Raw genomic sequence first — 56301 nt, forward strand, 5'->3', positions numbered from 1 at the left:
CCGTTCGAGGTGATCGTCGTGGACGACGCGTCGGTGGACGACTCGGCGGACCGCGTCGCGGCGTGCCCCGGCGTACGCCTCGTCCGGGCACCGCGGAACCTCGGCTTCATCGGCGCGTGCAACCTCGGTGCCGAGCACGCCCGCGGTGAACTGGTCATGTTCCTCAACAACGACACCGAAGTCCGGCCGGGCTGGCTCGACGAGCTGGTGTCCGTGCTGGAGGACCGCGAGGACGTCGGGCTGGTGGGCAGCAAGCTCGTCTACCCGGACGGCCGCGTCCAGGAGAGCGGCGGCATCATCTGGGCGGACGGGACGGGCTGGAACTACGGCCGCAACGAGCCGGAGCGCCCGTGGTTCGACACCGTGCGCGACGTCGACTACTGCTCCGGCGCCGCGCTGCTGATCCGGCGCGAGCTCTTCGACCGCCTCGGGGGTTTCGACCAGCGGTACGCGCCCGCCTACTACGAGGACACCGACCTCGCCTTCGCCGTCCGGGCGGCGGGGTACCGCACGGTGGTGCAGCCCGCTTCTGTGGTCGTGCACCACGAAGGCGTCTCCAACGGCACGGACCTGAGCTCCGGTGTCAAGCGGCACCAGGAGCTCAACCGCCAGGTGTTCGTCGACAAGTGGTCCGGACAACTGGCGAAACACCTGCCGGAAGCCAGTCCGCGCAACGTGTGGCTGGCCCGCCAGCGCACCGCGGCCGGGCACGGCGGTGGGTTCGTGCTCGTCGCCGACCACCAGGTGCCGCGGCCGGACGAGGACTCCGGTTCGGTGCGGATGAGCAGGCTGCTGCGCCAGCTCACCGAATTGGGCGAGCGCGTGGTGTTCTTCCCGATGAACCACGCCCTGCCCGAGCGCTACACCAAGCCGCTGCACCTGGGGGGTGTCACCGTCATCGCCGGGGAGGAGCACCAGCAGGCCTTCCTGCGTGAAGCGGGTGGGGCGCTCAGCCTGGCCCTGCTGTCCCGGCCGCAGGTGGCGTGGCAGCTGCTGGAGCAGATCCGCGGGGTCGCTCCGCACTGCCGGATCGCCTACGACACGGTCGACCTGCACTTCCTGCGCCTGGAGCGGCAGGCGGAGCTCGCGGCGGAGGAAGGCCGGGACGACGAGGCGAAGTCGCTGCGGCAGCGTTCCCGTGCACTGCGTGAGATGGAGCTGGGTTTGGTCCGCAGCACCGACATCACGCTCACGGTGTCCGAAGTGGAGCGTGATCTGCTCCGCGAGCTGGAGCCGGAGGCGGACGTCGCGGTGCTGTCCAACGTGCACGCGGTGGACGAGACCGAAGCCGTGCCGGACGGCCGTTCGGGGATCCTCTTCGTCGGCAGCTTCGACCACACCCCGAACCGTGACGCGGCGACGTGGCTCGCCCGCGAGGTCGTGCCCCTCGTCCGCGAGGTCCGCCCGGACGCGGTGGCCCACATCGTCGGCAGCAACCCGCCGCCCGAGATCCTGGCGCTCGCCGGGGACGGCGTGCTCGTGCACGGCTGGGTTCCCGAGCTGGAGCCCCACTACCGCGAGGCGCGGGTCGTGGTCGCACCGCTGCGCTACGGCGCCGGGGTGAAGGGCAAGGTCGGCGAGGCGCTGGCGTGCGGGGTTCCGGTGGTCGCGACCGCGATCGCCGCCGAGGGGATGCACCTCGAACACGGGGAGAGCGTGCTCGTCGGCGCGACGGCGCGGGAGCTGGCGGACCACGTGCTGACCCTGCTCGGGGACGACAAGACCTGGCTGCAGCTGTCCGAGCGCGGGAAGGCCGCGATCCAGAGCCAGTTCGGCCCCGAGGTCGCGCGGCGGACCCTGGAGGGTCTTCTCGGGTAATTTCCCACCATTCCTCCCCCGAAAAGGTGAACGGATCCGCTAGCATCTGGCGGCATGCCAGCAGCCGTCCGGAGCAAGAGCTATGCCGATCCCAACACCGGGTTCGCGTGGCTGAGAACTCTGGGCGCGCTCACGGTCGTCGTCGACCACTCGGCCCCGCTGATCCACCCCGAGCGGCTGACGATCTTCCCGGCGTCGTGGCACATGTCGCCGGGCTACGTGGCGTTGATGGGTTTCTTCGCCATGAGCGGGTTCCAGATCCAGGACAGCTGGTCGCGCGACCCTTCGTGGTGGCGGTTCTCGGCACGACGGCTGCTGCGGATCCTGCCGCCGCTGGTCGTGGTGGTCGCGTGCACCGTGTTCGTCATCGGGCCGCTGGTGACCAGCTGGTCGCAGCACGACTACTGGTCCAGCCTGCAGACCTGGCGCTACCTCGTCGGCACCACGCTGCTGTTCCTGCTTCAGCACCAGCTGCCGGGCGTCTTCGACGCGAACCCGTACCCGTGGTCGGCCAACGGCGCGCTGTGGACCCTGCCGATGGAGATGCTCGGTTACGCGATCGTCCTCGTCGTCGGGCTCCTCGTCGCGCTCGGTGTCACGCGGCTCTTCCTGTTCGTGGTGCTGGCGGTGATGGTCTTCGCCGACAGCCAGTGCCTCGCGACGTTCGGCTACCACGGCGGCGGCGGTTCACTGCTGGAGCTGCCGCTCGGTTCGACGGTGGCGTTCCTCGTGCCGTTCGTCGTCGGGATGGTCCTGCACACCTACCGGGACCGCGTGCCGTTCCGGCCGTCCGTCGCGTTCGTCCTGCTCGCGCTGTGGGTGGTGCTGAACCAGACGCCGGTCGGCCGGTACGCGCTCGTCGTGGCGGCCTCCTACGGGGCGATCACGTGGGCGCTGCACTGGCCTCGGCGGCTGGAGCGGACGGGTGCATGGGTCTACGGCAGCTACGGGACCTACATCTGGGCGTTCCCGATCCAGCAGCTGCTGGTCATGGCCGGGGTGCGGAACGTCGCGCTGCTGGTGCTGCTCGCGGTGCCCGCTTCCTACCTCGTGGGGCAGCTGTCCTGGCGGCTGGTCGAGGAGCCGACGATGCGGTTGCGGCGGCACCTGCGGGCGCCCGCCCCGAACCCCGTGCCGGTGCGGCAACCCGTGCCGAGGGCGGACCGGGTGGGTACCGCGGTGCGGTGAGGCACCGCCGGTTGTGATGATCCTGATGCCCAAACGGGCACAGCGAGGGAGATCATTCGGTTAGCATCGGCAAGCTATGCCGAGATCCTGCGCAAAGGTCCATGCCAATCCCCACGTGGGGTTCGCGTGGCTGCGCACCATGGGCGCGCTGCTGATCGTCCTGGACCACTGCTGGGCGCTGCTCGTCTCGCACCGGTCGACGATCCTGCCGCCGTCCTGGCACGTCGCACCCGGGTACGTCGGGCTGATGGCGCTGTTCGCCATGAGCGGCTACCAGATCCAGCACAGCTGGTCGCGCGACCCGTCGTGGTGGCGGTTCACCGCGCGCCGCCTGCTGCGGATCCTGCCCCCGCTGGTGCTGGTCGTGTCGGTGACGGTGTTCGTCGTGGGACCGCTGGTCACGACGTGGCCCCAGGCGGACTACTGGACCCACGTGCAGACGTGGCGCTACCTCGTCGGCACCAGCCTGGTCATGCTGCTGCAGCACCGGCTGCCGGGCGTCTTCGACGGCAACCCCTACCCGTACTCGGCGAACGGTTCCCTGTGGACGCTGCCGATGGAGCTGCTGGGTTACGGGCTGGTGCTGTTGTTCGGCGTGCTCATCGCCCGCGGCGCTTCGCGGCTGGTGCTGTTCCTGCTGCTGGGCGCGCTGGTCTACGCCGACACCGCGCTGGGCGCGACCTTCGAGTCCCAGGGCAACGTCTCCGTGCTGAGTCTGCCGCTGGGCTCGACGGTGTCCTTCCTGGTCCCGTTCGTGCTCGGCATGGTGCTGCACGCCCACCGGGACCGGATCCCCTTCCTGCCGTCGGTCGCGCTGGGGTTGTTCGTGGTGTGGCTCCCGCTGTCCCAGACCCCGTGGAACCGGTACCTGCTGCCGGTGGTGGCGGCCTACGGTGCGATCACGATGGCGCGGCACTGGCCGCGGCGGCTGGGTGACGCGGGCGCCTTCGTCCTGGGCAGCTACGGCATCTCGATCTGGGGTTTCCTGGTCCAGCAGCTGATCATCATGGCGGGGGTGCGCGATCCGTGGGTGCTCGCGGCGCTGTCGCTGCCCGCCGCGTACCTGGCGGGCCAGCTTTCGTGGCGCTTCGTGGAGGAGCCCACGCTCCGGCTGCGCCGGCACCTCAAGCCGGCCAGGGCGGTGCGGGCACAGCCGGTGCTCAGCTCGGTGGCAGAGCCACTCGCAGTGCCGATCGCACCTGGTCGAGATGCTGCCTGAGCTGGCTCTGCTGCCCGCCGGAGGGCTGGGAGACCCACAGCACCACTGACTCCGAACCCGAGGAGTAGAAGGCGCCGTTCATCCGCCGCCCCGACCTCGTCCCCGTCGTGATGGTCGGGTCCGCGGGCAGCGGCGTGAACCCGCCGGAGAGCGCCCCGGTCTGCATGTACGAGGTGACGATCTTCGCCTTTGCCGGGTCGGCGGCGTGGATGACCAGCAGGAAGTACAGCTCGTCGCCCTGCGAGGAGCCGCGGTAGACCACCTCGGTCACCCCGTTGTCGGCGAACACCCCGGCCGCCTCGGTCGGGTAGAGACCGAGCTGGACGCCCTTTTCGACCGACACCGTGGCGTTGTTCGCGTCCGGAGTGCCGGGTAGTGCGGGCACCCGCTGGTCGACCGGCACCTCGGGGGTGGTGGACGGCGCGCTGGTGACCGGCGGGGGCGGGGCCTGCCCGGCCGTCGTGCTGGTGTTCCGTTCGCCGAGGAACCAGGTCGCGCCTGCGATCATCGCCGCTACCAGTAGGACTCCCAGCGCCAGGAACAGCCACGTCGGCTTGCGGCCGGTCGTGCGTTCCGGGCGGGTGGGCAGCGGCGGGACCTGCCTGCCCGGCTGGTGCGGCGGCACGAGGCCGGGCAGCGTGCCGTGCGGGATCGCGGGCGTGACGACCGTCGGGGCCTCGTGGATCCTCGGGTACGGCATGGAGTCCGTCGGCCTGGAGTCGGCCGGGCTGGGGGCGCTCGTGGGCACCGTGGAGGCGAGCAGTGCGGCCGAGCGGCCCGGCTGCGGCGGCGCGGCGGGAGCGGGCGGTTCGGGCTGCGGTTCGGCGGTCGGCCACGCCGGGGGCGGCTCCTGCGCGCGCGGCGACGCGACGGGCGACGGCGCGAACCCGCCGGACGCGGCCGCGAGCAGCTCCTCGCGCTGCTTGCGGTGCTCCCGCAGGCTGATCTTGCCCGCGGCCAGGTCCGCGTCCAGACGGCGCAGCTCGTCCTGCCAACTCATCCGGGCTCCTAGGTTCAGTCTTTGGCCTAACGTTAGCGCCACCGGGTGAATCTTGGCCCTCACCGGTCAAAACAGCGTCGGCGGTTCCGTGGGCTGCGGCTCCGGCAGTGGTTCGACCTCCGGGACGCGGGCCCGCACCTCTTCGTGGAAGCGGCGGGCCAGCGTCAGCGCGTGCGCGTTGTCGGGCGTGTGCACGAAAACCGTCGGGGAGCGGCCCTCCCGCAACCAGCCGACGACCGTGTCCACCCAGTACCCCCAGCCCGCCACGGTCTCCGCGTCGTCGTCGCGGCCGATGTAGCGCACGACCGGGTTCGCGGTGAGCGCGTGCGACCGGCGCGGCAGCCGTGGTTTCCGCTGCCACGCCTCCTCTTCCATCGCGCTGGTCGGCGGCGCGGCGAACAACACGCTGGTGTCGAACAGCACCTGCTCGGCGCCGACCGAACCGAGCACCTCCGCCAGCCGCGCCGCCCAACGCGGGTCCTCGAAGAACGCGGGGTGGCGGACCTCGACGGCCGTCCCCGGGCTGCGCGGCATCCGCCGCAGGAACGCGCCCAGCGCGTCGAGTTCCGTCGGGCCGAACGACGCCGGCAGCTGCACCCACAGCGCGTGCACCCGCTCCCCGAGCGGCTCGACCGCGTCCAGGAACGTCCGGACCGGCACCGCGACGTCGTGCAGCCGCCGCTCGTGCGTGACCTGCTTCGGCAGTTTCAACAGAAAACGGAAGTCCGGCGGCGTCTGCTCGGCCCAGGACGCCACGGTGCTCGCGGACGGCGTCGCGTAGAACGTCGTGTTGCCCTCCACCGCGTTGCAGTGGTTCGCGTACGCGCGGAGCCCTCGCCCGGGCCACGCCGGATGTGTCCACATCGCGCAGCCGACGCGCACCTCCATGGCCGCGAGGCTACTCGACCGCGTCCGCCAGATACGCCGCCGCCTGCAGCGTGAACAGGTCCGCGTAGTCCCCGCCGAGGCGCATCAGTTCCTCGTGCGTGCCCTGTTCCGCGAGCTTCCCGTGGTCGAGCAGGACGATCTTCTCCGCCTGCCGGACCGTCGAGAACCGGTGCGAGATGTACAGCGTCGTGCGTCCCGCGGCGAGCGCCCGCAGGCGCGCGAACAGGTCGTGCTCGGCCTGGGCGTCCAGCGCCGACGTCGGCTCGTCGAGGATCAGGATCGGGGCGTCCCGCAGGAACGCCCGCGCCAGCGCCACCTTCTGCCACTCGCCGCCGGACAGGCTCACGCCCTGGTCGAACCACCGGCCCAGCGGGCTGTCGTACCCCTTCGGCAGGCGTTCGATCCGCTCCGCCACCCCGGCGCGGTCCGCGGCGACGGCCACGCGCGTCCGATCGTCCAAAGCGGACAGTTCGCCCAGTCCGATGTTCTCCGCCGCCGTGCCCTGGTAGGTCACGTAGTCCTGGAACATCGCGCTGATCCGCGTCCGCAGCTCGTCGGGGTCGAACTCCCGGATGTCCACGCCGTCGAGCAGGATCCGCCCGCCCGTCGGGTCGTACAGCCGGCACAGCAGCTTGATCAGCGTCGACTTCCCGGCCCCGTTGCGCCCCACCACCGCGACGGTCTCACCCGGCCGGATCTCGAAGGTCACGCCGTCCAGCGCCGGTTCCTCTGCACCGGGGTAGGTGAACGAGACGTCCTGGAACTCGACGTGCCCACGCACGGTTTCCGGCAGCGGCCGCGGTTTCGGGGGTGCGGTGATCCTCGGCGTCGTGCCGAGGATCTGGTAGAGCGTGTCGAGGTACAGGTTGTTCTCGTACATCCCGGCGAACCCGGTGAACAGCCCCGACACCGCGGTCTGGACCGCCGTCGCCGCGCTCGTGTACAGCGCCAGGTCGCCGATCGTGAGCCGCCCGTGCACCGCCTCCAGCGCGATGTACAACGCGATGCCCGAACCCGCCGCCGTCGACAGCAGGCTCCACGCGGTCCCGACGAGGTTCCGCTTCGTCGTCAGCTTCCGCTCGCGGGCGTAGTACGCCTGCCCGAGCCGCCGGAAGCGGTCGACCAGGTACGGCCCGAGCCCGAAGAGCTTCGTCTCCTTGGCGTAGGTGTCCGTGGTGACCAGCGAGTTCAGGTAGTCCATCCGCCGCCGGATCGGGGACACGTACAGCGCCAGCAGGAACGCCCGCGAGCCGTACTTCGACTGCGAGATGAACGCCGGGATCGGTGCCAGCAGCGCGACGAGCGCCAGCAGCGGGCTCACCGACACCAGCAACGCGATCATGCTGGCGAACGTGATCGCCGTGCGGACCAGGCCCAGTGCGGAGGTCAGCATCGACAGCGGCCGCGACGGAGCCTCCTGCGAGGCCTGGCGCAGCAGGTCGTAGGACTCCGAGCCCTCGAAGAACGCCAGGTCCAGCTTCGCCGCGTGCGACATCACCTGGTGCCGGATCGTCAGCGTCATGCGTTCCTGCAGCAGTTGCTGCGCGACGTTCGTCAGCGCCGTGCTGACCGCCGTGAACGTGAAGATGCCCAGCTCGAACACCGCGATTTCGACGATGCGGGCGGTCGAGCCGTGGCCCTGCACCGCGGCGACCACTGCGTCCAACAACAGCTTCGCCACGTACGCGGTCAGCGTCGGCAGCACGCCGCTGACCACTGTGGACAGTGCGATGAGCACCGTCAGCACCGGGCTGGCCTGCCACGTCAGCCGGAGCACCTTCGGCAGCCCGCGCACGGTGCCCGACGCGGAGGTCCGCAGGCGGTGCAGCCGCGCGCGGAGGTCCTTCGGCTCGTCGCTCGGTTCGGGGTCGGGGATCTCGATCGGGCCGGTCAGCCCGCTGTCCGGCACCATGCTGGCGGCCCGCCGCAGCCGCCGTCTCAGCCCGATCGGCGGCCCGCCACCGTGCATCACTTGGCGGTCACCGCCCCGTGCAGGAACACGTCGACCAGTTCGTCGACACCCACGGCGTGCTGCTCGTCGCGAGCGCGGATGAACAGCAGCGACAGGAAGAGGCGGCCGAGCTGCTCCGGTGGCAGCCGCAGCTGCCCGCGCTCGGGTTCGAACAGCTCCGCGATCGCCTCGCGCATCCTGGCGAACGACTCCTGCCGGTCGCCCCGGCGCCCCCGGTGGTGCCTGCCGGATCCGTGCAGTGCCCCCGAGATCGCCCCCATCCGCTCGAGGTGCGCGGAGAGCACGTCGGCGGCTTCGGCGAGCCGTTGCGCCAGCGGCTGGTCGAGCGGGATCTCCGCGATCAGCTCCAGCATCCCGTCCGGCCGGAGCGCCTCCTGCAGGCACGCGTCGACCAGTTCGTCCTTGTCCTTGAACGCGCGGAAGATGGTGCCCTCGCCGATCCCGGCCGCACGCGCGATCTGCGCCGTGGTGACGGCGGCGCCGTGTTCCGCGATCAACGGGAGCACGGCCTGCACGATCATCTTCCGGCGCTCTTCGGGGCGCATCCCCGGCGCCCGTCGTTTGGCCTCGGTCATGCGACCCAGTGTGCGGAGTGAGTGCTCACTCCGTCAACTGGACAAACGGAAACCGGCCCAGGGCAGGGCCGGTTTCCGCGTCAGTACGTGATGGCCATCGCCGGGTCGGCCAGTATCGCGCCGACGTCGGCGAGGAACTGCGAACCCTGCTGCCCGTCGACCAGCCGGTGGTCGAAGCTCAGCGCGAGCTGCAGCACCTTCCGGACGGCGAGCTGCCCGTCCACGACCCACGGCATGTCCTTGATCGCGCCGAAGGCCAGGATCGCGGACTCGCCGGGGTTGATGATCGGCGTCCCGGTGTCCACGCCGAACACGCCCACGTTGGTGATCGTGATGGTGCCGCCGAGCATGTCCGCCGGCGGCGTCTTGCCCTCACGGGCGGTCGTGGTCAGCTGTTCGAGCGCGGCCGCCAGCTCCGCCAGCGACATCGCGTCGGCGTCGCGGATCTTCGGGACCACGAGCCCGCGCGGAGTCGCCGCGGCGATCCCGAGGTGCACGTAGTCCTTGTAGACGATCTCGCCGGCCGCCTCGTCCCACGACGCGTTGACGTCCGGCGTCCGCTTCACCGCGAGGCAGACCGCCTTCGCCGCGAACGCCAGCGGGGTCAGCTTCACGCCCGCGAACGACGGGTGCTTCTTCAGCTTCTCCCGCAGCTCCATCATCGGCGTGACGTCGACGGTCAGGAACTCCGTGACGTGCGGCGCGGTGAACGCGCTGCTGACCATCGCCTGCGCGGTGGCCTTGCGGACGCCCTTGATCGGCACTCGCCGTTCACGGGCACCGGAGGACACCGGAGCCGCGGCGGGCGCCGTGGGCGCAGCGGGTGCGGCCGCTCGCTGGACGTCCTCCCGCGTGATCACGCCGTCCACCGAGGTGGCCAGTGCCCTCAGGTCGACACCCAGCTCCTTGGCGAGCTTGCGCACCGGCGGTTTCGCCAGTGGCACATAGCCCCCCTTGGTCACAGGGGCCTCCGGGGTGACTTCACGACGAGCGCGCCGTTTGGTCGTGACCGTCTTCGAGCCGTACCCGACGAGGGGCTTCATCTCCTCCTCGGCCGCGGGCGCGGAGCCGTTGACGGACGCACCCCCCGCGGGATCGACGTCCACGGTGAGGATCGGCGCGCCGACCTCCACGGTCTGCCCGGGTTCGACCAGGATCTCGGTGACCTTGCCCGCCCACGGGATCGGCAGCTCGACGGCGGCCTTCGCGGTCTCCACCTCGCACACGACCTGGTTCACCGTCACCTCGTCGCCCGGCTGGACGCGGACGCTGAGGATCTCGGCTTCGGTGAGGCCTTCGGCGGTGTCGGCGAGCAGGAACTGCTTGAACTCCGGCACCCCTCACCACCCCATCGCGCGGTCGACGGTGTGCAGCACCCTGTCCAGGTCCGGGAGGTAGTGTTCCTCCAGTTTGGACGGTGGGTACGGGGTGTCGAACCCGGTCGCCCGCAGCACCGGCGACTCCAGCGAGTAGAAGCACTCCTGCTGCACGCGCGCGGCGATCTCCGAGGCGATCGAGGACTCCGACGGCGCCTCGCTGACGACGACGAGCCGCCCCGTCCGCCGCACGGACTCGAACACCGGACCGAGGTCCAGCGGCGAGAGCGTGCGCAGGTCGATGACCTCCAGGGAACGGCCCTCGTCCTCGGCGGCGGCCGCCGCGTCCAGACACACCTTCACCGACGGGCCGTACGAGACGAGCGTCGCGTCGGTGCCCTGCCGCAGCACGCGCGAGGCGAACAGCGGCCCCGGCGGCGTGGCAGTGTCCACTTCGGACTTCACCTGGCCGTTGTGGTACAGCCGCTTCGGCTCGAAGAACAGCACCGGGTCGTCACACGCGATCGCCTGCTGGATCATCCAGTACGCGTCGGCCGGGTTCGAGCACGAGACCACCTTGAGCCCCGCGATGTGCGCGAACAGCGACTCCGGCGACTCCGAGTGGTGCTCGACGGCACCGATCCCGCCGCCGAACGGCACGCGCACGACCACCGGCACCTTGATCCGGCCCTGCGAGCGGTAGTGCAGTTTGGCGAGCTGGCTGGAGATCTGGTCGAACCCGGGGAAGATGAACCCCTCGAACTGGATCTCGCACACTGGCCGGAACCCGCGCACGGCGAGCCCGACCGCGGTGCCGATGATGCCGGACTCCGCGAGCGGCGTGTCGAGCACGCGCTGCTCCCCGAAGTCCTTCTGCAGCCCGTCGGTGATCCGGAAGACGCCGCCGAGCTTGCCGACGTCCTCCCCGAGGATGATGACCTTGTCGTCTTTCTCCATCGCGGCGCGGAGACCGAGGTTCAGCGCCTTCCCGATCGTCAGCTTCTGCATGGCGTCGGGCGTACCGTCCACTGTGGACTTCGCTGGGGCGGTCATCAGCGCTCACCCGCCGTCGCGAAACCGTCGAGGTAGGACAGGTACTCCTCGCGCTGGGCGTCCAGCACGGGGGAGGGTTCGGCGTAGACGTTCGCGAACACCCGCTCCGGCGGCGGTTCCGGCATGTTGAACGTGAACTCGCGCAGGTCCGCGGCGAACGCGTCGGCCTCGGCCTGGATCGAGTCGAAGAACGACTGGTCGGCGTGCCCGTTGCGGGCGAGGTGCGCGCGCACGCGCTCGATCGGGTCCTTGAGCTTCCACGCCTCCAGCTCGTCGGAGAGCCGGTAGCGCGTCGGGTCGTCGGTCGTGGTGTGCGCGTCCATGCGGTAGGTGAAGGCCTCGATCAGCACCGGGCCGTTGCCGTGGCGGCACTCGTCGAGCGCCCAGCGCGTGACCGCGAGGCAGGCCAGCACGTCGTTGCCGTCGACGCGGATGCCGGGGAAACCGTAGCCGCGGGCGCGCTGGTACAGCGGCAGGCGCGACTGGCGTTCCGTCGGCTCGGAGATGGCCCACTGGTTGTTCTGGCAGAAGAACACCAGCGGCGCGTCGTACACCGCGGACCACACGAAGCCCTCGTGCACATCTCCCTGCGACGTGGCTCCGTCACCGAAGTAGACGATGGTGGCCTCACCGTCGTCATCTCCTACTTTGCCCTCGAACTTCTGGCCCATCGCGTACCCGGTCGCGTTCAGCACCTGGTTGCCGATGACGATCGTGTACGGGTGGAAGCGCTTGGCCTGGAAGTCCCAGCCGCCGTGGTCGGTGCAGCGGAAGATGCCCATCAGCTCGCGGAAGTCGACCCCGCGCGCGTACGCGACCCCGTGCTCGCGGTAGCTGGGGAACGCCATGTCCTGCGGCTTCAGCGCTCTGCCGGAGCCGACCTGCGCCGCCTCCTGGCCCAGCAGCGGGACCCAGATGCCCAGCTGGCCCTGGCGCTGCATCGCGTTGGCCTCGCGGTCGGCGCGGCGCACCAGCACCATGTCGCGGTAGAGCCCGCGCAGTGCTTCGCCGTCGACGTCCTCGACATAGCGGTCGAACTGGGGCGAGGCGACCCGTTCACCTTCGGGCGTGAGCAGCTGCGTCAGCTCAGCGCCACCTTCACTCGTTGCTCGCAAACCCGCGATCACCTGCTCCGGGGACGGTTGAGCGGCCTGTGCGGCCGGTCCTTCGCCGGGCTCCGGGTGCGTCCACTGCTCAGGGGACGGCATGCGCGTTCTCCTCCGTGTCGTGCCGGGAAGCCACTTTTGGCGGCCTCGTCGGCGGCGCCGGCGACCACCTGCGCATTCGGGTCCGAAGCGCTCGGGCAGCCGTCGGCCGTGACGGCTTACGCGGTCATCCTGACACGAACGTGGGGTGAAAGTTCAGTCCCGGCGACTGATTCGTTGCCGGAAAACCGGGAGTGAGCTGGGGAAACGCTAGGACTACCGACGATGGGGGCGCCGAAAGTCGGTCTTGCGGACCGGCTGTGAGCAGCTTGTTGACCACGGGTGCCCGCCGCGGCCGGCGCGGGGTGCTGCGGTACCGGAAGCGGTTGTGAGCTGCGCCACAAGCGATCTCCGCTGGCAGAATGGCCGCGTGGAGCAGACAACCGTGCGTGAGACCGTGTCCCGGCTGTGGGAGAGCGAGGTCGTGCCGAGCCTGTCCGGGCTGGTGCGGATCCCGGCGCTGTCCCAGGCGTTCGATGCCGACTGGGCGGCCAACGGCCACCTCCAGGCGGCCGTCGAGCACGTGCGCGGCTGGATCGCGGGGCGCGGGCTGCCCGGTGCCACGCTGGACGTCGTGCGGCTGGAGGGACGCAGCCCGCTCCTGTTCGTCGACGTGCCCGCGACGCCGGGAGCGGAGGACCGCGGCACGGTGCTGCTGTACGGCCACCTCGACAAGCAGCCCCCAGTCGGCGGCTGGTCGGAGGGGCTGGGCCCGTGGCAGCCGGTCGTGCGGGGCGAGAAGCTGTTCGGCCGCGGTTCGGCGGACGACGGGTACGCGGCGTACGCGGCCACGACGGCGCTCGAAGCCGTGCACGCGGCAGGCGGGCAGCACGCCAGGTCGGTGATCCTGCTGGAGACCGGTGAGGAGTCCGGCAGCCCGGACCTGCCGGCGTACCTGGACCACCTGTCGGCGCGGCTCGGCGCGGTTTCGCTGGTCGTCTGCCTCGACTCGGGCGGCAACGACTACGAGCGCCTGTGGCTGACGACGAGCCTGCGCGGGCTCGCGCAGGTGCACGTGACGGTGCGGGTGCTCAAGTCCGCGCAGCACTCCGGGCTCGCGAGCGGGATCGTGCCCAGCTCGTTCCGCATCCTGCGGCAGCTGCTGGACCGCATCGAGGACGCCGGGACCGGCGAGATCAAGCTGCCCGAGCTGAACGTGCGCATCCCCGCGAACCGCCTTGAGGAGACGCGGGCGACGGCGTCGGTGGCGCCCGACGCGATGAGCAAGGCGTTCCCCCTGGTCGAGGGCATGCGCCCGGTCTCGGACGACGAGGCCGAGCTGCTGCTGAACAACAGCTGGCGCCCCACGCTGTCCGTCATCGGCGCCTCCGGCTTCCCGGAGCCGGCGAACGCGGGCAACGTCCTGCGTGACGCGACGACCCTCGCGCTGAGCTTCCGCCTGCCACCGACGGCCGACTCGGCGGCCGCGCTGAACGCGATCGAGAAGGCGCTGACGACGGACGTGCCCTACGGCGCACAGGTCGAGCTCGCGGGCGTGGAGCACGCGGACGGCTGGAACGCGCCCGACCCGGCGCCGTGGCTGGCGGAGACGCTGGAGAAGGTGAGCACGGAGGTCTTCGGCGCCCCGTGGCGCGCGGTCGGCCTCGGCGGGTCGATCCCGTTCATGGGCCTGCTCGCGGAGAAGTACCCGGAGGCGCAGTTCCTCGTCACGGGCGCGCTCGGCCCCGACTCCAACGCCCACGTCCCGGACGAGTGGCTGCACCTCGGCCAGGCCCGCCGGATCACGGAGACGGTCGCGCACACCCTGGCCGCCCACGCCCGGGGCTGACCGGCACGCGTTAAGCGCGTGTTACCACCCGATTGCCCAGGTCGCCGACATCACGCCGTGACCTCCCTGGTGCTGCGGAGGGGACCATTCGGATGGCAGGATGCGTGGACTCGCACGGTATGACCTACTAGGAGTGACGAACGTGGCGCGTGCAACATCCTTCAAGGCACTTGCCCTGCTGCCGGCCTTCGCGCTGGCGGGACTGACGTTGGCGTGCGGCGCGGGTGGCAACGGGTCCGGCGGCACCGCCCCCAGCGCCGGCGCGCCGGCCCCGCAGGAGATCCCAGCGGAGACCAAGGACGCCGCCCTCGCCGCGATGGTGCCCGCCGCGATCGCCGCGGACGGCAAGATCGTCGTCGGCCAGGACCAGAGCTACGCGCCCAACGAGTTCGTCGACAACGGCAAGGTCGTCGGTTTCGACGTCGACCTCGGCAACGCGATCGCCCAGAAGCTGGGCCTGACCGCCGAGTTCCAGAACGCCGCGTTCTCCGGCATCATCGCCGGCGTCGGCTCGGGGCAGTACGAGATGGCGATGTCGTCGTTCACCATCAACGCCGAGCGCCTGCAGACCGTCGACATGGTGTCCTACTACAGCGCGGGCACCTCGCTGGCGGTGCCGAAGGGCAACCCGGACAAGATCAGCCTCGACGACCTGTGCGGCAAGAACATCGCCGTCCAGCAGGGCACCGTGCAGGTGGACGACCTGACCAAGCGCTCCGAGGACTGCACGAAGGCGGGCAAGCCCGCCATCAACATGCAGCAGTTCCAGGCGCAGACCGACGTGAACCTGCAGGTCCAGACCAAGCGCAGCCAGGGCATGCTCGCCGACTCGCCGGTGGTCGACTACGCGATCAAGCAGACCGACGGCAACGTCGAGGTCGTCGGCCAGCCCTACGACAGCGCGCCCTACGGCATCGCGCTGAAGAAGGACCAGGGCGACTACGCGAAGGCCGTCCAGAGCGCCGTGCAGGCCATCATCGACGACGGCACCTACGCCAAGATCCTCGCCAAGTGGGGCCTCAACACCGCCGGTGCGGTCCAGAAGGCGGAACTGAACCCGGCCGTCAGCTGATCCCATGAGCTCAACCGAAGAGACGACCCGCCCGGAGGAGATCCGGGCGGTCCCGGTGCGCCACTACGGGCGCTGGATCGCCGGGGTGATCATCGCCTTCCTGGCGTTCATCGTCATCCGCAGCGTCGTCACCAACGCGCACATGCAGTGGGACGTCGTCGGGGACTACCTGTTCAACGACCGGGTGCTCCGGGGCCTGCAGAACACCCTGATCCTGACGGTGATCTCGATGCTCATCGGCGTGGTCGGCGGCATCCTGCTCGCGGTGATGCGGATGTCACCGAACCCGCTGTCGGCAGGGGCTGCGGGCACCTTCATCTGGCTGTTCCGCGGCACTCCGCTGATCACCCAGCTGATCATCTGGAACTACCTCGCGTTGTTCTACCCGCGGCTGGGGATCGGCATCCCGTTCGGGCCCGAGTTCGTCAGCGCCGACACGAACTCGCTCATCTCGCAGTTCTCCGCCTCACTGCTCGGGCTCGGCCTGAACGAAGCGGCGTACATGGCGGAGATCGTGCGTGGCGGCATCCTGTCCGTGGACGCGGGGCAGCTCGAAGCCGCGGCCGCGCTCGGCCTGTCGCGCGTGAAGACCCTGCGGCGGATCATCCTGCCGCAGGCGATGCGCGTGATCATCCCGCCGACCGGCAACGAGACCATCGCGATGCTCAAGACGACGTCGCTGGTGGTGACCATCGGCTACTTCGAGCTGATGGTGGCGACGCAGCAGATCTACTCGCAGAACTTCAAGATTCCGCCGCTGCTCATCGTGGCCGCGTTGTGGTACCTGTTCATGACCTCGGTGCTGACGTTGATCCAGATGCAGATCGAGAAGTACTTCGCGCGCGGCACGACCCGGGCGAACGCCCAGCGCCAGACGTGGACGAACCGCATGCTCGGCTTCAGGTTCGGCAACCGGGACCAGGGAGGGCAGCGGTGACGCCCGTCGTGCAGGCGCAGGGCATCCACAAGCGGTTCGGCCGCCTGGAGGTGCTCAAGGGCATCGACTTCGAGGTCGGCCAGGGCGAGGTGGCCTGCCTGATCGGCCCGTCCGGCTCGGGCAAGTCGACGCTGCTGCGGTGCATCAACCACCTGGAGAAGATCAACGCCGGGCGGCTGTACGTGAACGGGCAGCTCGTCGGCTACCGCGAGCGCGGCGGGAAGCTGTACGAGCTGCGCGACAAGGAGGTCGCCGAGCAGCGCAGGGACATCGGCATGGTGTTCCAGCGGTTCAACCTGTTCCCGCACATGACGGCGCTGGAGAACATCATCGAGGCGCCCGTGCAGGTCCGGGGCGAGAGCAAGGCGCAGGCCCGCGAGCGCGGCCGCGAACTGCTGGACCGGGTGGGCCTGGGAGACAAGGAAAGCGCCTACCCGGCTCAGTTGTCCGGTGGGCAGCAGCAGCGCGTAGCGATCGCCCGTGCGCTGGCGATGCGGCCGAAGCTGATGCTGTTCGACGAGCCGACCTCGGCGCTGGACCCGGAACTCGTCGGCGACGTGCTCGGCGTGATGCGCCAGCTCGCGGCGGACGGCATGACGATGATCGTGGTGACGCACGAGATGCAGTTCGCCCGCGAGGTCGCGGACAAGGTCGTGTTCATGGACGACGGCGTGGTCGTCGAGCAGGGCGTGCCGGAGCAGGTCATCGCGAACCCGCAGCACGAGCGGACGCGTGGCTTCCTGTCGCGGGTGCTCAGCCCGAACGCCTGACGTCGTAGGTGGACGGCGCCACGCGGACCAGCCGGTCGGTGGCGTTGAGGGCGTTGCGCAGACCTTCGCGCGTGATGGGGCGGGTCAGCCTGGCGCGGATTTCGTCGAGGTGCAGCGGCCTGCCCTCGGTCTCGATGAGCCGGACCGCGTTCTCGGTGCTCGACCCGCCCCGCTCGGCGTAGGGCTCGATGTGCCAGGACTCCAGTGCGAACGTGCTCGGTGCGACGCGGACGAAGCGGCTGTCGGCGTTCAGGCGGTTGTACAGCGGGCCCCGGCTGTACGACCGGTCCATGCGCCGCAGCAGCTCGTCGAGGTGCAGCGGCTTGCCCGCCTGGGCCAGCAGCTCGGCCACGAGGTCGGTGGCGGTGGGACCGCGCGTCGTGCGCCTGCCGGGGGAGATCCGTTCGACCGCCCTGTGCAGCGTCCGCCGCGGTTGGTGCAGCTCGTGCTCGGTCACGCGGTAGCCGCAGTGCGCGAGCCAGCCCACCAGCTCCTCGTCGGTCAGCGAGAACCCGCGCCGGGCGAACACCTCGGCCGGGGCCTCGGCCCGCAGCGCCTCGCCCAGCGCGGCGATCGCGTCCCTGGTGGTGGCCACGGCGGTGGGGAGGTCGGGTACCGCGGCCCAGCCGTGGTCGACCTGGAAGACGCCGCCGAACCGGGCCAGCACGCGCCAGGCCGAGACGTTCGGCGCGATGACCGGGTAGTCCAGCGCCGGCTGCCGGTCGAGCAGCCTGGCCAGCGGCAGCACGGGCGCGATCTCGGCCCGCAGCTCCTGCGCCCAGCGCCGCAGCGCTCCCTGGCGTGCGAGGGCGGCGCGGATGCGTTCCTCGAACCCGGCTTCGATCGCGTTGCGCCGTTCCGGCGCGGGCAGGTACTGGCCGAACCAGCGGTACGCGTCGTCCTCGTCGGCCCACAGGCGACGTCGCAGGGCGGCCAGCTCGCCGTAGGTCACCCCGTCGGTGACCGCTCTGAGCTCCGCGAGGGCCTCCATCCCTCGACGATAGCCGCGTCACGCTGCTACCTCAGCGAAACTGCCCTACCGGAGTAACGGGGCGGCTAAGGTTTCGGTGCGCCGAGCGAAGTGGGAGGGCGGATGGCGAACGGGCAGCCGGGACCGGTGGACCGCGAGCTACCCCCGCTCGACCCGTTCGCGGGCGTCCCCGACACCCGCTACCACGTGGCCGCGGCGGACCTGCTGCGGCCGCTCGTCGAGCCGGGCAGCGGCAGCCTGCTGCGGTGGCGCAAGCAGACCAGCAACGCGCCGATCGTGCCCGTGGAAAACGCTTACATCACCGGCAGGCTGGACCTGCGGGGTGCCGACCTCGACTGCCTGTTCCGCTTCGAGAACTGCCGGTTCGAGCACGCGCCGGACGTGCGTGAGGCGAAGCTGCTGGGCCTGGTGTTCCGCCGCTGCTGGCTGCCGGGGCTGAAGGCGCGGAACCTGCGCAGCCGCAACGACGTCCGGCTCATCCGCAGTGTGGTGCAACCATTTCCCGGCGGTACCGAGGACGGCGAGACGGCCGTGCAGCGCGGGGACACGAGGGAACGCGGCGTGCCGGACGCGGCGATCAACCTGACCGACGCGGTGATCGAGGGCTCGCTGGTGCTGACGCGCACGCGCATCGCCTCGCACGGCCGCGCGCTGCAGGCCGACCGGCTGCAGATCAGCGGCGCGCTGCTGGCGTACCGGCTCCGCGCCGACGGCGAAGTGCGGGTACCGGGGATGCGCACCGGCGGTAACGTCAACTTCTCCGGCGCCACGCTCCGGAACCCCGGTGGTTTCGCGCTCGACGCGAACGGCGTGCACATCGGCGGCAGCCTGCTGTGCGAGGTGGACAACTTCGGCGCGGCCGACAAGCGCCAGCCGTTCACCGCGCGCGGGGTGCTGCAGCTGCCCGGTGCCCGCGTGGACGGGGACATCGTGTTCCGCTCGGCGGACCTCGCGAGCCCGCAGCGCGGGGCGATCGCCGTGGAGGCGTGGGACTCCAGCGATCCGTACGTGGACCCGTGGCCGGCGCTCGTCGCCGACCGGATGCGCGTCGAGGGCAACGTCGAGCTGTCCGACGGGTTGTCGGCGACGGGCACCGTGCGCATGATCAACACCCGGATCGGCGGCACGTTGCGGCTCGCCCGCGCCCGGCTGAAGGTGCCGCGTGGCGCCGTCGAACCGTTCTACGACCGGGCGTTGCACCTCGACGGCAGCGAAATCGAAGGTGACCTGGAGGCGACGGCGCTGCGCGTGCCGTCTGGGCAGCTGCGGATGGCGGACGTGCGGGTCGGCGGGAACGTGCTGGCCTCGAACGTGCACCTGGAGCACGCGGACCGCGACGTGTTCTCCGCGCGGCGCATGAAGGTGGCGGGGAACCTGCTCCTGACGGACGCGACGGTCGAGGGCACGGTGCGGCTGCAGGGCACGGAGGTCGGCGGCAGCATCGAGCTGTACGGCACGCACGTCACCGCCCCGACGGTGCGCCCGCAGACCAGTTACTCGGTGGACCTGCGCACGGTCCGCGTCGGCCGCAACATCAGCCTCACCCGCTCCCGCGACCGGCACTTCCGCGCGACGGGCGGGGTGAACATGGACGGCGCGAGCGCCGCCCGCCGCATCGACCTGACCGGCGCGGAGCTGGAGTCGCTGCCGGGGCACGACATCGCGCTCGACGCGAGCGACCTGACGTCGGACGAGCTGTTGCTCAGCCCCGGCACGCGTCCCCGTGGCAGGTTGCTGCTGCGGCACGCGCACTGCCGCACGCTCGACGACAACGACCTGTTCTGGGCGGCCGAGGGCGGGATCGAGCTGGAGGACTTCCGGTACGACGTGCTCCGCCGCCCGATCGGGATGAAGAACGACCGTGCCGTCGCGAAGCGCATCAACCAGCTGCGCACGGCGATGAACGGCTACCGCCCCGGCCCGTACGACCAGCTCGCCGCCATGCTGCGCAGCAGCGGCAACGAGGAGCACGCGGACACGGTGTTGTTCCGCAAGCAGCAGTACCGGTACGAGGCGCTCGCGCAGGGCTACCGCGTGTTCGGGCCCGGGGTGCGGCTGTGGAGCTGGCTGCAGCGGTGGATGGTGGGCTACGGCTACCGGCCCGTGCGGGCGCTGGGGTGGCTCGTGGGGCTGCTCGTGGCGGGCAGCCTGTACTTCTGGCTGGGCGACGACCCGTGCGTGGCGGACCCGGGGCGCTACATGGTGGCGGGGCCGAGGTGCGCGATCGACCAGCAGGAGACGGGGCTCCAGTGGAACCCGGTGCTGTACACGGCGGACCTGCTGGTGCCGATCGTGGACTTCGGCAACAAGGGCCGCTGGTACATGCACGGCATGGACAAGTGGGTGAGCAGCGGTTTCGTCGCGGCGGGCTGGGTCCTCGCGACGACCGTCGCGGCAGGCGCCGGCCGCATGATCCGCCGCGACACCCCCAGCAAATGAGCCCCCCACACCCAGCCCCCCACAAACGGCCACAACCCCACTCAACGCAACCACAGCAAAACGCAAATCGCCACAACCCACTCAACGCAACCACAGCCCGGGGGGTCCAGGGGGGCGAAGCCCTCCCTGGCGGGGGTTCGGGGGTTCGACCCCCGATGAAATGGCGAAGGGGCCCCGGCTCACGCTTTCCGTGAGCACAAGGACCCCATCCACTGAGCGGACGACGGGATTCGAACCCGCGACCCTCACCTTGGCAAGGTGATGCGCTACCAGCTGCGCTACGTCCGCACGCCCCGTTAACCGGTGCGGTGCACACTCTATACCCTGCCGTCGGAGGGCGTTACAGGCACCCGGTCGGAGGTAACTCTGTCACTCCCGGAGTACAAGGGGTGACGCCAAGCGTTTCGCTCCGTATGGTGTCTCCATTCAACCGAACGGGTTAGTCCCGCCCGGGGAGGAGGTGCCTGGCCGGATGACGGAGGAAGCGACGGTACCGGAGCAACGCACGGTATCGGCCGATGAGCAGGCTCTTCTGCGTCGGCTCCGGGCAGGCGAGGACCGCGCCTTCAGCGAGTTGTTCGAGCTGCACTCGCCGGCGGTCAGGAGGCTGGCGAGGGGTATCGCCAGCGACGCCTCGGAGGCGGAGGACATCACCGCCGAAACGTTCTTCCGGGTGCTGCAGGCGCTGCGCCGCGGGGCGGGGCCGCGGGACCACATCCGCGCCTACCTGCTGACGGTGGCGCGCCGGGTGTCGTGGGAGTGGCACGGTGCCCGCCGGGACGTCCCGGTCACGGACGACGAGCTGACGGTCCGCGCGGGGGCGGGTGCGGACGCGCACGCCCGCACGGCGGAGCACAGCCTCATCGCGACGGCGTTCACGAGCCTGCCGGAGCGCTGGCGCACGGTGCTGTGGCAGACGGAGGTCGAGGGTGAGCAGCCCGCGGTCGTCGCCCCGCACTTCGGGTTGAGCGCGAACGCGACGGCCGCGCTGGCCCGCCGCGCCCGCCAGGGGCTGCGTGCGGCGTACCTGCAGGCGCACCTGGCGATGAACCGCACGTCCGACGTGGGCTGCCGCGGCGTCATCGAGAAGCTGGGCGGGTACACGGCGGGCAGCGTCACCGGGTCCGAGGCGGCCAAGATCCGCACCCACCTGCTGGGCTGCGCCTCGTGCCGCTCGATGCACGCCGAACTGCGGGACGTGTGCTCTTCGCTGCGGGCGCACGCCGGGGTCATCGCGCTGCTGGTGCCGTCCGTGGCCGCGGTGGCCGCGTCGGGGGCGGGCAGCGGTGCGCTGGCGACCCTCAAGGGCCTGGTGCTGTCGAAGCTGAAGATCACGGTGGCGCTGGCTTCCACGGCCGCCGCCGGAGTGGTCGGCGTCGCGGTCGGTCCAGCGATCCTCGACCCCGACCACTCGCAGACGATCAGCCTGCCGGCGAGCGGCGTCGAGCTGAAGATCGCGGCGCCGGAGCCCTCGCTCCTCAGCTCGCCGCCGCAGGAGCCGGTGCCCCCTGGCGAGGCGACCCTGCGGCTGCCCGGGGCGGCGACGCCGCCCGTGGTGGGCGCCGGCCGGTCGGTGCTCGGCACCTCCGGTGGCGGCCAGGCCACGCAGCCGCCCGTGCAGGAGGCGCAGCCCCCTGCCGAGACCGGCACGTCGTCCTCGCCGGACCAGGTGAACGCGCGTGACGACCTCCCGTCCTCGGACCCGGACAAGGGCAAGGGCAACGGCAAGGACAAGGACAAGCCGGGCAAGGGCAACCACGGCTCGAACAACCCGAACAAGAACCAGACCTACAACTCCCGGGCGGACACCGCCCCGGACAACGAAGTGAAGTCCACCGAGTCGAACGGCAAGCCCGCGCCGCACGGCCGGTCGCGGGGGTTGTTCTTCTGGTGGCTGCACGGCCCGTCCACGTCGGACACGTCGGACACCGCGGGCACGCCGGAAAGCACCGGGTCGGGTACCACCACTGGATCTTGAGTCGCGTCCCTCGCGCACCGGGGCCGCCGCACGCTACCGTTGATCCGCTCAGGAACGACGGAGCGTGCCGGGAGGCCACACACATGAACCGGCGGGTGCAGGGCGCGGACGGCCGGGAGTGGATCGTCCGGGCGCAGATGGAGTGGCGCCGCCCCGTGACCGTGGAGGACTTCGAGCACGACGTCGCTGGCAGCCCCGCCTCCGGCGTCGCGATGTTGTCCGTCACCCTCCTGCTCGCGGTTATCCTGGTGGCCTGGCTACCCGACGGGGTCGTGGTTCCGGCTTGGGTGGTCTGGGGCCTGTTGCTGATCGCGTTGTTCTTCCCGCTGCGGTGGGTGCTGAACCGGCCGTGGGGCCTGGTCGCCGAGACCGACGGGGACCCGCTGGGCGAGCACCCGCCGGAGCGGTGGGTCGGCGTGGTGACCGGGATGTTCCGCGTGCGGGGCGAGGTCGCGAAGGTCGCCAAGACCATCCAGCGCGAAGGCCTGCCGGACTTCGACGGCCCCCTGCATCCGATGGAGTGAGCGATGCCCGAGTTACCCGAGGTCGAGGCGCTCGCGTACCACCTGCGTGAGCACGCGGTCGGCCGCACGGTGACCCGGGTCGACGTGGCGTCCTTCGGCGTCCTCAAGACCGTGACCCCGCCGTGGACGGACCTGCACGGCCGCACGGTGACCGGCGCGGGCAGGCACGGCAAGCACCTCGATCTCGACTGCGACGGCCTGCACCTGATCGTCCACCTGGCCCGCGCGGGCTGGCTGCGCTGGTCGGACTCGCTGTCCCCGGCCCCGCCGAAGCCCGGGCGCGGGCCGCTGGCGCTGAGGGTCCACCTGGGAGGCCCGGGGTTCGACCTGACCGAGGCGGGCACGAAGAAGGGCCTCGCCGTGTGGGTCGTGCAGGACCCGCAGGACGTGCCGAGCATCGCGAAGCTCGGGCCCGACGCGCTGGAGCTGACCCGGGAGAAGCTGGGTGAGCTGCTCGCCGGGCGCACGGAACGGCTCAAGAACGCGCTGACCGACCAGTCGCTGATCGCCGGGATCGGCAACGCGTACTCCGACGAGATCCTGCACGCGGCGAAGCTGTCCCCGTACGCGACGCCGGGCAAGCTGTCCGAGGAATCGCTCGACAGGCTTTACGACGCGATGCAGGAGGTCCTGACGGACGCCGTGCGGCGTTCGGTCGGGCAGGATGCCGCGCGGCTGAAGGGCGAGAAGCGTTCTGGGCTGCGGGTGCACGCGAGGGCCGGACTGCCGTGCCCGGTGTGCGGGGACACCGTGCGGGAGATCTCGTTCGCGGACAAGGCTTTCCAGTACTGCCCCACGTGCCAGACCGGCGGCAAGCCGCTCGCGGACCGGCGGATGTCGCGGCTGCTGAAGTAGCGCACAGTAAGTGAGCTTTTCACCCTTTCAACGTCTAATTGCGACACTCGGTCGGCCGATACGCCGTCGTTCTCGCTGGCGGTAAGGTCGCCGTTACCCCAGGGTGTTGGTATCTACACAGAAAGTGGGCTGGAAGCCTTGCACCCGGTCGAGCGAGCGCAGAGCATGGACGCCGTGTCCGACTTGCCGATCACGCAGATCATCCCGTGGACCGTCGCGGGCCTGTTGCTGATCGTCGTCATCGTCCTCGCGGTCCGCTCCCGCAAGCCGGGCAGTTTCGTCGACGACGCGGTGCTCGAGGCCGTGTACCACATGTCGAAGGCCACGCCCGACCTGCGCGAGGGCTTCGACCAGGCGGCCGCCGACCGGATCACCTCCCAGCTGCTCGAGCTGCTCAAGTGCGTCGCCGTCGGCATCACGGACCCGGAGGGCACGCTGGCGTCGTGGGACGGCGAGGCCAACGACCACTACGTCGACCTCACCGGCGCGATCAGCATGGCGATCCGCAAGCACCGGCGCGAGGTCGTGTCCCACGACGACGTGCCGTGCGACCACCGCGGCACGTGCAAGATGAAGACCGCCGTGATCGTCCCGCTGATCGTCGACGGCGAGATCGAGGCGGTGCTGATCGTCGTCGGGCGCACCAAGGGCAAGAAGCTCGTGCAGATGGCCGACGCGGTCGCGCAGTTCGTGTGCACGCAGTTCGAGCTGGCGCGGCTCGACGAGTCGAAGATCCAGCTCCAGCAGGCCGAGATCAAGGCGCTGCGCGCGCAGATCTCGCCGCACTTCATCTACAACGCGCTCAACACGATCTCCTCGCTGATCCGCACCGATCCCGAGGAGGCGCGGGAGCTGCTGCAGGAGTTCGCGGACTTCACGCGGTACTCGTTCCGCACGTCCGGCATGTTCACCTCGCTGGCCGACGAGCTGCGCAACATCGACCGCTACCTCACGATCGAGCGCGCGCGGTTCGGCGGCAGGCTGGAGGTGCGGCTCAAGATCGCGCCCGAGGTGCTGTCGGTCGTCGTGCCGTTCCTGATCATCCAGCCGCTCGTGGAGAACGCGGTGCAGCACGGGCTCGCGAACAAGCCCAGCGGCGGCATGGTCACGGTGACCGCGCAGGACTACGGCACCGAGGCGCTGATCAGCGTCGAGGACGACGGCATCGGCATGGACCCGGCGCGGCTGGCGGACCTGCGCAACTCGCACCGCACGGGGGCGCACGTGGGGCTGGGCAACATCAACGCCCGCATGCGGCAGCTGTTCGGCGACGAGTACGCGCTGATGGTCGAGACGGCGCCGGGCGCGGGCATGAAGGTGACGCTGCGCGTGCCGAAGTTCGCCCCCGGTGTCCGCACGGAACTGCCTGACTACACGGCGAACGTGCCCCCGCAGACCACCCGCAACGGGTCACCTGCACACGCGAGAAAAGGCACGTAACGTGGCGTCATGGTGAGTGTGACCGAGAAACTGACCAGCAGGATCCCCGGCATCGACCGGGGCGACCGCACCGACGTGGTCGCGGTCGTCAAGCTGCACGGCGTCATCACGCCGACCCCGTCGCCGCTGGCGCGGGGCAGCATCAACCTCGCCGCGGTGGAGTCCGCGCTCACCAGGGCGTTCGACCACGACCGGCTCAAGGCCGTCGCGCTGCTGATCAACTCGCCCGGCGGTGCGCCGACGCAGTCCGGCCTCGTTGCCGAGCGCATCCGGCAGCTCGCCGCGAAGAAGCCGGACGTCCCGGTGCTGGCGTTCTGCGAGGACGTGGCCGCGTCGGGCGGGTACTGGCTGGCGTGCGCGGCCGACGAGATCTACGCGCACCGCACCTCGCTGGTCGGCTCGATCGGCGTGATCAGCGGCGGGTTCGGTTTCACGGGACTGCTGGAGCGGTTCGGGATCGAGCGGCGGCTGCACACGGCGGGGGAGAACAAGTCGAGGCTCGACCCGTTCAGCCCCGAGAAGCCCGAGGACGTCGAGTGGCTGAAGAAGATGCACTCCCAGCTGCACGAGCTGTTCGTCGGCTGGGTGAAGGAGCGCCGCGGCAAGCGGTTGTCGGACGACGAGGACCTGTTCACGGGCGACGTCTGGCTCGGCGAGAAGGCGAAGGAACTGGGCCTGGTCGACGGCGTGGGCAACCTGCGTGAGGTCGTCGAGGAACGCTTCCCCGGCGCGGAGATCCGGGTCGCGGAGCCGAAGAAGCCGTTGCTCGCGCGGCTCGGCGTCGGCGCCCCGGCGGCCGCGCTGCTGGAAGCGGTTACACAGAAAGTGCTGTGGAGCCGCTACGGGTTGTAATGCGTTCGCCCGTGCGCGGTATGGACAGCGGCGCTCGCACTGGGCAGGATGCGAACCACTGTGAGTGCGCATAACGAAACCCGGCGATTGGTCGTGCTCGCCGTGGACGACGAACCCCACGGGCTGAGCCTCCTCGTCGAGAGCCTGCAGGCGAATCCGCACATCGGGCGCGTGTTCGCAGCCGTCGACGCGGCGGAGGCGCTGCGGTTGCTGGCTTCCGACGACGAGGAGCTGCGGCAGCGCAAGGAGCGCGGCCTGCCCCCGATCGACGCGGTGTTCGCCGACCTGCAGATGCCCGGCCTGTCCGGGATGGAGATGGCACGCGTGTTCTCGGCGCTGAACCCCGCGCCCGTGCTGGTCTTCGTCACCGGGCACGCCTCGGAGGCCGTCAACGCGTTCGACCTCGGTGCGGTGGACTACCTGCTCAAGCCGTGCAACCAGAACCGGCTCGACCGGGCGGTGGAGCGGGTGCTGGAGAAGCTCCGCGCGGTGCCGGCCCCCGGCGGGCACCCGGCCGCGGCGGCGCCCGCGAAACCGGACGACGACGAGGTGATCCCGGTCGAGCTGGCCGGCACCACGAAGCTGGTGCCGCGCTCGACGGTGCGGTGGGTCGAGGCGCAGGGCGACTACGCGCGCCTGTTCACCACAGACGGCAACAGCCACCTCGTGCGCATCCCACTCACGCAGCTGGAGGAACGCTGGGAGAAGGCGGGGTTCGTCCGCATCCACCGGTCGTTCCTGGTCGCGCTGAACCTGATCACCGAGCTGCGCATGGGGCAGGGCGGGTACCAGGTCGTGATCGGCAACGAGGAGAAGCTCCTGCCCGTGTCCCGGCGGCACACGCGTGAGCTCAAGGACCGTCTGACCGGGCGATGAGCGGCGACGACTTCTACCGGCGGGTGGACGGGGTGCGCGAACCGGATCCCACCCTCGGCAAGAACTACGTCCACCACGAACCCGCCAGGGTGGAACGCGTCCCGCCCGCGCCGGTCGAGCCGAAGCCCGAGCCCCCGGCGAAACCGCCCAAGCGCCAACGGGTCGTGCTCGCCGACCCCCGTTCGCGCTCGACGCCGACCCTGCGCGCCAGGGTCGAGCTGGAGGAGCAGACCAGCTGGGGCACGCTCCTGGTGGACGACCTGGTGAAGCGCCAGCTGCGCGCCGGGCTCGTGCTGACCGCGCTCGTGGTGCTGGTCCTCGGCGGGTTGCCGCTGGCGTTCTACCTGTCGCCGGCTTTCGCGGGCCTGCGCGTGATCGGCGTTCCCCTGGCGTGGCTGCTGCTGGCGATCCTGCCGTTTCCCCTGCTCCTGCTGGCCGGGTTGACGTACAACAGGCTCGCCGAACGCCACGAACGCGACTTCGTCGACATGATCGAAAACTGACAGTGCCAAACTGTTCGCCGTGGAGCTGAACCTCTGGGCGATCGCCGGCATCGTGCTGGTCGCCGCGATGACCTTCTACCTCGGTCATCGCTCGTCGCGGTTCGCCAGTTCCACCCACGACTTCCTCGTCGCCCGGCGGACCGTGCGCTCGCGCCGCAACGCCGCCGCGATCTCCGGCGAGTACCTGTCCGCCGCGTCCTTCCTCGGCGTCGCGGGGATCGTGCTCAAGGACGGCGCCGACGGGCTGTGGTACCCCATCGGTTTCACCGCCGGGTACCTCGCCCTGATGCTGTTCGTCGCCGCGCCGCTGCGCCGGTCCGGTGCGTACACGCTGCCGGACTTCCTCGAAGCGCGGCTCGGTTCGGTCGTGCTTCGCCGCTGTGCCACGGTTTTCGTGGTCGTGATCGGCATCCTGTACCTCGTGCCGCAGCTGCAGGGCGCCGGCCTCGCCCTGGGCACCGTGCTGCCGGTGCCGTGGTGGGTCGGCGCGCTGACGGTGATGGTGCTGGTGCTGGTCAACGTGCTCGCCGGCGGCATGCGCGCCGTCACGGTGGTCCAGGCCTTCCAGTACTGGCTCAAACTCTTCGCGCTCGCCGTGCCCGCGTTCGTGCTGTGCGCGGTGTTCGTCGCCGGCGGGCACAGCGGTCCCGCCGGTTCGCTCGGCTCGCCCGCGCCGCCGACGTTCGCCGCCGACACCACGGTCAAGATCGAGACCGACGTCCGGCTCCGCGTGAACACGGTGACCCCGGTGCAGGTGCGCCTGCCCGGCCAGACCGACGAACGCATGGTGGTGTGGGCCAAGGGCGCGACCGAGCAGGTCGCGAAGGGCAGCCAGCTGCGGTTCGCCGCCGGAACCCCCGTGCCGACGGTTTCCGACGCCGTCGCGAGCAACGCCGACTGGCTGCGGCCCGGCGGCGACGGGGTGTCGGACCTGCTGCAGACGTACTCGCTGCTGCTCGCGACGTTCCTCGGCACGATGGGCCTGCCACACGTGCTGGTCCGCTTCTACACCAACCCCGACGGCAAGGCGGCCCGCCGCACGGCGGTGCACGTGCTGCTGCTGCTCGGGCTGTTCTACCTGTTCCCGACGCTGCTCGGCGCGATGTCGCGGATGTACGTGCCGCAGCTGCTGGTGACGGGGCAGACCGACGCGGCGGTGCTGCGCCTGCCGAACGCCGTCGTGCCCGGGTTCACCGGCGACCTCCTCACCGGCGTGGTGATGGCCGGGGCGTTCGCGGCCTTCATCTCGACCTCGTCGGGGCTGCTGGTGAGCATCGCCGGGGTCGTCTCGACCGACCTGTTCAAAGGCCGCGTGCGCGACTTCCGCTGGGCCGCCGCGCTCGTCAGCGTCGCGCCCGCCGGGCTCGCGCTGATGATGCGCTCCACCGACCTGTCGCTCAGCGTCGGCATGTCCTTCGCGCTCGCCGCGTCGACGTTCTCGCCGCTGCTGGTGCTCGGCATCTGGTGGCGCAAGCTGACCTGGCCCGGCGCGATGGCGGGGATGATCGTCGGCGGCGGGCTCGTGCTCGGTCTGCTGGTGGTCAACACCGTGAGCCGCTACACCGGCGGCTGGGCGCCGTGGCTGGCGAACCAGCCCGCGCTCGTCACCGTGCCGCTCGCGTTCGCGGTGACGATCATCGTCAGCCTGGCGACCCGATCGGGCAGACCCGCCGACGTCAACGCCGTGATGCTGCGGCTGCACGCGCCCGATCCGCTGGGCTTCATGCGGGACCGCGCGGTGGCCCGGTTCGGCCAGGTCGAAAGCCGCCACCGGGCCGGCCGGGGCCGACACCGCAAGTAGGCGTAATTCCACTGCGCGTACGTTCACCCTTTTGGCGGTTCCTTTGCTCTCCGTAAGGGAGACCTTGGAACGAGGTACTCCTGACCAGGTTTCGAATCGGACATCTTTGCCAGAAGTAGGCCAAAGATTGCTCTACTGTTAGTAATCTCATTCACTCGAAAGGATTAACAACTTATCTGGCCATTAAGGGCAAGATCTACCGCAGCCATCGACCGGAAGAGGTAGAGATCATGGAGAGTGAGGTTGTCCCGTGAGCACCACCGACCAGGGCCTGGACGAAGGGACGGGCCCGGGCAGCGACTGGAAGCAGGTGCAGGAGAGCCCGGACTTCGCGCAGCTGCGACGCCGGCTCCGCACCTTCGTCTTCCCGATGACGGTCCTCTTTCTGGCGTGGTACCTGCTTTACGTCCTGCTCGCTGACTACGCACCGAAGTTCATGGCGACCAAGATCGCCGGGAACTTCAACGTCGGCCTGCTGATCGGCCTGCTGCAGTTCGTGTCCACGTTCGTCATCACCGCCCTTTACGTCCGGTACGCCAACCGGAAGCTCGACCCGGTCGCCGACAGGATCCGCGGCGAGGTCGAGGGCGAGAAGATCGAGACGGTCGAAGGAGACGCCGAGTGAAGACCCTGGCGGCGGGCGTCGAGGGCAGCAACCCGACGCTCAACATCATCATTTTCGCGATCTTCGTCGCGATCACGCTGGTCATCGTGTTCTGGGCCAGCCGCAACACGAAGACGGCGTCCGACTACTACGCGGCGGGCCGCGCCTTCACCGGCCCGCAGAACGGCATCGCGATCTCCGGCGACTACCTGTCGGCGGCGTCCTTCCTCGGCATCGCCGGCGCGATCGCGGTCAACGGGTACGACGGGTTCCTCTACTCGATCGGCTTCCTCGTCGCGTGGCTGGTCGCCCTGCTGCTGGTCGCGGAGCTGCTCCGCAACACCGGCAAGTTCACGATGGGCGACGTGCTCGCGTTCCGGATGAAGCAGCGCCCGGTGCGCGCGGCGGCCGCGGTGTCGACGCTGATCGTGTCGTTCTTCTACCTGCTGGCGCAGATGACGGGTGCCGGTGGCCTGGTGAACCTGCTGCTGGGTGTGTCCGGCGACGTGGGGCAGGACATCGTCATCGCCGTCGTCGGCGTGATCATGGTGCTGTACGTGCTGATCGGCGGTATGAAGGGCACCACGTGGGTGCAGATCATCAAGGCCGCGCTGCTGATCGTCGGCGCGCTCGCGATGACGCTGTGGGTGCTCGGCAAGTACGGCTTCAACTTCTCCAGCCTGCTGCAGCACGCGGTCGACCGCGCGGGCGGCGGCGCGAAGGGTGAGGCGCTGCTCGGGCCGGGCAAGCAGTACGGCAAGACCGGCACGACCAAGCTGGACTTCCTGTCACTGGGCATCGCGCTCGTGCTCGGCACCGCGGGTCTGCCGCACGTGCTGATGCGCTTCTACACGGTGCCCACCGCGAGGGACGCCCGCAAGTCCGTGGTGTGGGCGATCGTGCTGATCGGCGTGTTCTACCTGTTCACCCTGGTGCTGGGCTACGGCGCCGGTGCGCTGGTGGGCGCGGACAAGATCAGCAAGGCGCCCGGCACGACGAACTCCGCCGCCCCGCTGCTCGCGCTCGAACTGGGCGGGCCGGTGCTGCTCGGGTTCATCGCCGCGGTGGCGTTCGCGACGATCCTCGCCGTGGTCGCCGGCCTCACGATCACCGCGTCGGCGTCGTTCGCCCACGACGTGTACGCCAACGTGATCAAGAAGGGCAAGGTGGACAGCAAGAACGCGGAGGTGCGCGTCGCGAGGATCACCGCGCTGGTGATCGGCGCGGTCGCGATCGTCGGCGGCATCCTCGCGAAGAGCCAGAACGTGGCGTTCCTCGTCGCGCTGGCCTTCGCGGTGGCGGCCTCGGCGAACCTGCCGACGCTGCTCTACTCGCTGTTCTGGAAGCGGTTCAACACGCGCGGCGCGTTGTTCAGCATGTACGGCGGCCTGGTCGTCACCATCGTGCTGATCGTCTTCTCGCCCGCGGTGTCCGGCACGTCCACGTCCATGATCAAGGGCGCGGACTTCGACTGGTTCCCGCTGTCCAACCCGGGCCTGGTGTCCATCCCGGTGTCGTTCTTCCTCGGCTGGCTCGGCACGGTCCTGTCGAAGGAGACGAACGACGACAAGTACGCCGAGATGGAGGTGCGGTCGCTCACCGGCGCCCACGCCGAAAAGGCGTCCGCCCACTGAGCCTGTCCTGAGGGGACAGCTCACGTGCACCTGATGGAGGCGCGTGGGAAACTGGCCTGGTGAATCCGGCTGAGCTTCCCACCGCCTCCGTCTCCGAACTCCCCGCCGAGGGCATCACCCTGATCGACGTGCGGGAGGACGACGAGTGGCGCGCCGGGCACGCGCCCGGCGCGATCCACATCCCGCTGGGCGAGCTGCCCGCCCGCGTCGAGGAGCTGTCGAAGCTGCCCGACGACCAGCCGCTCTACGTCGTCTGCCGCTCCGGTGGCCGCTCCGCCCGCGCGACCGCGTGGCTCAACGCCAGCGGCTGGGACGCGGTGAACGTCGCCGGCGGCATGAAGTCCTGGCACGCCGAGGGCAGGCCCGTCGTCGGTGAGCACGGCGACGTGCCGCCGGAGATCCTCTGAAACCCCTATGCAGCCCGGTCGCTACCACTTCCGGCCGCGCGTGCGGTGGGTCGCCTCACCGCCGCCCGGTGCGCTGCCGCCGCGGCCCGTCCGCCCGGTCGAGCGCTACACCGGGCCGCCCCGGTACCCGGTACCGCCGCGCTGGGGTTTCCCGAACCTGACGTGGCGTGAGCCGACGGCCGTGCCCGGCACGCCGTCCGGCTACCCGCGTCCCGTGGAGCGCGTGCGGGTGCTGTCCCGCAACGCGATCACCGTCCTGTGGTTCCTCGCGGGCCTGACCCTGCTCGGGGCGATCGCGGAGTTCTGGCGGTACGCGCTGCTGGTGATCAGCCGCGACTCCGCGCTGCACAGCGACGTGGTGGCGATGTCGGACGCGCTGGAGATCATCTCCTCGCTGCTGTCCGTCGTGTTCGGACTGCTGGCGATCGCGTCGGTGGTGTGGTGGCTGCTCGTCGCCCGGCAGGCGGCGGCCGACGAGAACGGCCACGAGCCGCCCCGCCCGGCGCGTCAGGTGCTGCTCGGCACGCTCGTGCCGGGGCTCAACCTCGTGCTCGCCGGCTCGGTGCTCGCCGAGCTGGAGCACGCCGTGCTGCGCCGCCCTGTCGGCGAACGGCCCCGTCCGTCCCGGCTCGTGCTGGCGTGGTGGGCGGCCTGGCTGCTCGACGCCGTGCTGATGGTGCTGGTGATCGTCTGGCGGTTCCGCGACGGCGTGCAGGCGCAGGCCGACGGGGTGTTCCTCAGCGGGCTGCTCGACCTGTCGGCGGCGTTGCTGGCGGTGCTGACGGCGCTCGTCGTGCACCGGGTGACGAGCCTGCTCGCACCCATCTCCGTCGACAAGCTGCGGCTGCGGCGCGTCGTGGAGGTCAAGGGCGCACCGGCGCCCGCACTGCGGCCGGTGCGCCCGACGACGTCACGCTGAGACCGGCAGCGTCCGCAGGCCGCGGATGACGAACTCCGGCCGCCGCTCCGGTTCGGCCGTCAGGTGGAGTTCCGGCGTCAGTTCGGTGAGCGCGGCGAGTGCGGCCCCGATTTCGATGCGGGCGAGCGGCGCGCCGATGCAGTAGTGGATGCCCGCGCCGAAGCCGAGGTGCTGGTTCGGGGTGCGGCCGAGGTCGAGCCGGTCGGGTTCGGCGAACACCTCCGGGTCACGCGCGGCGGCGCCCAGCAACGCGGCGATCTTCTCGCCCTTCGCGACGCGGAACCCGGCGATCTCGACGTCCTCGGTGGCGGTGCGTTCGAACAGCTGCAGCGGCGAGTCGTAGCGGATGAGCTCCTCGACCGCGGTGTCCAGCAGCGACGGGTCCTCACGCAGGCGACGCCACTGGTCGGGGTTCCGCAGCAGGGCCCACACGCCGTTGCCGATGACGTTCACCGTCGCCTCGTGCCCGGCCATCAGCAGCAGCACCGCGGTGGCGACGACCTCGTCCTCACTGAGTTCGCTCTGCAGGAGGTCGCTGACCAGGTCGTTCCCCGGCTCGCGGCGGCGCTCCTCGGCGAGCGCCCGCAGGTAGGCCACGAACTCACCCGCGGCCTGCTCCGCGGCGCGCTGGCCCTCCGGCGGCAGCCCGTACTCGTACATCTTCACGATCGCGTTCGACCACGGCACGAGCTTCGGGCGGTCCGCCTCGGGCACCGCGAGCAGCTCCGCGATCACCGCGACCGGCAGCGGCTGCGCGAGGTGTTCGAGCAGGTCACCCTCGCCTCGTTCGGCCAGCTCCCCGACCAGCTGCCGGGCGAGCTTGCCCACGGTGGGCCGCAGGCGTTCGACGTGCCCGCGGCCGAACGCCGAGGAGATCGAGCGGCGCAGTCGCGTGTGGACGGGCGGTTCGTTCTCCAGCAGGGAGTTGCGGTGCAGCAGGTTGAACGACACGAACTGCTCGGCGGGCTGCGCGTCGGTCCAGATCCGGCCGAGCGAGCGGTGCCGCAGCACGGCCGACGCGGCGGCGTGCGACACGGCGATGGCCAGCCCCAGCCCTTCGTGCCGGTGCACCTCGCCGTCGGCCCGCAGCCGGGCGAACTCGGGGTACGGATCTGCGAGGAAGTCGGGGTCCTTGGGATCGAACACCCACCGACAGTAACTCGATAGTGGCTTCGGTAGCGTCTGCGGCCGAGCTGTCTGAGGAGGCACCGATGGGCAAGGCCGCGCGGAAGAAGAACAAGGCGCCGAAGGTGCGCGACGTGTTCGTCGCGCAGCCGTTCGAGGGGCTGGCCTTCGAACCGGAACTGATCGCGCTGCGGGAGTTCGTCCCGTCGGCCACCGCGAAGCTGCCCCTCAAGGACGGGGACCGCGAGGTCACCCTCGCCACCGTGCTGCCCGGTGCCGCGGCCGCGTTCGTCCGCACCGACGAGCGCGTGTTCGTCGGGCTGCAGGTGCAGACCCGCTCCTCCGACATCAGCCGCGACCTCGGCCGCTCGCTGAAGTGGGCCCTGGACGCCAAGCCCGGCGACGTGCTGAGCGTGCCGGACACCACCTCCGCCCCCGCCGAGGGGGAGCGGCTGCAGGACCTCCTCGTGACCGACGCCGAGCTGGACGTCACCCTCCACGACAACTTCGACTGGTGGCTGCCCGAGGACACCGAGGCCGAGGGCGACGTGAAGCTCTCGCTGGACCGCGCGAACGAGGCGATCATGCCCACCGAACGCCTCGGCGCCGGCTCGTACTGGGTGCTCGCCGGTGAGAAGGCGCACCTGCGCTGGGTCCGCCCCGAGCCGGAGAACGCCCTGCTGCAAGCGCTTGCGCGGCTGTCGGCGGCCGGTGAGCTGAACCTCGGCGACGGCTCCCGCTACGCCGGTTCCTTCCGCGCCCACGGCCTGCTGGTCCCGGTGTGGGACCTCGACCCCGAGGCGCACGCCCGCGAGTGGGCCGAGCCGGCGAAGCAGCTCGGCGTCCGGCTGGAGGAGGCGCTCGCCTCGCTCGACTCCGAGCCGCTCAACGCCGCCGAGCGCCGTGCGCGCGACGGGCTGATCGGCCGCCAGCTCACCATCCGGTGATCCTGCACATCTGCCCGCGAGCGGACTGGACGGGCGAGGAGTACCGCCCGTCCTCCCTCGACGAAGTGGGCTTCGTGCACTGCTCCGACCCCGGCACCGCGCACCTGCCCGCGAACGCCCTCTACGCCGGGCGCACGGACCTGGTGCTGCTGGAGATCGACCCGGCCCGGCTCGGCGTGCCACTGCGCTGGGAGGAAGGCCTCCCTCGGCACCCGGCGGGCATCTGGTTCCCGCACGTCTACGGGCCGATCCGGCCCGAGGCCGTCGTCGCCGTCCACCCCTTCCCGCCCGGACCCGACGGCACGTTCCGGCTGCCCGACGCGATCGCCCGGCGGTAGCGTTACGGTGACTGTCCCGGGTCGCCAGCGCCGGTGGGGAGGAAGCCGCCGATGACGGGTCAGCTCACGGACTTCGAGGAGTTCGTGCGCACCCACCTGTCCGGGCTCCTGCGGTACGGGCACGCCCTCACCGGCAACCCCCACGACGCGGCCGACCTCGTGCAGACCGTGCTGGAGAAGATCGGCTCGCGGTGGACCCACGTCCAGCGCAAGACCGGCGACCCGCTCGCCTACGTCCGCCGTTCGATGGCGAACGCGCACGTCAGCCGCTGGCGGCGGACCAGGAAGGAGAACCTGGTCGCGGACGTCCCCGACGGGCGCGTGGAGCCCCCGGCCGACCCGTTCGAGCACGAACCGCTGTGGCAGGCGCTGCGCGAGTTGCCGCCGAGGCAACGTGCCGTCATCGTGCTGCGTTACTACGAAGGACTGTCCGAGGTGGAGATCGCGCAGACGCTCGGGATCAGCCAGGGCACGGTGAAGAGCCAGGCCAGCAAGGCGATCGCGAACCTGCGCGGCCGGATCGCAGGCGGGAGGGAAGTGCGTTGACCGACGAGGACGAGCTGGACGCCGAGCTGCGCCGCCTGTTCGCCGACGAGCGGCTCGACGTGCGCCCGCGGGACGACGCGCCGGCCACGATCCTCGCCGGCGCCCGCCGCGTCCGGGCCCGGCGCCGGGCGCTGACCGCGACCGGCGGGGCGCTCACGGCCGTGGTGCTGGTCGCACTCGGCCTGGTGCTGGGCCAGGTGCGCGCACCCCACACCGACACCGCGGCCCCGGTGCGGCAGCCGACGTCGAGCGGTTCGGCGTTCCCGTCCGCGGACTCGCCGTCGCCCAGCGTCGTGGAGCCCGGCAGCTCCGTCGCGGGGCGGGAGCCGGGCACGGCGTCCGGCTCGACGGCGCTCGAGTCGCCCGGCCGGACCTCGTCGGTGTCCTCGCCCGCGAGCACGTCCGTCCCGCGCAGCCAGTCCGTGCAGACGCTCACCGCGCCCGTCCTGGGCCCCGAGGGCTACGGCAAGCTCGCGCTCGGCATGCCGTTCGACGTGGCCGTCCGGACGGGGATGCTGGAGAGGACGGCCGCTCCGCCGGAGCCGTGCGGCACGTACGCGCTCGCCGAGGGCGCCGCGGGCATCCGCACGGTGACCATCTCCGACACCCGCGGCATCGTGGGCTTCGAGGCGAGCGGCGCGCGCACCCCCGAGAGGATCGGGCTCGGCTCGGACAAGGACGACCTGGAGGCCGCCTACCCGAAGCTGGTCGAGACGGCGAACGGGTACACGGTCCCGGCCGGCCCGTCGAGCAACTACGTGTTCCTCCTGGACGACCGGGACCGCGTGGCGGCTCTGCTCCTCGTGGGTCCCGCGACCTGCTGATACGGGCTACAGCGCCCCGCCGGCCACCGGGGGCAGATCGGCGGAGCCGCCGTCGCCCAGACCTTCGCGGGCGAGGTAGGTCTCGACCTCGAACAGGTTGCCGTTCGCGCGGCGCACGACGTTGAGCAGCGTGCTCATCGTCGCCTCCTCCTCGACCTGCTCCTTGAGGAACCACTGCAGGAACTGCTCGCCCTGGTAGTCGTCCTCGTCGCGGGCCGCCTTCATCAGCGCGCGGAAATCGGCGGTGACGCTCTTCTCCTGCTCGAGTGCGAGTTCCACCAGCTCCACCGCTTCGGTGAAGTCGTTGCGGATCTCGCCGGTGCCCGGAATTCCGGCGTAGGAATCGGTGTCCATCAGGTACTGCGTGATGGCGAGCGCGTGGTTGCGCTCCTCGAGCGACTGGCGGTAGAAGAACTTCGCCAGCTGGGGCAGGTCGGCGTTGTCGAACCACACCGCGAGCGCGACGTACTGCTGCGACGCGGTGAACTCGTGCCGCACCTGCTGCTGGAGCAGTTCGTAGAACTTCGAACGCGGTTCTTTCCTGAGGATGGCCATGCACCCATAATAAGGGCCGGAAAAACACTTCTCCGATAAAGGCAAACCTATTTTGGTTAGCCTTTCCTCAATTGTTTCAGGTGAGGCTTTCCTTATCCCAGGGGCTCGCGCACCACCGGGCAGGACATGCAGCGCGGGCCGCCCCGGCCGGAACCCAGCTCCGAGCCGGCGATCGCCAGCACCTCGATCCCGGCCTCTTCCAGGCGGGCGTTGGTCTCGACGTTGCGCTCGTAGCCGACCACGACGCCGGGCGCGAGAGCCAGCGTGTTGTTCCCGTCGTCCCACTGCTCGCGCTCCGCCGTCACGGGGTCGAGGCCGGTGTCGATCACCCGCAGCTTCTCGATGCCCATGGCCTCGGCGGCGGCGTGCAGGAACGGTTCCGGGCCGCTGACCGACAGGGAGCCGTCGTCGCCGGGCCGCATCGTGAACGCGACGAGGGAGTCACGGGCCAGCGGGTACATCACCACCGCGTCCCGGTCGACCATCGTGCACACGGTGTCCAGGTGCATGGTCGCGCGTTCCTGCTGGATGGGCACCGCGAGCACGGTGTGCGCGAGGTCGTCGGCGAACACCGACCGCGCCAGCGACTCGGCACCGGCCGCGGTGGTGCGCTCGCCGACGCCGACGGCCAGCACGCCGGGAGCGAGCAGCATGACGTCACCGCCCTCGACGGGGGCGGAGTGGGCGCCGTACGCGCGGGCGGCGTGCCGGAACCGCGGGTGGTAGGCGTAGACGAGGTCCAGCAGCATCGTCTCGCGGCGCCGGGCAGGCATGGCCAGCGACGAGATCGCGACGCGGTCGGCGATCCACACCGACGAGTCCCGCGTGAACAGCAGGTTCGGCAGCGGGTCGACCGCGAAGTCGTGTGGGTGGTGCATCTTCCGCACCAGCGACGCGCCCTCGGCGGCGGGCAGCTCCTCGAACGTCAGCCCGCCCGTGAGCACCTCGGCGAGCGTGGTGGCGTCCACACCGGACAGGTACGAGCGCAGGGAGTCGGCCAGGGTGCGGCCCAGGCGCAGCTCGTCGACGGCGGCGCCGACCCCGGCCGCGTGGGCGCGGTCGTCCTCCAGCGCCTCCTTCAGCACCTCCACCAGCAGCAGCACCTCGACCCCGCGGCCGCGCAGGACCTCGGCGAAGGCGTCGTGCTCCTGCTGCGCGCGGTCCACCCACGGGATCGAGTCGAACAGCAGCTGGTCGTTGTTGCGCGGGGTGAGCCTTTTGAGCTCGTTGCCCGGCCGGTGCAGGAGAACGGTGCGGAGTGGCCCGACCTCGCTGTCCACCCTGGGTTCAGTCATGCTCCGCACCCTACGGCAGGAAGGACACGTGCCCCTTCAGCAACGAGTAACCCACGAACGACACCACGTCGAGCAGCGTGTGCGCGACGATCAACGGCCACAGCCGGTTCGTCCGCTGCCACACCCGGCCGAACACCAGCCCCATCACGAGGTTGCCGACGAACCCGCCGAAGCCCTGGTAGAGGTGGTAGGAACCGCGCAGCACGGCGGCCGCCAGCACCGCGCTGTTCTCCCGGAACCCCAGCTGCCGCAGCCGGGTCAGCAGGTAGCCGATCACCAGCATCTCCTCGGCGAAGGCGTTGCCGAACGCCGAGAGCGCGAGCACGACCGGCCGCCACCACGTGTCGCCGAGCGTGGACGGGGCGACGGCGAGGTTGAAGCCGAGCTTCCAGCCGACGAAGTACAGCACCAGGCCGGGGATGCCGATCAGCGCGGCGAGCCCGGCGCCCCACAGCGCGTCCCGCCCGCGCCAGCCGAGGCCCACCGACGTGAGCCGGAGCCCCGCGCGCACGAGGAGGTAGCCGCCCAGCGCCCCCCAGCCGACGAGCTGCACGACGCCCAGCAGCTGCGCCAGCAGGTCGATGAGGTTGAGCGCGGCCTGGGGTGCGTTGAGCGCGACGTGCTGTTCGTTCAGCGGGGTCGGCTGCAGCAGCGAGTCCAGCAGCGACAACAGGCTGCGGGCGCCGGACAGACCGAGCGTGATGCCGAAGACGATCAGCAGTTCGGCCTTGATGCGGCGGCGCTCGGCCGCGTCGTCCACGATCGCGGGCCGGTCCGGGCGCTCCGGGCGCAGCCAGTCGCGGGCGACGCTACCTTCGGTGCTCATGGCACCGAAAATAGCGACGGCGGACCGCGTGGGGCGTGAAGAACTCCTGGAGTTCCTGCGCCCGCGGCACCGCGCGATCCTCATGACCACCCGGGCGGACGGCACGCCCCAGCTCTCGCCCGTCACCGCGGGCATCGACACGGACGGCCGTTTTGTCGTCTCGACCTACCCGAAGCGCGCGAAGACCGTGAACATCCGGCGCAACCCGGCCGTCTCGGCGTGCGTGCTCTCCGACGACTGGAACGGCGCGTGGGTGCAGTTCGACGGCACCGCCGAGGTGATCGACATGCCGGACGCGGTGGAACCGCTCGTCGAGTACTTCCGTTGCATCTCCGGGGAGCACCCGGACTGGGACGAGTACCGCGAGGCCATGCGGAAGCAGGGCAAGAGCCTGATCCGCGTGACGATCGAGCGTTGGGGTCCCATCGCCACTGGAGGGTTTCCCGCCGAGGTCGCTCAGTCGCTCTGACGCTGCCCCGCGAGGAAGGGACAGCCGAGCAGGCGGCGGATCTCACCGGAGAGCTGGGCCGGGTCGGTGACGGGGCGCGAGAACGCGAGGCGGACGTCGTGGTCGCCGGAGTCCGCCTCGACGCGCAACCGCAGGCCGAACCGGTCCAGCCCCAGCGGCCGGATGCGGCCGCCCCGCAGCTCCTCCGGCACGTGCCGGGCGAGCTGCTCGACCACGTCCGCGTGCTCGGTCTCCAGGTGCCGCAGCCACTGGGTCTCGTAGTGCGCGAACGGGTCCGGCGAGGCCGCGCTGAACATGTGCGGCCGCAGCGAGTGGGTGCCCTCGGCGTCGGCGAGCACGATCGACGCCGGGGTCAGCCGCAGGAGGCTCGCGCCGTGCCCGACGTCCAGCAGCCGCGGGTCCGGGCGCGTCTCGGCGATGGCCACCACCCGGGCACGGGCCGCGGCGTCCCCGAGCGGCCGCAGCCAGCCGGTGATCCACACCAGGCCGCGGACCGGTTCCCGCAGGTCGACGGGGGCGTGGTCGGCCAGCTCGAACATCACCGCGACCTCGGCGTCGGCGGCGCGGGCGAGCAGCGGGTGCTCGTCGGGCAGCACGATGCTGACGCTGCCGCCTGCGTGCACGTGGTGCAGCACGGGCACGACCCGCTCGCCGCTCTGCGCGGTCGGCACCAGGGTGCCGGGGCAGTCGCGGGTCGCGATCGTCTTGGCCCGCTCGGCGGGCGCCGGTGCGGGCGGACGGCGAAGGGAAGTCTGGGTCACGAGGCCACCTCCTAGTTAGGTGAGCCTAACCTGCCTTGGGGAAAAGGGGAAGTGATCTCGTTGGCCCATCCGGGGTAACGGGGATGTCGCGCGCGGAGCACGGCGCGGTCAGGGCGATGTCCGCCCTGCGGACCCGTTTGTCCGGCTGTCGTACGCTACTAGCGTGTCCCTTGTGTCAAGCGCTGTGGAACTCACGCCCCCCGGCCCTCGCGGAATCCCTCCCCTGTTCGCGCGGCTCGTCGACGACTCGGCGCTGTTCCCCCCGGGGACCGCGACCATGCCGGAAGCGCTGCGGGCGCACTTCGACGCGAGGGCGGGTGAGCGCGCGGGCATGCTCGGCGTGTTCCTGTGCCAGGCCTCGCGCCTGCCGGAGCTGATCACCGAGCTGATCAAGGTGAAGCCGAAGGAGCCGCTGCCGCTGTCGCTGATCATCGACACCGGGCTCGGCGGCGTGCCGAAGGCGATCTCCATCGTCGAGTCCCGCAGCGAGCTGCTGTCCCTGCGCATGGTCGAGATGCCCGCACCGTCCGATGTGGACGAGGTGTGGCTGGAGCGGGTGTCGGAGTTCGTGCCGGAGGACGTGATCCGCGTGGTCGAGCCGCGCCGGGGCGTGGGCTGGCTCGACGGCGTGCGCAAGGTGATCGAGCACGGCAGCTGGCCGAAGATCCGCTGCGGTGGCGTGTCGAGCGAGAACTTCCCCAGCGTGGACGAGGTGGCCGACTTCCTGGCCGTGCTGAGCGGCGCGCCCGGCGCGTCGTTCAAGGCCACCAACAGCCTGCACCGCGCGGTGCGGCACGAGGACCCGGAGACGGGCATCGCGCACCACGGCTTCCTCAACCTGCTGGTGGCGGTCGCGCGCAGCCTGTCCGGCGGGGACGTCCGGGGCGCGCTGTCCTCGACCGACGGGCAGCAGCTGGCCGACGAGGCCCGCGGGTTGTCCGAACCGGCAGCGAAGGCGGTGCGGGCGCTGTTCGCGTCGTACGCCTCCGCGACGTTCGTCGAGCCGATCGCCGACCTCGAGGCGCTCGGGCTGCTGTGACGGCCGAAGGGTCGCTGACCCTGGAGCGCGGCCTCGCCCTGCTGCAGGCGGTCGCCGACGCCGGCGACGAGGCGGCGACCATCTCCGAGCTGGCGGACACCATCGGCGCGAGCCGGGCGGCCGTGTACCGGCTGCTGGTGCCGCTCGGTGACCGCGGCCTCGTGCGGCGGGACGGCAACAAGGTGCGGTTGGGGGTCGCCGTGCTGCGGCTGGCCGAGCAGGTGGTGCCGCAGCTGCGCGAGGTGGCGCGGCCGGTGCTGCGGGCGCTGGCCGAACGGACCGGCGCGACGGCGCACGTGTCGCTCGCGGAGGGCGACCAGATGGAGGTGGTCGCCGTCGCGGAGCCGTCCTCGACCACCGTGCACGTCGCCTACCGGGTGGGCACCCGCCACCCCGTCGGCGCGGGCGCGGCCGGCAAGGCGCTGGGGTTGCGGCAGGGCGGCCGTGGCTGGGCCGTGTCCAGCGGCGACGTCCAGCGCGGGGTGACCGGGCTGGCGGCCCCTGTGCGCGGGGTGCCGGGGCTGCGGGCGAGCGTGGGGGTGCTGGCACTGGGGCCGGTGAAGGCGGACACCGTCGGGCCGCAGGTGGTGGAGGCGGCCGCCGGACTGGCCGCCGCGTTGCGTTAGGCCACCGCCTGCCAGAGCGCGACGAGCGCGAGGGCGGCGAACACGAACCCGGCGCCCCGCTGCAGCAGGTGCGGGCGGATGCGGCTGCGGATCTTGCTGCCGAGGAGCACGGCGAGCCCGGCCACCGCGACCAGTGCGGCGAAGGCACCGATGGCGACCGCGACGGGCTGCCCGTAGCGGGCGGTCAGGCCGGCGGTGGCGAGCTGGGAGGCGTCGCCCCACTCGGCCGCGAACAGCACGCCGAACGAGGTCATGGCCGACCGGAGGAACGTCGCGGGGGCGGGGCCCGAGCGGACGGCGTCCTCGTCGCCTTCCCCACGCCGTGAGAACCCTTCGCGCAGCAACATGAACGCGCCGAGGCCGAACAACGCGGCCACCACCCCCGCCACCGCGTTTTCCGGCAGCAGGGTCAGCACGTGCCCGAACAACACGGCGATGACGCACTGCACCGCGAATGCGACGGAAACCCCGGCGAACACGGGCCACGCCCGGAACCGGGTGGTCAGCACGAGGGTCGCCACCAGCGTTTTGTCGGGTAGCTCCACGGCCAGGACCAGTGCGAACGTGCTGACGAGCGCCAGCAGCGCGGTACTCATGTCGGTTACTGCACCCCTTTCACTGCAACGATAAAGGGGAAAGCGGGGAAAAGGCCAGCAGATCGGAATCGCGAATTGCCCCGGAAGTGCTCGCCAAACTTTTTCTTCGGTACGCCGAAAATAATTTTGTCGCGTGCCGCGCCGCCCGACCGGGACCTAGGTCCCGCCAAGATCAGGACCCCGGGACCTGATGGCGGCCCCCGCGCGCGGGCAGGCTGGACAGCGTGGATGTGCTCCAGCTGGCGAGGTGGCAGTTCGGGATCACGACCGTCTACCACTTCCTCATGGTTCCGCTGACGATCGGGCTCTCGGTGCTCGTCGCAGGCATGCAGACGGCCTGGGTCAGGACCGGGCACGAGCGGTACTACAAGATGACCAAGTTCTGGGGGAAGCTCCTGCTGGTCAACTTCGCGATGGGCGTCGTGACCGGCATCGTGCAGGAGTTCCAGTTCGGGATGAACTGGAACGCGTACTCGCGCTTCGTCGGGGACGTGTTCGGCGCGCCGCTGGCGATGGAGGGCCTGGTCGCGTTCTTCGTCGAGTCGACGTTCCTCGGGTTGTGGATCTTCGGCTGGGACCGGCTGTCGAAGCGGGTCCACCTGGCCTGCGCGTGGGCGTTCTCGCTGGCCACCATCGCGTCGGCGTACTTCATCCTCGCCGCGAACTCCTGGATGCAGCACCCGGTCGGCGTGGACTTCGTCGACGGCAGGCCGAGGATGAACTCGATCTGGGCGGTGCTGACGAACAACACGGCGCTCGCCGCGATCCCGCACACGATCGCCGGGGCGTTCTCGGTGGCCGCCGCGTTCATCGTGGGCGTCGCGGCCTGGCACCTGTGGCGCAAGCGGAACGGCGACGACGAGCACCGCTCGGTGTGGCGGACGTCGTTGCGGCTCGGCGGGTGGGTCGGCGTGGTGGCCTTCGCCGCGCTGGCGATCACCGGCGACACGCAGGGCAAGCTCATGTTCGAGCAGCAGCCGATGAAGATGGCCTCGGCCGAGGCGCTGTGCCACACCGAGCAGCCGGCGAGCTTCTCGATCATCGCGATCGGCGACGTGTCGAAGCAGAACTGCGAGGACGTCAAGACGTTCAACGTGCCCGCGCTGCTGTCGTTCCTCGCGCACAGCGACTTCAAGACCGAGGTCAAGGGCGTGGAGGACCTGGTCGGGCAGTACCAGGCGAAGTACGGGACGAACTACCCCGACGACCCGGCGCTGGGCGAGCTGGCGGGCAAGCCGATCGACTACACGCCGAGCCTGCCGGTCACGTACTGGGGCTTCCGGATCATGATCGGCTTCGGGGCGATCTCGGCGGGGATCGGCGTGCTGGCCCTGTGGGCCAGCCCCTCGCCCGACCGCCACCCCCGACGGAGGCGCTTCGCGCCGCTGGCACACCGCAAGGGCCGCATCCCCGACTCGAAGTGGTTCCCACGGCTCGCGCTGCTGGGCATCGCGACCCCGTTCATCGGCAACAGCGCCGGCTGGATCTTCACCGAGATGGGCCGCCAGCCGTTCGTCGTGGTGCCGAACCCGTCGGGGGTGGACGGGGTGTGGATGTTCACCGCGCAGGCCGTGTCGAACCTGTCCACCGGCGAGGTGTGGACGTCGCTCCTCGCGCTGACCTCGTTGTACGCCGTGCTCGGGGTGGTCGAGGTGTTCCTGATGCGCAAGTACGTGCGGGGCGGGGTCGAGGGCGTGCTGCCGCCGAAGGACGGCCAACCGAAGACCGAGTCGCTGTCCTTCGCCTACTGAACCTGTGGACAACTAGGGATATCTGTGCACAAGCCTGTGGACAACTGTGAGGAGGAGACGCGATGAGCCTGGAAACCCTGTGGTTCTGCGTCATCGTGCTCTTCTGGCTGGGCTACCTGTTCCTTGAAGGGTTCGACTTCGGCGTGGGGATGCTCCTGCCGGTTCTCGGCCGCGACAACACCGAGCGGCGCGTGCTGATCAACACGATCGGCCCGGTGTGGGACGGCAACGAGGTGTGGCTGATCGTCGCCGCCGGTGCGACGTTCGCCGCCTTCCCCGGCTGGTACGCGTCGCTGTTCTCCGGCGCCTACCTGCCGCTGCTGCTCGTGCTGCTCGCGCTCATCGGGCGCGGGGTGGCGTTCGAGTACCGGGGCAAGGTCGACTCGGAGCGCTGGCGGCGCAACTGGGACCGCGTGATCGTGCTCGGCTCGTGGATCCCGCCGCTCGGCGTGGGCCTGCTGCTCACCACGACGGTGCTCGGGCTGCCGCTCGACCCGCACGGCAACCGCGTGGGCTCGGCGTTCGAGGCGGTCCGGTGGGACACGCTGCTCGGCGCGCTGGCCGTGGTCGGGTTCTCGCTCGTGCACGGGGCCGCGTTCCTGGCCCTCAAGACGAGCGGTGAGCTGCGGGAACGCGCGCGGCTGCTGGCCGTGCGGATGCTGCCGGTCGCGCTCGCGCCGCTGGTGCTGCTGCTGGTGGTCGTGCAACTGCGCGAGGGCGCGCTGTGGACGCTGGTGCCGTTGGTGATCGCCGTGGCCGGCGCGGTGACGGCGTGGCGGAGGCTGGTCGTCGACCGTGACGGGCAGGCGTTCGCGGCGCTCGGGGTCACGATCGCGGCCGCCGTGGTGACGTTGTTCGGGGCGCTGTACCCGGACGTCCTTCCGTCCACAGTGGACGCGGCGAACTCGCTCACCATCCACAACGCCTCGTCGAGCCCGTACACACTGGAGGTGATGACGTGGATCGGGGCGTTCGGCGCGCCCGCGGTGCTCGTCTACCAGGGCTGGACGTACTGGGTGTTCCGCAAGCGGATCAGCACAGCGCACATCCCGCCGGTGCACACCCCATGAGCTTTCCCGGTCGCACCACCCTTCCCGCCAAAGCGTCCACAATGGACGCAGTGCGACGGGGAAAGGGACCGCTCGGCGCGCTGCCGGCCTTGTCCGCGGCCGCGCGCCGGGCGCTCGCCCTTGCCGCCGTGCTCTCCCTGCTCAACGCCGCCGCACTGGTGGCGCAGGCGTTCCTGCTCGCGTCGGTCGTCGCCGGGCGGCACGTCGGCCTGCTGTTCGTGTTGTTGGGTGTGGTCGCCGCGCGTGCGCTGGTCGCGTGGGGGCTGCGTATGGTCGCGGCGCGGGCGGCCGCCGGAGCGAAGGAGGAACTGCGTGCGAAGGTCGTCGACCACGCGATGCGCCTCGGCCCGGAGGAGATCGCGGGCCGCGGCCCCGCCGAGCTGACCGCACTGGCGACGCGTGGCCTGGACGCGCTCGACGCGTACTTCACCGAATACCTGCCCGCGCTCGTGACGGCGGCGGTGGTCCCGCTGGGCGCGGGCGCGGCGATCCTGTTCGCCGACTGGCCCTCCGCCGTGATCATCGCGCTGACCGTGCCGCTGCTGCCGGCGTTCGCGATCCTCGTCGGCAAGTACACCGCCGAGCGCTCGGCCGCCGCGACCGACGCCCTGCACCGTCTTTCGGGGCAGCTGCTGGAACTCGTGCGTGCGTTGCCGGTGCTGGCGGCCTTCCGCCGTGCGGAGGCGCAGGCGGAGACGGTCCGCCTGGTCTCCGACCGGCACCGCCGCGCCACGGTGGGCACGCTGCGGGTCGCGTTCTCGTCGGCCTTCGTGCTGGAACTCGCGGCGACGCTGTCGGTCGCGCTCGTCGCGGTGCTCATCGGGGTCCGGCTCGTGGGCGGCGACCTCTCGCTCACGATCGGGCTGGGCGTGCTGATCCTCGCGCCCGAGTGCTACCAGCCGCTGCGCACGGTCGGTGCCGCGTTCCACGCCAGCGAGGACGGCGTCGAGGCGGTGCGCCGGGTGGCGGACGTGCTCGCGCAGCCGGTGCTCCCCGAAGGCACCGTCGTGCCGGAGCCCGGGGAGATCCGCGTCGAAGGGCTGAAGGTTCTGCGGCGCAACGGCTTCGCGCCGGACGGCGAGTCGTTCACCGTCCGCCCCGGCGAGATCACGTGGCTGCGCTCGCCAAGCGGTGCCGGGAAGTCGACGACGCTGGCCGCACTCCTCGGCTTCGTCCGGCCCGCGGCGGGTCATGTCACCATCTCGGATGTCGACCTCCCGAACATCCAGATGTCAACATTCAGACAACGGGTGGCGTGGGTGCCCCAGAACCCGGTGTTCACGAGCGAGACGGTGGGCGAGGAGCTGGCCGGAGCGCTCGGGAAGTGGGCCGGAGCACCCGAGCGGCTTCCCGGGTTGCCGGAGGAGCCGCTGAGCGAGGCGCCCGAGGAGCTGGCCGGAGCGCTCGGGAAGTCGGCCGGGGAGCCCGAGGAGCTGCTGGCCGGACTGCTCGACTCGTTGAACCTCGCGGGTTTGGAGTCCGCGCGGCTCGACCAGCTCTCGCTCGGGCAGCGGCAGCGGGTCGCGGTCGCGCGGGCCCTCGCGCGGCCGGACGCCTGGCTGCTGCTGTTCGACGAACCCACCGCACACCTCGACGCCGCCAACGCCGCCCGCGTCCTGTCCGCGATCGAAACCGCGCGCCGCCGCGGCGCCGCGATCGTCATCGCCGCGCACGAACGACCGGAAGCCGTTGCGGCGCAAGGGCACGCGAAGGTGGTCGTGCCCGCGGCCGAGGCGCCCGGGAGCGTGCACGCGCCCGTCGGGAGTCGGCTGACGGACGATGCCGAGAGCCGAAGCGGCCGCGGCCTCTCCGGGAGTCGGCTGGCGGCCGGGAACCGGAGCCTGCGCGCGCCGGTCGGCAGGCGGTCGGCGGGCGGTGCCGAGAGCTGGAGCCTGCGCAGCCTGCTCGGGAGGCGCTTGGCGAGCGGGACCGGGAGCCGGGGCGGGCGCGGGCTCGTGACTCGACTGTCGGCCGGTGCCGGGAGCCGACGCGGCCGTGGGCCCGCCTCGAACCGGCTGGCGGGCGAGAGCCGGAGCCTGAGCGGCCCCGTCAGCAGGCGATCGCCACACGGCGCCCCGCGCGGAAGCCTGCGCGGCCTCGTCGACCGGCGGTTCGCGGGCGGTGCCGGGCTCGGCGCGCTGGCGCTCCTCGCGGGGCTCGCCCTGACCGCCACCTCGGGCTGGCTCATCGCGAAGGCCGCGGAGCAGCCGCCGATCCTGACACTGACCGTCGCCGTCGTGGGGGTTCGGGCGTTCGGGCTTGCCCGCGCGGGGCTGCGCTACGCGGAACGCCTGACCACGCACGACGCCGCGTTCCGGATCGCCGGGCGGTTGCGCGTGGACCTGTGGCGAAAGCTCGTGCGGCTCGGCCCGGCCCACAGCCTGCGGCACGGCGAAAGCCAGCGACGGCTGGTCGCCGACGTCGACACCGTCCGCGACCTCCTGCCCCGGGTCCTCACGCCGCCCCTGGTCGCGGGGACCGTGCTGGTCGCCGCCGTCGTGGTGCAGACCGCCGTCCTGCCCGCGGCCGGGCTGGTGCTCGCCGTCGCCGTGCTGCTGGGCGCGATCGGGGCACCGCTGCTGGCACTGCACCTCGCCCGCCGCGCCACCGCGGCACTCGCCGACGGGCGGCGCGCCGTCACCGCGAAAGTGCTGGCGCTGTTCGAAAGCGCGGCCGAGCTGCTCGCCTTCGACCGCTACCGCGCCCGGCGCGACGACCTCGCCGCCACCGACACCGAACTGGTCCGCCAGGCGCGCCGGCAGGCGTTCGGCGCCGGCGCCGCGGACGGGCTCATCGTGCTGCTTACCGGCCTCGCGGCGACCGTCAGCACCGGTCTCGCGGTCGGCCGCATCGACGCCGCGCTGGTTCCGGTCGTCGCGCTCGTGCCGCTCGCCCTCGGCGAGGTGCTCGCGCTGCTGCCGCCCGTCGCCCAGCACTGGGACACGCTGCGGGACGCTCGCACGCGGCTGGACCTCGACGTCCCGCCCGCCGAAACGCCCGAGCACGGCGACCACGTCGTCCTGCGCGATGCCGACTTCGCCTGGCCCGGCGGCGCTCCCGTCCTGCGGGGCGTGGACCTCGAGATCCCGGCGGGCACGCGCATCGCGGTGGTCGGGGAGTCGGGCGCGGGGAAGTCGACGCTGCTGGCGGCGCTGCTCGGCTTCCTGCGGCCGGTGCGGGGCAGCGCGGTCGTCCCCGCCGAGGTCGCGTGGGCGCCGCAGGACCCGCAACTGGTGTCGACCACGGTCGCGGAGAACCTGCGCCTCGCCGACCCCCACGCCGACGACGCGCGCCTCACCGAAGCCCTGCGCGTGGCGTGCCTGCCCGAGCTGGCCCTCGACACGGTGCTCACCAGCGGGGGCAGCGGCCTCTCCGGTGGACAGGCGCAGCGGCTAGCGCTCGCCCGCGCCCTCGTGGCGGCTCCCGCCGCACGCCTGGTGCTGCTCGACGAGCCGACCGCCCACCTGGACGAGGCGACCGCCCGCGAGCTGCGCGCGAACCTGCGCGAGGCACTCGCCGACCGCACCGTCGTCCAGGTCACGCACCACCCCGGGGAAGCCGCCGACGCCGACCTCGTGCTGGAGGTGCGGGACGGTCACGTGACGGCACGGGTACCGGAAGGCGTCTACTCTTGACCTCGCTCATGGAACCGACGCTTGCCGCCCACGCACTGTCCGCGGCCACCGAGATCACCACCGCCGCGTTGTCCGGCGACGAGCCGGAGGCCGTGCTCGCCTCCGTCGTGCAGAAGGCCGCGGAGCTGGCCAAGGCCGACCTCGGGCTCGTCATGGTGCGGGCGGAGGACGGCGGCGTCTCGGTCGAGGCCGCGTACGGCTCGCACCCGAAGGACCTGCGCGGGCTGCTGCTGCCCGCCGATTCCGTGGCGGGCCAGGTCGCGCGCGGCGGCGAGACGGTGGTGACCGAGGACTTCACCGTCGACCCGCGCACCGCTCCGCACGTGCCCGGTGAGCTGCGGGACTACGGCCCCTTCGCGGCGGCGCCGTTCGGTGCCGGCGGCCGGGTGCTCGGTTCGCTCGTGGTGTACCGGAAGCGTGGCAGCGAGGCCTTCTCACCCGGCACGGTCGAGGTGCTGACGGCGTTCGCGGGCCAGGTCGGCGTGGTGCTGGCGCTCGCGGAGGGCGCGACGGCGCGGCACCGCGTGACGCTGTACCAGGAGCGCGAGCGGATCGCGCGCGAGCTGCACGACGTCATCGTGCAGCGGTTGTACGCCGCCGGTATGCAGCTGGACCGCGTGCGGCGGCGGATGCGGAAGCGGTTCGCGGGCACGGACGCCGCGCGGCTGGGCGAGGCGATCGACCAGCTGGACCAGACCATCGAGGAGATCCGGGGCACGGTGCGCAGCCTGCGCTCGCCCGCGCCGGAACCCGAGCAGTCGCCGCGCACGGACCTCGCCGAGTCCGCCCGCGACGAGGTGCGCATCGCCGAGGAGCTGCTCGGCTACCCGCCCACGCTGGAGCTGTCCGGCGAGTTCGCCGACATCCCCGCCGAGCGGGCCGACCACATCCGCGCCGCGCTGCGCGAGGCACTGTCCAATGTGGTCCGTCATTCCGGCGCGAGCGAAACGCGCGTGACCCTGCACCGCGACGCGCACGAGGTGCGGCTTCGCGTGCGGGACAACGGTTCCGGCGTGCCGCAGGGTGTCGCGACGCGCGGGCTGCGGCACCTCGCCGAGCGAGCGGAGAGCGCGGGCGGGAAGTTCTACCTCAACTCCTCGCCGAGCCTGGGCACGCTGGTGGCGTTCGACCTGCCGCTGGAGCCGGACAAGCGCGCGAGCTGATCGCGGGCCGCCGCGGCGACGTTCGCGGGCACGCCCAGTTCGCCGAGCATGTCGGCCGCGGCCGACATTTCGTCGGTGCGGCGCTTGGCGTGCTTGTACGAACCGGTCACCAGGCGGTCCACAGTGGACTTGTCGGCGTTGGTCAGCTCGGTGACGATGATCTCCCGCAGCCAGTCCTCCAGGCCCGCCGCCCGTGCCGCTTCGAGCGCCTCGACCACGGCCGCCGACATGCCCTTGAAGAACACGCTGCGCAACAGTTTCCGTTCCGCGGCCAGCCCCGCTTCGCCCGGCAGCACGTCGACCGACGCGCCCAGCGACGTGAGGATTTCCGCGGTCCGCTCCGCCGCCGGGCCGCTGGCGAGCATCGGCACCTTCAACCCGCGCCCGGGCACGGGCGCCATGATCGCGATGTCGGTGAACGGCACCTCCCCGGCGATCCCGGCCAGCTGCCGCTTGAGCCCGGGGGAGCCGGTGTTGAGGTCGGCCCAGATCCCGGTCGTCCTCGGCAGTCCGGCACGCAGCGCGTCGACGGCGGCGGAGGCGCTGTTCACGCTGAGCACGAGGTCGGCGCCCTCGGCGGCCTCGGCCTCGGACGACGTGCCGACGACGCCGTCGGTGGCCGCGACGGCCGGGTCGTACCCTCGGACGACCGCACCCGCGGCGACGAGGTCCCGTGCCAGCGCGCCGCCGGCCTCCCCGAGTCCGAGGACGGCGATCGTGACTGGCGTTCCGGACATAGCGGGCTCCTCGGGGTGGTCAGGCACTACGATCCGATTAGACGAGAGCTGCGACAATATTGTCAACAATCGTCGGCGAGGAGTGGGGAACAGTGAGCGAGGACCAGCCGGTGGTGGTCGCGATCCGCGACGCGATCGTGCGCGGCGAGTTCGTGCCCAATCAGCGGCTGGTCGAGGCCGACCTGTCCGCCCAGTTCTCCGCGAGCCGCGCCAACGTGCGGGCCGCGCTGATCGAGCTGGCGAACGAGGGGCTCGTCGAGCGCGTGCAGAACCGGGGCGCGCGCGTGCGGGCGGTGTCCATCGAGGAAGCGGTCGAGATCTCCGAAGTGCGGATGATGCTCGAAGCGCTGTGCGCGGCGAAGGCGGCGGAGCGGATCAGCGACGAGGAGATCGCGGAGCTGCGGCAGCTGGGCGAGGACATGCGCCAGGCCGTCGCGGGCGGTGACGTCGTCGGCTACTCGGCGCTCAACCAGCGGCTGCACCTGCGGGTGCGGGAGATCAGCGGGCAGCGCACGGCCGCGCAGGTGCTGGAACGGCTGCGCGGCCAGAGCGTGCGGCACCAGTTCCGCCTCGCCATGCGCCCCGGTCGCCCGTCGGTCTCGCTGCCCGAGCACCTGGCGATCATCGACGGCATCTGCGCGCACGACCCGGAGCGCGCCCAGGCCGCCGCGCGGGCGCACCTGGAGAGCGTGATCAAGGCGCTCCGCGAGGCCGACGGCGACGTCATCCGCCCCTGACGTCACGTGTCCGCGGCTTCGTGCAACCCGTTGTGCCGGTTGAGTCCTCCCGTGATGCGGGTGACCGCGCGGCGCGGCAACGCCCGCGGCGCCCACGTCGCCACCCGGTGGACGAGACGGCCGGGGTAGGAAACGGTCCTGCCGCGGGCGAAGTCGTCGAGCGTCTTCGCCGCCACGGATTCGGGGGAATCGGCGAAGCGGGGGTCGATGGTGGCGGTGGTGCCGTCGAAGAACCCGGTGTCCACCGCTCCCGGGTGGGCCGCCATGATCCGCACCCCGCTGCCCCGCGTCTCCTCGGCGAGCGCTTCGGTGAAGGACAGGACGAAGGCCTTCGTCGCGGCGTAACCGGCCTGGTAGGGCATCGGCTGGAAGGCCGCGGTGGAGGCGACGTTGATGATGCCGCCCGAGCCCCGCGCCAGCATCTCGCGCCCGATGCGGTGGGTCAGCGTCATCAAGCCCGTGACGTTGAGCGCCACCGCACGCAGGTTCTGCTCGAACGGGCGGCCGAAGAACGGGCCGACCGGACCGTAGGCCGCGTTGTTGAGCAGCAGATCGACCGGCATGGCCAGCGCATCGACCGCGGAAGGGGCGGCGAGATCGGCCGGTATCGCCTCGACCTTGACGCCGTGCCGGTCGCGGATCGTCGTGGCGAGTTCGCGCAGTGCCGCGCCGGACCGGGCGACGAGCACGAGGTTCGCGCCGCGCGCGGCCAGTTCGAGGGCGTACGCCCGGCCCAGCCCCCTCGACGCCCCGGTGACCATCGCCGTCGTGCCGCGGAACTCGTATACGTGCCCTCCCTGGTAGTTCGAGGCTCGAACTTCTAGCGGGCACCGTAACAGCTTCGAGGCTCGAAGGAAATGCTAGGCTGCCGCCGTGGGTGAGCGGGAGCTGGCGGCGGCCGTGCGGGCCAACCACGAGGTCTTCCTGCGCACCGCGGACCGCATCGGCCCGGTGCTGGCGGCCCACGGGCTGACCGAAGCCACCGCGCAGGCCCTGCTGATGATCGATCCCGACGAGGCGCCCCCGTCGATGAAGACCATGGCCGAGCGGCTCCACTGCAACGCGCCCAACCTGAGCTTCGTCACCAACCAGCTCGTCACCCGCGGCCTGGTCGAACGCGTGGCGGACACGCGCGACCGGCGGTCCCGGGCGCTGGTCCTCACGGGCGAAGGACGGCGGGTGCGTGCCGAAGTCGAGCGGGAAACGCTGCGGCGCAGCCCGTTCTCCCGGCTGGACGCGGACGAGCTGAAGACGCTGGTGTCGCTTTTGGACCGGGCGCTGGAGCAGTCCTAGCGCGCCACGCCCTCCACGGTTTCCAGCACCGTGCCGAGCAGCGCGGCCAGCGTCCGGCGGTCCTCTTCGGACAGGTTCGCCAGCGCCGTCCGCTCGGCCGCGAGCTGCTGGGGCAGCAGTTCGTCGATCAGCTCGACGCCCTTGTCGGTCAGCCGCACCTGCACGACGCGCCGGTCGCGCTCGCTCGCCGTGCGGGAGACCAGGCCCATGCGGGCGAGCCGGTCGAGCCGCTTGGTGATCGCCGCGCCCGAGGACAGCATTTCGCGGCTGATCTGCCCGGGGTTGAGCACTTCGTTGCGCCGCAACGCACACAGCACGTCGAACTCGGCCCGCGTCAGCTCGTGCCCGGCGAGCAGGTCGTCGGTGTCGCGGCGGATCAGGGACGCGAGCCGCAGCACGCGGCCGATCACCGCCATGCCGGAGGTGTCCAGCTCGGGCCGCACCTCACCCCACTGGCGCCGGACTCTGTCGATGAGATCGCTCACCGGAACGCTCCTTCGGGCCGGTTACTTCGATAGTATTTTACCTGTGAAATATGTGGACCGTCACGACCTCCGCCGAGCGCTCGCCCTCCACGGCTGGTGGCGGCTGCGCCCGGTGGCGGGGCCTGCCGGGACCTCGGCACTGCGGGCCATGACCGGGGCGAACATAGTCCTCGTCGCGGTGGTGCTCGCAGGGCACACCGCCTTGGCGCCCGCCGCCGCGTTCGGCGGGATGACGGCGGTGCACGCGAGGTTCGCGCCCTACCCCGTGCGCGCGCGGCTGCTCGCCGCCGTCGGCGCCGGGCTCGTGCTGTGCGTGGCGCTCGGCAGCGTGGTCGCGGCCGCGGGCTGGGGACCCGTGCCGGTGGCGGTGCTGGTCGCCGTCGTCGCGGCCGTGGCGAAACTGCTCACCGACGCGGTCGCCGCCGGCCCGCCCGGCGGGCTGATCTTCGTGTTCGCCGTCGCGACGACCGCCGTGCTGCCGGTGTCGTGGTCGCAGGCGGCGGTGCAGACGGGTGTCGCCGCACTCGCCGCCGTCGTCGCGTGGTGCGTGGGCATGGCGGGCTGGTTGTTCTTCCGCGAGCCGCACGAGAAAGCGCCTTCCTGGCGGGAAAGCCTGCTGGCCGCCGTGCGCCTGCCGTCGCACGAACTGCCGCGGGCGGCGAAGGTCGGCCTCGGGGTGCTCGCCGCCGGGCTGCTCGCGCACTTCCTGCACCTCGGTCACCCGTACTGGACGATGATCGCGGCCGCCGCCGTGCTGCAGTCCACCCACCTCAACCACACGGTGCACCGCACGGTCCAGCGCGTGCTCGGCACGCTCGTCGGGGTGGTGCTCGGCGGTCTGCTGCTCGCCGCCGACCTGCCGACGCCCGCGAAGCTCGCGTGCATCGTCGTCGCGCTGTTGTGCGGGGAGCTGACGGTCATCCGCAACTACGCGCTCGCGATGGTCTTCATCACCCCGCTCACGCTGCTGCTGAGCTCGCTGCTCACCCCGCCGGACGCGTTCGGCCTCGCGTCGGACCGGCTGCTCGACACCGTCCTCGGCGCGCTCGCCGGGCTCGCCGCGGCGCTCGTCCGGCCCGGCCGCGGCTACTCGCTGGCGGCCGCGTGACTACTTCCCGCGGCGCGCGACCCACGCCGCGGCCTGCGTGCGCCGCTGCATGCCGAGCTTCGCGAGCACCGACGTCACGTAGTTCTTGACGGTCTTCTCCGCCAGGAACAGCCGTTCGGCGATCTCCCGGTTGGACAGCCCGTCGCCGATCAGCTCCAGCACGCTGCGCTCGCGTTCGGTGAGCTGGTCGAGCTCGTCCTCCCGCGGGTGGCGCAGCTTGTCCAGCACGCGGGCGGTGGTGAGCGGGTCCAGCAGCGAGCGCCCGGCGGCCACCTCGCGCACGGCGTTCACGACGTCCTGCCCGCGCACCTGCTTGAGCAGGTAGCCCGAGGCCCCGGCCATGATCGCGCCGACCATGGCCTCCTCGTCGTCGAACGCGGTGAGCACGAGGCACTGCGGGGGGTTCGGCTTGGAGCGCAGCTCGCGGCACAGCGCCACGCCGTCCCCGTCGCCGAGCCGCACGTCCACCACCGCCACGTCGGGCTCGACGTGCATCGCCACCGCGAGCGCCTCGTCGGCGCTGCTCGCCTCCGCGACCACCTCGATGTCCGGCTCGTCGCTCAGCAGCTCCCGCAGCCCGCGCCGGACCACCTCGTGATCGTCGACGAGCAGCACCTCGATGGCCATACCTGAAGAGTAGAGCCACGCGCAGCGTGTCCGAGGGGGCGGTGGTCGGGCGAGGGGCCGGCCTAATGGGCCCAGATCCGCCGTGACGCGCCTTCCGGGTCGGACTCCACGGTGACCTCCGTGTCCCAGATCCGCGCCAGGCGCTCACCCGGTTCGTACTCGGGCCAGCCGGGGTCGCCGGTCGCGGCGAAGGACGTCCACGCCTTGCGGAACTCCTCGGACAGCGCCGTCGCCTCGGGCGGCACCGGGCTGCCGAGCAGCATCGCGCCGAGCTGCCCGTCGAAGTTGCCGAACGTCAGCGGCAGGTCGAGCCCGTGGCAGCAGCCCAGCAGACCGCCGAACGCCGGGCTGGGCCAGGTCAGCTCGTACAGGAACGTGCGGCCGGGGTGGTTCTGCGCGCACCACGTCGTCGGCATGCGGAAGATCGCGTCGGACATGATCAGCACGTAGAGGTCCGGGTCGGACAGCTGCGGGTACGCCGTGCGGTAGCCGTCGATCGACGCGCCCACCGCGGCGGCCGTCGCCGCCGGGTCCTTCGCGGTCACGTCCTCGTTCGCGGAGAACAGGCGGTACTCGTCCCGGTTGAACCCCACGACCAGGTCGACCTCGCCCCGCAGCCGCTCCCACGGCAGCCCCGCGACGACGTCCCCGTCGATGACGGGGCCGAAGGGCGTGATCGTGCCCGGCACGGCCTGCACGCCGTGGATCGCCTCGGACGGCAACGCGCCGAACGCCTCCGCGGTCAGCTCCGCGCCGAGCGCGGCGGCGATCCGTGCCGCGGTCGCGCGGGCGGTGTCCTCGGACTGGAACCCGCCGGCGACGCTCTGCCCGATCGCCCGGTGGAACAGCCCGCGCCCGGCCTCGGCGGCGGTCAGGGCGGCCACGGCGGTGCCACCGGCGGACTCCCCGAAGAGCGTCACGTTGTCCGGGTCGCCCCCGAAGGCGCGGATGTTGTCCTGCACCCAGCGCAGTGCCGCGAGCTGGTCGAGGAACGCCCGGTTGCCCGCCGAATCCGGCAGCCAGCCGAACCCCTCGAACCCCACCCGGTAGTTCAGCGACACGACGACCACGCCGCCGCGGGCGAGGTTCGCGCCGTCGTACTCCGGCTGCCGCGACGTGCCCA

Annotated in this window: 53 protein-coding genes and 1 tRNA gene (2 of these 54 only partly in view); 34 read left to right on the plus strand and 20 right to left on the minus strand. The window is 71.4% G+C overall.

The features are described from left to right. From BMZ92_RS13510 to BMZ92_RS13520, 3 genes are all read left to right on the plus strand, one after another. Positions 1–1818, plus strand: partial view of a glycosyltransferase gene (locus tag BMZ92_RS13510; protein ID WP_091506868.1) — the 3' portion only. Its footprint begins 1350 nt before the window's first position; only the last 1818 of its 3168 coding nucleotides appear in the window; its start codon lies beyond the left edge, outside the window; it ends in the stop codon at positions 1816–1818. Between the two features lie 54 nt (positions 1819–1872). Then, complete coding sequence (locus BMZ92_RS13515; RefSeq protein WP_091506871.1) at positions 1873–3006, plus strand: acyltransferase family protein; 1134 nt, start codon at positions 1873–1875, stop codon at positions 3004–3006. Between the two features lie 115 nt (positions 3007–3121). After that, positions 3122–4225: an acyltransferase family protein gene (locus BMZ92_RS13520; protein ID WP_245783035.1), complete on the plus strand. Its 1104-nt coding sequence runs from the start codon at positions 3122–3124 to the stop codon at positions 4223–4225. Here BMZ92_RS13520 and BMZ92_RS13525 read toward each other — a convergent pair. From BMZ92_RS13525 to pdhA, 7 genes are all read right to left on the minus strand, one after another. After that, entirely contained in the window at positions 4167–5225 is a 1059-nt protein-coding gene (locus tag BMZ92_RS13525; RefSeq protein WP_091506875.1) for a flagellar basal body-associated FliL family protein, read from the minus strand. The genes BMZ92_RS13520 and BMZ92_RS13525 overlap by 59 nt on opposite strands. A gap of 66 nt (positions 5226–5291) precedes the next feature. Beyond that, entirely contained in the window at positions 5292–6089 is a 798-nt protein-coding gene (locus BMZ92_RS13530; protein ID WP_218153457.1) for a DUF72 domain-containing protein, read from the minus strand. Positions 6090–6123: 34 nt separating this feature from the next. Continuing rightward, positions 6124–8082 (minus strand): ABC transporter ATP-binding protein, encoded by a 1959-nt coding sequence (locus BMZ92_RS13535; protein WP_177228673.1) that lies wholly within the window; start codon positions 8080–8082, stop codon positions 6124–6126. Further along, on the minus strand, positions 8082–8630 hold the full coding sequence (locus BMZ92_RS13540; RefSeq protein ID WP_091507092.1) for a TetR/AcrR family transcriptional regulator: 549 nt from the start codon (positions 8628–8630) through the stop codon (positions 8082–8084). The genes BMZ92_RS13535 and BMZ92_RS13540 overlap by 1 nt, the downstream gene beginning before the upstream one ends. A 110-nt stretch (positions 8631–8740) precedes the next feature. Further along, entirely contained in the window at positions 8741–9997 is a 1257-nt protein-coding gene (locus BMZ92_RS13545; protein WP_091506879.1) for a dihydrolipoamide acetyltransferase family protein, read from the minus strand. A 3-nt stretch (positions 9998–10000) separates the two neighbouring features. Then, complete coding sequence (locus tag BMZ92_RS13550) at positions 10001–11029, minus strand: alpha-ketoacid dehydrogenase subunit beta (protein ID WP_091506881.1); 1029 nt, start codon at positions 11027–11029, stop codon at positions 10001–10003. Then, positions 11029–12237 (minus strand): pyruvate dehydrogenase (acetyl-transferring) E1 component subunit alpha, encoded by a 1209-nt coding sequence (pdhA, locus tag BMZ92_RS13555; protein WP_091506884.1) that lies wholly within the window; start codon positions 12235–12237, stop codon positions 11029–11031. Before pdhA ends, BMZ92_RS13550 begins: the two co-directional genes overlap by 1 nt. A 367-nt stretch (positions 12238–12604) precedes the next feature. Between pdhA and BMZ92_RS13560 the strand changes: the two genes are divergently transcribed. The 4 genes from BMZ92_RS13560 (at position 12605) to BMZ92_RS13575 (ending at position 16802) form a co-directional block, all read left to right on the plus strand. Beyond that, complete coding sequence (locus BMZ92_RS13560; protein ID WP_177228674.1) at positions 12605–14023, plus strand: M20/M25/M40 family metallo-hydrolase; 1419 nt, start codon at positions 12605–12607, stop codon at positions 14021–14023. Between the two features lie 142 nt (positions 14024–14165). Next, entirely contained in the window at positions 14166–15095 is a 930-nt protein-coding gene (locus BMZ92_RS13565) for an ABC transporter substrate-binding protein (RefSeq protein ID WP_245783036.1), read from the plus strand. A gap of 4 nt (positions 15096–15099) precedes the next feature. Further along, positions 15100–16032 (plus strand): amino acid ABC transporter permease, encoded by a 933-nt coding sequence (locus BMZ92_RS13570; RefSeq protein ID WP_091506892.1) that lies wholly within the window; start codon positions 15100–15102, stop codon positions 16030–16032. Then, positions 16029–16802, plus strand: coding sequence for an amino acid ABC transporter ATP-binding protein (locus tag BMZ92_RS13575; protein WP_091506895.1), 774 nt, complete (start codon positions 16029–16031; stop codon positions 16800–16802). The genes BMZ92_RS13570 and BMZ92_RS13575 overlap by 4 nt, the downstream gene beginning before the upstream one ends. Here BMZ92_RS13575 and BMZ92_RS13580 read toward each other — a convergent pair. Further along, positions 16786–17793 (minus strand): hypothetical protein, encoded by a 1008-nt coding sequence (locus BMZ92_RS13580; RefSeq protein WP_091506897.1) that lies wholly within the window; start codon positions 17791–17793, stop codon positions 16786–16788. The genes BMZ92_RS13575 and BMZ92_RS13580 overlap by 17 nt on opposite strands. 102 nt (positions 17794–17895) lie before the next feature. Between BMZ92_RS13580 and BMZ92_RS13585 the strand changes: the two genes are divergently transcribed. Continuing rightward, positions 17896–20232, plus strand: a complete 2337-nt coding sequence (locus BMZ92_RS13585; RefSeq protein ID WP_177228675.1) for a translocation/assembly module TamB domain-containing protein — start codon at positions 17896–17898, stop codon at positions 20230–20232. Between the two features lie 215 nt (positions 20233–20447). Here BMZ92_RS13585 and BMZ92_RS13590 read toward each other — a convergent pair. Continuing rightward, positions 20448–20520, minus strand: a tRNA-Gly gene (locus tag BMZ92_RS13590). A 184-nt stretch (positions 20521–20704) separates the two neighbouring features. On the opposite strand from BMZ92_RS13590, the gene BMZ92_RS13595 reads away from it, so the two are divergent. From BMZ92_RS13595 to BMZ92_RS13650, 12 genes are all read left to right on the plus strand, one after another. Further along, positions 20705–22210, plus strand: coding sequence for a sigma-70 family RNA polymerase sigma factor (locus BMZ92_RS13595; protein ID WP_091506899.1), 1506 nt, complete (start codon positions 20705–20707; stop codon positions 22208–22210). An 83-nt stretch (positions 22211–22293) separates the two neighbouring features. Continuing rightward, the gene (locus BMZ92_RS13600; RefSeq protein WP_091506900.1) at positions 22294–22734 is read left to right on the plus strand and encodes a DUF983 domain-containing protein; all 441 of its coding nucleotides are present in this window, start codon (positions 22294–22296) and stop codon (positions 22732–22734) included. A gap of 3 nt (positions 22735–22737) precedes the next feature. Beyond that, a complete protein-coding gene (locus BMZ92_RS13605; protein WP_091506903.1) occupies positions 22738–23589 on the plus strand; it encodes an Fpg/Nei family DNA glycosylase in 852 nt (283 codons plus the stop codon). A gap of 165 nt (positions 23590–23754) precedes the next feature. Continuing rightward, the gene (locus BMZ92_RS13610) at positions 23755–25029 is read left to right on the plus strand and encodes a GAF domain-containing sensor histidine kinase (RefSeq protein ID WP_091506906.1); all 1275 of its coding nucleotides are present in this window, start codon (positions 23755–23757) and stop codon (positions 25027–25029) included. Between the two features lie 12 nt (positions 25030–25041). Continuing rightward, on the plus strand, positions 25042–25881 hold the full coding sequence (locus tag BMZ92_RS13615) for a S49 family peptidase (RefSeq protein WP_091507096.1): 840 nt from the start codon (positions 25042–25044) through the stop codon (positions 25879–25881). Positions 25882–25929: 48 nt separating this feature from the next. Further along, positions 25930–26757, plus strand: coding sequence for a LytR/AlgR family response regulator transcription factor (locus tag BMZ92_RS13620; RefSeq protein ID WP_091506907.1), 828 nt, complete (start codon positions 25930–25932; stop codon positions 26755–26757). Then, positions 26754–27260 (plus strand): hypothetical protein, encoded by a 507-nt coding sequence (locus tag BMZ92_RS13625; RefSeq protein ID WP_091506910.1) that lies wholly within the window; start codon positions 26754–26756, stop codon positions 27258–27260. Before BMZ92_RS13620 ends, BMZ92_RS13625 begins: the two co-directional genes overlap by 4 nt. Positions 27261–27279: 19 nt before the next feature. Beyond that, positions 27280–29061 carry a sodium/solute symporter gene (locus tag BMZ92_RS13630; protein WP_091506912.1) on the plus strand — a complete coding sequence of 594 codons (1782 nt, stop codon included), beginning with the start codon at positions 27280–27282 and terminating at the stop codon, positions 29059–29061. Between the two features lie 250 nt (positions 29062–29311). Further along, positions 29312–29686 carry a DUF485 domain-containing protein gene (locus tag BMZ92_RS13635; protein WP_091506914.1) on the plus strand — a complete coding sequence of 125 codons (375 nt, stop codon included), beginning with the start codon at positions 29312–29314 and terminating at the stop codon, positions 29684–29686. Continuing rightward, a complete protein-coding gene (locus BMZ92_RS13640) occupies positions 29683–31299 on the plus strand; it encodes a solute symporter family protein (protein WP_091506917.1) in 1617 nt (538 codons plus the stop codon). The genes BMZ92_RS13635 and BMZ92_RS13640 overlap by 4 nt, the downstream gene beginning before the upstream one ends. 56 nt (positions 31300–31355) lie before the next feature. Further along, positions 31356–31706: a rhodanese-like domain-containing protein gene (locus tag BMZ92_RS13645; RefSeq protein ID WP_177228686.1), complete on the plus strand. Its 351-nt coding sequence runs from the start codon at positions 31356–31358 to the stop codon at positions 31704–31706. A gap of 7 nt (positions 31707–31713) precedes the next feature. After that, positions 31714–32625, plus strand: a complete 912-nt coding sequence (locus BMZ92_RS13650; RefSeq protein ID WP_091506921.1) for a DUF4328 domain-containing protein — start codon at positions 31714–31716, stop codon at positions 32623–32625. Here the strand turns inward: BMZ92_RS13650 and BMZ92_RS13655 are convergent. Continuing rightward, the gene (locus BMZ92_RS13655; RefSeq protein WP_091506924.1) at positions 32617–33771 is read right to left on the minus strand and encodes a cytochrome P450; all 1155 of its coding nucleotides are present in this window, start codon (positions 33769–33771) and stop codon (positions 32617–32619) included. The genes BMZ92_RS13650 and BMZ92_RS13655 overlap by 9 nt on opposite strands. 65 nt (positions 33772–33836) lie before the next feature. Between BMZ92_RS13655 and BMZ92_RS13660 the strand changes: the two genes are divergently transcribed. From BMZ92_RS13660 to BMZ92_RS13675, 4 genes are read left to right on the plus strand one after another with little or no spacing between them, the layout of a single operon-like run. Further along, complete coding sequence (locus BMZ92_RS13660) at positions 33837–34697, plus strand: DUF5926 family protein (protein ID WP_091506927.1); 861 nt, start codon at positions 33837–33839, stop codon at positions 34695–34697. Continuing rightward, on the plus strand, positions 34694–35035 hold the full coding sequence (locus tag BMZ92_RS13665; protein ID WP_091506929.1) for a DUF952 domain-containing protein: 342 nt from the start codon (positions 34694–34696) through the stop codon (positions 35033–35035). Before BMZ92_RS13660 ends, BMZ92_RS13665 begins: the two co-directional genes overlap by 4 nt. Before the next feature lie 51 nt (positions 35036–35086). Further along, a complete protein-coding gene (locus tag BMZ92_RS13670; protein ID WP_091506931.1) occupies positions 35087–35581 on the plus strand; it encodes a SigE family RNA polymerase sigma factor in 495 nt (164 codons plus the stop codon). Further along, complete coding sequence (locus BMZ92_RS13675; RefSeq protein WP_091506934.1) at positions 35578–36405, plus strand: hypothetical protein; 828 nt, start codon at positions 35578–35580, stop codon at positions 36403–36405. Before BMZ92_RS13670 ends, BMZ92_RS13675 begins: the two co-directional genes overlap by 4 nt. A gap of 6 nt (positions 36406–36411) precedes the next feature. Here BMZ92_RS13675 and BMZ92_RS13680 read toward each other — a convergent pair whose 3' ends face one another. The 3 genes from BMZ92_RS13680 to BMZ92_RS13690 all read right to left on the minus strand — a co-directional run bounded on the left by BMZ92_RS13680 (position 36412) and on the right by BMZ92_RS13690 (position 39081). Then, positions 36412–36960, minus strand: coding sequence for a ferritin (locus BMZ92_RS13680; protein WP_091506937.1), 549 nt, complete (start codon positions 36958–36960; stop codon positions 36412–36414). Positions 36961–37052: 92 nt separating this feature from the next. Next, positions 37053–38255: an arginine deiminase gene (locus BMZ92_RS13685; RefSeq protein WP_091506940.1), complete on the minus strand. Its 1203-nt coding sequence runs from the start codon at positions 38253–38255 to the stop codon at positions 37053–37055. Between the two features lie 10 nt (positions 38256–38265). Continuing rightward, a complete protein-coding gene (locus BMZ92_RS13690; RefSeq protein ID WP_091506943.1) occupies positions 38266–39081 on the minus strand; it encodes a CPBP family intramembrane glutamic endopeptidase in 816 nt (271 codons plus the stop codon). On the opposite strand from BMZ92_RS13690, the gene BMZ92_RS13695 reads away from it, so the two are divergent. Then, on the plus strand, positions 39080–39550 hold the full coding sequence (locus BMZ92_RS13695) for a PPOX class F420-dependent oxidoreductase (RefSeq protein WP_091506946.1): 471 nt from the start codon (positions 39080–39082) through the stop codon (positions 39548–39550). The genes BMZ92_RS13690 and BMZ92_RS13695 overlap by 2 nt on opposite strands. Here the strand turns inward: BMZ92_RS13695 and BMZ92_RS13700 are convergent. Beyond that, positions 39538–40311 carry a DUF2470 domain-containing protein gene (locus BMZ92_RS13700; protein ID WP_091506947.1) on the minus strand — a complete coding sequence of 258 codons (774 nt, stop codon included), beginning with the start codon at positions 40309–40311 and terminating at the stop codon, positions 39538–39540. The two genes, BMZ92_RS13695 and BMZ92_RS13700, sit on opposite strands and share 13 nt — an antisense overlap. Positions 40312–40495: 184 nt before the next feature. On the opposite strand from BMZ92_RS13700, the gene BMZ92_RS13705 reads away from it, so the two are divergent. Next, positions 40496–41350, plus strand: coding sequence for a hypothetical protein (locus BMZ92_RS13705; protein ID WP_281245170.1), 855 nt, complete (start codon positions 40496–40498; stop codon positions 41348–41350). Beyond that, positions 41347–41976 carry an IclR family transcriptional regulator gene (locus BMZ92_RS13710; RefSeq protein ID WP_091506950.1) on the plus strand — a complete coding sequence of 210 codons (630 nt, stop codon included), beginning with the start codon at positions 41347–41349 and terminating at the stop codon, positions 41974–41976. Before BMZ92_RS13705 ends, BMZ92_RS13710 begins: the two co-directional genes overlap by 4 nt. Here BMZ92_RS13710 and BMZ92_RS13715 read toward each other — a convergent pair. Next, positions 41973–42572, minus strand: a complete 600-nt coding sequence (locus tag BMZ92_RS13715) for a TMEM165/GDT1 family protein (RefSeq protein WP_177228676.1) — start codon at positions 42570–42572, stop codon at positions 41973–41975. The two genes, BMZ92_RS13710 and BMZ92_RS13715, sit on opposite strands and share 4 nt — an antisense overlap. A gap of 224 nt (positions 42573–42796) precedes the next feature. Here BMZ92_RS13715 and BMZ92_RS13720 point away from each other — a divergent pair, with 224 nt between their 5' ends. From BMZ92_RS13720 to BMZ92_RS13735, 4 genes are all read left to right on the plus strand, one after another. Further along, positions 42797–44323: a cytochrome ubiquinol oxidase subunit I gene (locus tag BMZ92_RS13720; RefSeq protein ID WP_091506952.1), complete on the plus strand. Its 1527-nt coding sequence runs from the start codon at positions 42797–42799 to the stop codon at positions 44321–44323. A gap of 62 nt (positions 44324–44385) precedes the next feature. Further along, positions 44386–45393, plus strand: a complete 1008-nt coding sequence (gene cydB / locus BMZ92_RS13725) for a cytochrome d ubiquinol oxidase subunit II (protein ID WP_091506955.1) — start codon at positions 44386–44388, stop codon at positions 45391–45393. Positions 45394–45434: 41 nt separating this feature from the next. Continuing rightward, positions 45435–49028 carry a thiol reductant ABC exporter subunit CydD gene (gene cydD, locus BMZ92_RS13730; RefSeq protein WP_091506958.1) on the plus strand — a complete coding sequence of 1198 codons (3594 nt, stop codon included), beginning with the start codon at positions 45435–45437 and terminating at the stop codon, positions 49026–49028. Between the two features lie 8 nt (positions 49029–49036). After that, positions 49037–50191, plus strand: a complete 1155-nt coding sequence (locus BMZ92_RS13735) for a GAF domain-containing sensor histidine kinase (RefSeq protein WP_091506960.1) — start codon at positions 49037–49039, stop codon at positions 50189–50191. Here the strand turns inward: BMZ92_RS13735 and BMZ92_RS13740 are convergent. Then, positions 50113–50928, minus strand: coding sequence for an NAD(P)-dependent oxidoreductase (locus BMZ92_RS13740; RefSeq protein WP_091506961.1), 816 nt, complete (start codon positions 50926–50928; stop codon positions 50113–50115). The two genes, BMZ92_RS13735 and BMZ92_RS13740, sit on opposite strands and share 79 nt — an antisense overlap. 92 nt (positions 50929–51020) lie before the next feature. Here BMZ92_RS13740 and BMZ92_RS13745 point away from each other — a divergent pair, with 92 nt between their 5' ends. Further along, positions 51021–51665, plus strand: a complete 645-nt coding sequence (locus tag BMZ92_RS13745; RefSeq protein WP_091506964.1) for a GntR family transcriptional regulator — start codon at positions 51021–51023, stop codon at positions 51663–51665. Between the two features lie 2 nt (positions 51666–51667). Here BMZ92_RS13745 and BMZ92_RS13750 read toward each other — a convergent pair whose 3' ends face one another. Continuing rightward, positions 51668–52426, minus strand: coding sequence for an SDR family NAD(P)-dependent oxidoreductase (locus tag BMZ92_RS13750; RefSeq protein WP_091506966.1), 759 nt, complete (start codon positions 52424–52426; stop codon positions 51668–51670). 112 nt (positions 52427–52538) lie between these two features. On the opposite strand from BMZ92_RS13750, the gene BMZ92_RS13755 reads away from it, so the two are divergent. Further along, positions 52539–52958 (plus strand): MarR family winged helix-turn-helix transcriptional regulator, encoded by a 420-nt coding sequence (locus BMZ92_RS13755; protein ID WP_091506969.1) that lies wholly within the window; start codon positions 52539–52541, stop codon positions 52956–52958. Here the strand turns inward: BMZ92_RS13755 and BMZ92_RS13760 are convergent. Beyond that, a complete protein-coding gene (locus tag BMZ92_RS13760) occupies positions 52955–53443 on the minus strand; it encodes a MarR family winged helix-turn-helix transcriptional regulator (RefSeq protein ID WP_245783037.1) in 489 nt (162 codons plus the stop codon). The two genes, BMZ92_RS13755 and BMZ92_RS13760, sit on opposite strands and share 4 nt — an antisense overlap. 43 nt (positions 53444–53486) lie before the next feature. On the opposite strand from BMZ92_RS13760, the gene BMZ92_RS13765 reads away from it, so the two are divergent. After that, positions 53487–54551, plus strand: coding sequence for an FUSC family protein (locus BMZ92_RS13765; protein ID WP_245783038.1), 1065 nt, complete (start codon positions 53487–53489; stop codon positions 54549–54551). Here BMZ92_RS13765 and BMZ92_RS13770 read toward each other — a convergent pair whose 3' ends face one another. Beyond that, a complete protein-coding gene (locus BMZ92_RS13770; protein ID WP_091506973.1) occupies positions 54552–55178 on the minus strand; it encodes a response regulator in 627 nt (208 codons plus the stop codon). It lies immediately after the preceding gene. Between the two features lie 62 nt (positions 55179–55240). Then, a protein-coding gene (locus BMZ92_RS13775; RefSeq protein ID WP_245783039.1) for a carboxylesterase/lipase family protein crosses the window boundary here: on the minus strand, positions 55241–56301 show its 3' portion. The gene runs 313 nt beyond the window's last position; only the last 1061 of its 1374 coding nucleotides appear in the window; its start codon lies beyond the right edge, outside the window — the gene reads right to left on this strand; the stop codon is at positions 55241–55243.

The sequence above is a fragment of the Amycolatopsis sacchari genome (genome assembly GCF_900114035.1).
Classification (GTDB): domain Bacteria; phylum Actinomycetota; class Actinomycetes; order Mycobacteriales; family Pseudonocardiaceae; genus Amycolatopsis_E; species Amycolatopsis_E sacchari.

Bases quoted from the DNA above. Each gene is read 5' to 3' on its own strand.
- BMZ92_RS13515 (WP_091506871.1), top strand. From the start codon at position 1,873: ATGCCAGCAGCCGTCCGGAGCAAGAGCTATGCCGATCCCAACACCGGG.
- BMZ92_RS13525 (WP_091506875.1), bottom strand. From the start codon at position 5,225: ATGAGTTGGCAGGACGAGCTGCGCCGTCTGGACGCGGACCTGGCCGCG.
- BMZ92_RS13530 (WP_218153457.1), bottom strand. From the start codon at position 6,089: ATGTGGACACATCCGGCGTGGCCCGGGCGAGGGCTCCGCGCGTACGCG.
- BMZ92_RS13535 (WP_177228673.1), bottom strand. From the start codon at position 8,082: ATGCACGGTGGCGGGCCGCCGATCGGGCTGAGACGGCGGCTGCGGCGG.
- BMZ92_RS13540 (WP_091507092.1), bottom strand. From the start codon at position 8,630: ATGCGCCCCGAAGAGCGCCGGAAGATGATCGTGCAGGCCGTGCTCCCG.
- BMZ92_RS13550 (WP_091506881.1), bottom strand. From the start codon at position 11,029: ATGACCGCCCCAGCGAAGTCCACAGTGGACGGTACGCCCGACGCCATG.
- pdhA (WP_091506884.1), bottom strand. From the start codon at position 12,237: ATGCCGTCCCCTGAGCAGTGGACGCACCCGGAGCCCGGCGAAGGACCG.
- BMZ92_RS13570 (WP_091506892.1), top strand. From the start codon at position 15,100: ATGAGCTCAACCGAAGAGACGACCCGCCCGGAGGAGATCCGGGCGGTC.
- BMZ92_RS13580 (WP_091506897.1), bottom strand. From the start codon at position 17,793: ATGGAGGCCCTCGCGGAGCTCAGAGCGGTCACCGACGGGGTGACCTAC.
- BMZ92_RS13585 (WP_177228675.1), top strand. From the start codon at position 17,896: ATGGCGAACGGGCAGCCGGGACCGGTGGACCGCGAGCTACCCCCGCTC.
- BMZ92_RS13595 (WP_091506899.1), top strand. From the start codon at position 20,705: ATGACGGAGGAAGCGACGGTACCGGAGCAACGCACGGTATCGGCCGAT.
- BMZ92_RS13600 (WP_091506900.1), top strand. From the start codon at position 22,294: ATGAACCGGCGGGTGCAGGGCGCGGACGGCCGGGAGTGGATCGTCCGG.
- BMZ92_RS13605 (WP_091506903.1), top strand. From the start codon at position 22,738: ATGCCCGAGTTACCCGAGGTCGAGGCGCTCGCGTACCACCTGCGTGAG.
- BMZ92_RS13610 (WP_091506906.1), top strand. From the start codon at position 23,755: ATGGACGCCGTGTCCGACTTGCCGATCACGCAGATCATCCCGTGGACC.
- BMZ92_RS13620 (WP_091506907.1), top strand. From the start codon at position 25,930: ATGCGAACCACTGTGAGTGCGCATAACGAAACCCGGCGATTGGTCGTG.
- BMZ92_RS13625 (WP_091506910.1), top strand. From the start codon at position 26,754: ATGAGCGGCGACGACTTCTACCGGCGGGTGGACGGGGTGCGCGAACCG.
- BMZ92_RS13650 (WP_091506921.1), top strand. From the start codon at position 31,714: ATGCAGCCCGGTCGCTACCACTTCCGGCCGCGCGTGCGGTGGGTCGCC.
- BMZ92_RS13660 (WP_091506927.1), top strand. From the start codon at position 33,837: ATGGGCAAGGCCGCGCGGAAGAAGAACAAGGCGCCGAAGGTGCGCGAC.
- BMZ92_RS13670 (WP_091506931.1), top strand. From the start codon at position 35,087: ATGACGGGTCAGCTCACGGACTTCGAGGAGTTCGTGCGCACCCACCTG.
- BMZ92_RS13680 (WP_091506937.1), bottom strand. From the start codon at position 36,960: ATGGCCATCCTCAGGAAAGAACCGCGTTCGAAGTTCTACGAACTGCTC.
- BMZ92_RS13685 (WP_091506940.1), bottom strand. From the start codon at position 38,255: ATGACTGAACCCAGGGTGGACAGCGAGGTCGGGCCACTCCGCACCGTT.
- BMZ92_RS13695 (WP_091506946.1), top strand. From the start codon at position 39,080: ATGGCACCGAAAATAGCGACGGCGGACCGCGTGGGGCGTGAAGAACTC.
- BMZ92_RS13690 (WP_091506943.1), bottom strand. From the start codon at position 39,081: ATGAGCACCGAAGGTAGCGTCGCCCGCGACTGGCTGCGCCCGGAGCGC.
- BMZ92_RS13715 (WP_177228676.1), bottom strand. From the start codon at position 42,572: ATGAGTACCGCGCTGCTGGCGCTCGTCAGCACGTTCGCACTGGTCCTG.
- cydB (WP_091506955.1), top strand. From the start codon at position 44,386: ATGAGCCTGGAAACCCTGTGGTTCTGCGTCATCGTGCTCTTCTGGCTG.
- cydD (WP_091506958.1), top strand. From the start codon at position 45,435: ATGGACGCAGTGCGACGGGGAAAGGGACCGCTCGGCGCGCTGCCGGCC.
- BMZ92_RS13735 (WP_091506960.1), top strand. From the start codon at position 49,037: ATGGAACCGACGCTTGCCGCCCACGCACTGTCCGCGGCCACCGAGATC.
- BMZ92_RS13740 (WP_091506961.1), bottom strand. From the start codon at position 50,928: ATGTCCGGAACGCCAGTCACGATCGCCGTCCTCGGACTCGGGGAGGCC.
- BMZ92_RS13750 (WP_091506966.1), bottom strand. From the start codon at position 52,426: ATGGTCACCGGGGCGTCGAGGGGGCTGGGCCGGGCGTACGCCCTCGAA.
- BMZ92_RS13770 (WP_091506973.1), bottom strand. From the start codon at position 55,178: ATGGCCATCGAGGTGCTGCTCGTCGACGATCACGAGGTGGTCCGGCGC.